Origin of the sequence: Oscillibacter sp. PC13 (genome assembly GCF_900115635.1) — a bacterium.
In the GTDB taxonomy this organism is placed as follows: domain Bacteria; phylum Bacillota; class Clostridia; order Oscillospirales; family Oscillospiraceae; genus Oscillibacter.
Map to the genome: position 1 here is coordinate 1 of NZ_FOXE01000019.1, position 57,302 is coordinate 57,302.

At 55.4% G+C, this 57,302-nt stretch carries 54 protein-coding genes (1 of these 54 running past the window's edge); 30 read left to right on the forward strand and 24 right to left on the reverse strand.

The features are described from left to right. The coding region (gene tnpA / locus BMZ81_RS11240) for an IS200/IS605 family transposase (RefSeq protein ID WP_143072775.1) at positions 1–211 on the reverse strand (211 nt) is incomplete at its 3' end. Positions 212–405: 194 nt separating this feature from the next. On the opposite strand from tnpA, the gene BMZ81_RS11245 reads away from it, so the two are divergent. Next, positions 406–597 (forward strand): DUF6774 domain-containing protein, encoded by a 192-nt coding sequence (locus tag BMZ81_RS11245; protein WP_091132114.1) that lies wholly within the window; start codon positions 406–408, stop codon positions 595–597. Between the two features lie 7 nt (positions 598–604). Here BMZ81_RS11245 and csaB read toward each other — a convergent pair whose 3' ends face one another. Further along, positions 605–2,830: a polysaccharide pyruvyl transferase CsaB gene (gene csaB, locus BMZ81_RS11250; protein ID WP_091132116.1), complete on the reverse strand. Its 2,226-nt coding sequence runs from the start codon at positions 2,828–2,830 to the stop codon at positions 605–607. A gap of 121 nt (positions 2,831–2,951) precedes the next feature. Here csaB and BMZ81_RS11255 point away from each other — a divergent pair, with 121 nt between their 5' ends. After that, the gene (locus tag BMZ81_RS11255; protein WP_091132119.1) at positions 2,952–3,440 is read left to right on the forward strand and encodes a DUF4330 domain-containing protein; all 489 of its coding nucleotides are present in this window, start codon (positions 2,952–2,954) and stop codon (positions 3,438–3,440) included. Positions 3,441–3,511: 71 nt separating this feature from the next. Here the strand turns inward: BMZ81_RS11255 and hydA are convergent, their stop codons facing one another. Further along, positions 3,512–4,885, reverse strand: a complete 1,374-nt coding sequence (gene hydA / locus BMZ81_RS11260; RefSeq protein ID WP_091132121.1) for a dihydropyrimidinase — start codon at positions 4,883–4,885, stop codon at positions 3,512–3,514. 240 nt (positions 4,886–5,125) lie between these two features. On the opposite strand from hydA, the gene BMZ81_RS11270 reads away from it, so the two are divergent. Beyond that, entirely contained in the window at positions 5,126–7,312 is a 2,187-nt protein-coding gene (locus BMZ81_RS11270) for a 5'-nucleotidase C-terminal domain-containing protein (protein ID WP_091132126.1), read from the forward strand. 74 nt (positions 7,313–7,386) lie between these two features. Here BMZ81_RS11270 and BMZ81_RS11275 read toward each other — a convergent pair whose 3' ends face one another. Beyond that, positions 7,387–8,430, reverse strand: a complete 1,044-nt coding sequence (locus tag BMZ81_RS11275; RefSeq protein WP_091132128.1) for a sulfate/molybdate ABC transporter ATP-binding protein — start codon at positions 8,428–8,430, stop codon at positions 7,387–7,389. Beyond that, positions 8,430–9,107, reverse strand: a complete 678-nt coding sequence (gene modB, locus BMZ81_RS11280) for a molybdate ABC transporter permease subunit (RefSeq protein WP_091132130.1) — start codon at positions 9,105–9,107, stop codon at positions 8,430–8,432. The genes BMZ81_RS11275 and modB overlap by 1 nt, the downstream gene beginning before the upstream one ends. Before the next feature lie 144 nt (positions 9,108–9,251). Here modB and BMZ81_RS11285 point away from each other — a divergent pair, with 144 nt between their 5' ends. Further along, positions 9,252–10,304 carry a helix-turn-helix domain-containing protein gene (locus tag BMZ81_RS11285; RefSeq protein WP_177187298.1) on the forward strand — a complete coding sequence of 351 codons (1,053 nt, stop codon included), beginning with the start codon at positions 9,252–9,254 and terminating at the stop codon, positions 10,302–10,304. Between the two features lie 116 nt (positions 10,305–10,420). Here the strand turns inward: BMZ81_RS11285 and modA are convergent, their stop codons facing one another. Beyond that, positions 10,421–11,287 (reverse strand): molybdate ABC transporter substrate-binding protein, encoded by an 867-nt coding sequence (modA, locus tag BMZ81_RS11290; RefSeq protein ID WP_091132135.1) that lies wholly within the window; start codon positions 11,285–11,287, stop codon positions 10,421–10,423. A gap of 135 nt (positions 11,288–11,422) precedes the next feature. Continuing rightward, positions 11,423–12,250 (reverse strand): molybdopterin-binding protein, encoded by an 828-nt coding sequence (locus BMZ81_RS11295; RefSeq protein WP_091132137.1) that lies wholly within the window; start codon positions 12,248–12,250, stop codon positions 11,423–11,425. Between the two features lie 168 nt (positions 12,251–12,418). On the opposite strand from BMZ81_RS11295, the gene yqeC reads away from it, so the two are divergent. From yqeC to selD, 3 genes are all read left to right on the forward strand, one after another. Next, positions 12,419–13,087 carry a selenium cofactor biosynthesis protein YqeC gene (gene yqeC, locus BMZ81_RS11300; protein WP_091132140.1) on the forward strand — a complete coding sequence of 223 codons (669 nt, stop codon included), beginning with the start codon at positions 12,419–12,421 and terminating at the stop codon, positions 13,085–13,087. Continuing rightward, the gene (yqeB, locus tag BMZ81_RS11305; protein WP_091132142.1) at positions 13,078–13,872 is read left to right on the forward strand and encodes a selenium-dependent molybdenum cofactor biosynthesis protein YqeB; all 795 of its coding nucleotides are present in this window, start codon (positions 13,078–13,080) and stop codon (positions 13,870–13,872) included. Before yqeC ends, yqeB begins: the two co-directional genes overlap by 10 nt. A 123-nt stretch (positions 13,873–13,995) precedes the next feature. Next, on the forward strand, positions 13,996–15,036 hold the full coding sequence (gene selD, locus BMZ81_RS11310; protein WP_091132145.1) for a selenide, water dikinase SelD: 1,041 nt from the start codon (positions 13,996–13,998) through the stop codon (positions 15,034–15,036). Between the two features lie 59 nt (positions 15,037–15,095). On the opposite strand, the gene BMZ81_RS11315 is transcribed toward selD, so the two are convergent. Both BMZ81_RS11315 and BMZ81_RS11320 read right to left on the reverse strand, forming a co-directional pair. After that, positions 15,096–16,013 carry a ketopantoate reductase family protein gene (locus BMZ81_RS11315; protein WP_091132147.1) on the reverse strand — a complete coding sequence of 306 codons (918 nt, stop codon included), beginning with the start codon at positions 16,011–16,013 and terminating at the stop codon, positions 15,096–15,098. Between the two features lie 170 nt (positions 16,014–16,183). Next, positions 16,184–17,071, reverse strand: coding sequence for a 4Fe-4S cluster-binding domain-containing protein (locus tag BMZ81_RS11320; RefSeq protein ID WP_091132149.1), 888 nt, complete (start codon positions 17,069–17,071; stop codon positions 16,184–16,186). A 429-nt stretch (positions 17,072–17,500) separates the two neighbouring features. On the opposite strand from BMZ81_RS11320, the gene BMZ81_RS11330 reads away from it, so the two are divergent. Further along, positions 17,501–19,321 carry an FtsW/RodA/SpoVE family cell cycle protein gene (locus tag BMZ81_RS11330; RefSeq protein WP_091132251.1) on the forward strand — a complete coding sequence of 607 codons (1,821 nt, stop codon included), beginning with the start codon at positions 17,501–17,503 and terminating at the stop codon, positions 19,319–19,321. Further along, entirely contained in the window at positions 19,308–20,675 is a 1,368-nt protein-coding gene (locus tag BMZ81_RS11335) for a penicillin-binding transpeptidase domain-containing protein (protein WP_091132153.1), read from the forward strand. The genes BMZ81_RS11330 and BMZ81_RS11335 overlap by 14 nt, the downstream gene beginning before the upstream one ends. A gap of 70 nt (positions 20,676–20,745) precedes the next feature. On the opposite strand, the gene BMZ81_RS11340 is transcribed toward BMZ81_RS11335, so the two are convergent. The 4 genes from BMZ81_RS11340 to BMZ81_RS11355 form a co-directional block, all read right to left on the reverse strand. Beyond that, positions 20,746–22,155, reverse strand: coding sequence for an MATE family efflux transporter (locus tag BMZ81_RS11340; protein WP_091132155.1), 1,410 nt, complete (start codon positions 22,153–22,155; stop codon positions 20,746–20,748). Between the two features lie 164 nt (positions 22,156–22,319). Then, complete coding sequence (locus BMZ81_RS11345) at positions 22,320–23,177, reverse strand: MetQ/NlpA family ABC transporter substrate-binding protein (protein ID WP_091132158.1); 858 nt, start codon at positions 23,175–23,177, stop codon at positions 22,320–22,322. Between the two features lie 32 nt (positions 23,178–23,209). Beyond that, positions 23,210–23,926 (reverse strand): methionine ABC transporter permease, encoded by a 717-nt coding sequence (locus BMZ81_RS11350; protein WP_177187299.1) that lies wholly within the window; start codon positions 23,924–23,926, stop codon positions 23,210–23,212. Continuing rightward, on the reverse strand, positions 23,919–24,938 hold the full coding sequence (locus BMZ81_RS11355) for a methionine ABC transporter ATP-binding protein (protein ID WP_242942631.1): 1,020 nt from the start codon (positions 24,936–24,938) through the stop codon (positions 23,919–23,921). Before BMZ81_RS11355 ends, BMZ81_RS11350 begins: the two co-directional genes overlap by 8 nt. A 634-nt stretch (positions 24,939–25,572) precedes the next feature. Between BMZ81_RS11355 and BMZ81_RS11360 the strand changes: the two genes are divergently transcribed. Continuing rightward, the gene (locus tag BMZ81_RS11360; RefSeq protein WP_242942632.1) at positions 25,573–26,418 is read left to right on the forward strand and encodes a DUF368 domain-containing protein; all 846 of its coding nucleotides are present in this window, start codon (positions 25,573–25,575) and stop codon (positions 26,416–26,418) included. 86 nt (positions 26,419–26,504) lie between these two features. Here BMZ81_RS11360 and BMZ81_RS11365 read toward each other — a convergent pair whose 3' ends face one another. From BMZ81_RS11365 to BMZ81_RS11410, 10 genes are all read right to left on the reverse strand, one after another. After that, the gene (locus tag BMZ81_RS11365) at positions 26,505–27,410 is read right to left on the reverse strand and encodes an EamA family transporter (RefSeq protein WP_091132161.1); all 906 of its coding nucleotides are present in this window, start codon (positions 27,408–27,410) and stop codon (positions 26,505–26,507) included. Positions 27,411–27,463: 53 nt separating this feature from the next. Beyond that, entirely contained in the window at positions 27,464–28,735 is a 1,272-nt protein-coding gene (locus BMZ81_RS11370) for a methionine gamma-lyase family protein (protein WP_091132260.1), read from the reverse strand. A 265-nt stretch (positions 28,736–29,000) separates the two neighbouring features. Next, on the reverse strand, positions 29,001–29,675 hold the full coding sequence (locus BMZ81_RS11375) for a phosphatase PAP2 family protein (RefSeq protein ID WP_242942635.1): 675 nt from the start codon (positions 29,673–29,675) through the stop codon (positions 29,001–29,003). Between the two features lie 134 nt (positions 29,676–29,809). After that, a complete protein-coding gene (locus tag BMZ81_RS11380; RefSeq protein WP_091132164.1) occupies positions 29,810–30,799 on the reverse strand; it encodes an ABC transporter permease in 990 nt (329 codons plus the stop codon). Further along, complete coding sequence (locus BMZ81_RS11385) at positions 30,796–31,908, reverse strand: ABC transporter permease (RefSeq protein ID WP_091132165.1); 1,113 nt, start codon at positions 31,906–31,908, stop codon at positions 30,796–30,798. Before BMZ81_RS11385 ends, BMZ81_RS11380 begins: the two co-directional genes overlap by 4 nt. Continuing rightward, the gene (locus BMZ81_RS11390) at positions 31,905–33,446 is read right to left on the reverse strand and encodes an ABC transporter ATP-binding protein (protein ID WP_347498066.1); all 1,542 of its coding nucleotides are present in this window, start codon (positions 33,444–33,446) and stop codon (positions 31,905–31,907) included. The genes BMZ81_RS11385 and BMZ81_RS11390 overlap by 4 nt, the downstream gene beginning before the upstream one ends. Before the next feature lie 238 nt (positions 33,447–33,684). Continuing rightward, complete coding sequence (locus tag BMZ81_RS11395) at positions 33,685–34,959, reverse strand: BMP family ABC transporter substrate-binding protein (RefSeq protein WP_091132169.1); 1,275 nt, start codon at positions 34,957–34,959, stop codon at positions 33,685–33,687. Between the two features lie 248 nt (positions 34,960–35,207). After that, positions 35,208–36,143: a carbamate kinase gene (gene arcC, locus BMZ81_RS11400; RefSeq protein ID WP_091132172.1), complete on the reverse strand. Its 936-nt coding sequence runs from the start codon at positions 36,141–36,143 to the stop codon at positions 35,208–35,210. Positions 36,144–36,236: 93 nt separating this feature from the next. Next, positions 36,237–37,427, reverse strand: coding sequence for a knotted carbamoyltransferase YgeW (gene ygeW / locus BMZ81_RS11405; RefSeq protein WP_091132174.1), 1,191 nt, complete (start codon positions 37,425–37,427; stop codon positions 36,237–36,239). An 84-nt stretch (positions 37,428–37,511) separates the two neighbouring features. Continuing rightward, a complete protein-coding gene (locus BMZ81_RS11410) occupies positions 37,512–38,924 on the reverse strand; it encodes a YgeY family selenium metabolism-linked hydrolase (RefSeq protein WP_091132177.1) in 1,413 nt (470 codons plus the stop codon). A 395-nt stretch (positions 38,925–39,319) separates the two neighbouring features. Between BMZ81_RS11410 and BMZ81_RS11415 the strand changes: the two genes are divergently transcribed. From BMZ81_RS11415 to BMZ81_RS11500, 18 genes are all read left to right on the forward strand, one after another. Then, positions 39,320–39,967: a helix-turn-helix transcriptional regulator gene (locus BMZ81_RS11415; protein ID WP_347498068.1), complete on the forward strand. Its 648-nt coding sequence runs from the start codon at positions 39,320–39,322 to the stop codon at positions 39,965–39,967. Between the two features lie 12 nt (positions 39,968–39,979). Continuing rightward, on the forward strand, positions 39,980–41,461 hold the full coding sequence (locus BMZ81_RS11420; protein WP_091132179.1) for a pyridoxal-phosphate dependent enzyme: 1,482 nt from the start codon (positions 39,980–39,982) through the stop codon (positions 41,459–41,461). 77 nt (positions 41,462–41,538) lie between these two features. Next, the gene (locus tag BMZ81_RS11425; protein WP_091132181.1) at positions 41,539–42,780 is read left to right on the forward strand and encodes a threonine synthase; all 1,242 of its coding nucleotides are present in this window, start codon (positions 41,539–41,541) and stop codon (positions 42,778–42,780) included. An 86-nt stretch (positions 42,781–42,866) separates the two neighbouring features. Beyond that, positions 42,867–43,559: a hypothetical protein gene (locus BMZ81_RS11430; RefSeq protein ID WP_091132183.1), complete on the forward strand. Its 693-nt coding sequence runs from the start codon at positions 42,867–42,869 to the stop codon at positions 43,557–43,559. Positions 43,560–43,750: 191 nt separating this feature from the next. Beyond that, entirely contained in the window at positions 43,751–44,671 is a 921-nt protein-coding gene (locus BMZ81_RS11435; RefSeq protein WP_091132186.1) for a stage III sporulation protein AA, read from the forward strand. Then, a complete protein-coding gene (locus BMZ81_RS11440) occupies positions 44,665–45,162 on the forward strand; it encodes a stage III sporulation protein AB (RefSeq protein ID WP_091132188.1) in 498 nt (165 codons plus the stop codon). The genes BMZ81_RS11435 and BMZ81_RS11440 overlap by 7 nt, the downstream gene beginning before the upstream one ends. Before the next feature lie 10 nt (positions 45,163–45,172). Further along, positions 45,173–45,367 (forward strand): stage III sporulation protein AC, encoded by a 195-nt coding sequence (gene spoIIIAC, locus BMZ81_RS11445; protein WP_091132189.1) that lies wholly within the window; start codon positions 45,173–45,175, stop codon positions 45,365–45,367. Between the two features lie 2 nt (positions 45,368–45,369). Continuing rightward, the gene (locus BMZ81_RS11450) at positions 45,370–45,759 is read left to right on the forward strand and encodes a SpoIIIAC/SpoIIIAD family protein (protein ID WP_242942633.1); all 390 of its coding nucleotides are present in this window, start codon (positions 45,370–45,372) and stop codon (positions 45,757–45,759) included. Continuing rightward, positions 45,756–46,832, forward strand: coding sequence for a stage III sporulation protein AE (locus BMZ81_RS11455; RefSeq protein ID WP_091132193.1), 1,077 nt, complete (start codon positions 45,756–45,758; stop codon positions 46,830–46,832). Before BMZ81_RS11450 ends, BMZ81_RS11455 begins: the two co-directional genes overlap by 4 nt. Beyond that, positions 46,829–47,314, forward strand: coding sequence for a stage III sporulation protein AF (locus BMZ81_RS11460; protein WP_091132196.1), 486 nt, complete (start codon positions 46,829–46,831; stop codon positions 47,312–47,314). Before BMZ81_RS11455 ends, BMZ81_RS11460 begins: the two co-directional genes overlap by 4 nt. Further along, positions 47,292–47,810, forward strand: coding sequence for a hypothetical protein (locus tag BMZ81_RS11465; protein ID WP_091132199.1), 519 nt, complete (start codon positions 47,292–47,294; stop codon positions 47,808–47,810). The genes BMZ81_RS11460 and BMZ81_RS11465 overlap by 23 nt, the downstream gene beginning before the upstream one ends. A 23-nt stretch (positions 47,811–47,833) precedes the next feature. After that, positions 47,834–48,400, forward strand: coding sequence for a SpoIIIAH-like family protein (locus BMZ81_RS11470; RefSeq protein WP_091132200.1), 567 nt, complete (start codon positions 47,834–47,836; stop codon positions 48,398–48,400). Between the two features lie 91 nt (positions 48,401–48,491). After that, positions 48,492–48,869 carry an Asp23/Gls24 family envelope stress response protein gene (locus BMZ81_RS11475; RefSeq protein ID WP_091132203.1) on the forward strand — a complete coding sequence of 126 codons (378 nt, stop codon included), beginning with the start codon at positions 48,492–48,494 and terminating at the stop codon, positions 48,867–48,869. 45 nt (positions 48,870–48,914) lie between these two features. Then, on the forward strand, positions 48,915–49,364 hold the full coding sequence (nusB, locus tag BMZ81_RS11480; RefSeq protein ID WP_091132204.1) for a transcription antitermination factor NusB: 450 nt from the start codon (positions 48,915–48,917) through the stop codon (positions 49,362–49,364). A 101-nt stretch (positions 49,365–49,465) separates the two neighbouring features. Further along, positions 49,466–50,683, forward strand: coding sequence for an exodeoxyribonuclease VII large subunit (xseA, locus tag BMZ81_RS11485; protein ID WP_091132207.1), 1,218 nt, complete (start codon positions 49,466–49,468; stop codon positions 50,681–50,683). Then, positions 50,680–50,916, forward strand: coding sequence for an exodeoxyribonuclease VII small subunit (gene xseB, locus BMZ81_RS11490; protein WP_091132209.1), 237 nt, complete (start codon positions 50,680–50,682; stop codon positions 50,914–50,916). The genes xseA and xseB overlap by 4 nt, the downstream gene beginning before the upstream one ends. 2 nt (positions 50,917–50,918) lie before the next feature. Further along, positions 50,919–51,797 carry a polyprenyl synthetase family protein gene (locus BMZ81_RS11495; RefSeq protein WP_091132211.1) on the forward strand — a complete coding sequence of 293 codons (879 nt, stop codon included), beginning with the start codon at positions 50,919–50,921 and terminating at the stop codon, positions 51,795–51,797. A 308-nt stretch (positions 51,798–52,105) separates the two neighbouring features. Next, a complete protein-coding gene (locus tag BMZ81_RS11500; protein WP_091132214.1) occupies positions 52,106–52,336 on the forward strand; it encodes a hypothetical protein in 231 nt (76 codons plus the stop codon). A 306-nt stretch (positions 52,337–52,642) separates the two neighbouring features. On the opposite strand, the gene BMZ81_RS11505 is transcribed toward BMZ81_RS11500, so the two are convergent. Then, positions 52,643–53,986 (reverse strand): GntP family permease, encoded by a 1,344-nt coding sequence (locus BMZ81_RS11505; protein WP_091132216.1) that lies wholly within the window; start codon positions 53,984–53,986, stop codon positions 52,643–52,645. Between the two features lie 755 nt (positions 53,987–54,741). Here BMZ81_RS11505 and BMZ81_RS11510 point away from each other — a divergent pair. Further along, entirely contained in the window at positions 54,742–55,425 is a 684-nt protein-coding gene (locus BMZ81_RS11510; protein WP_091132218.1) for a GntR family transcriptional regulator, read from the forward strand. 282 nt (positions 55,426–55,707) lie between these two features. After that, a protein-coding gene (ilvD, locus tag BMZ81_RS11515; RefSeq protein ID WP_091132221.1) for a dihydroxy-acid dehydratase crosses the window boundary here: on the forward strand, positions 55,708–57,302 show its 5' portion. It continues 88 nt past the right edge of the window; 1,595 of the gene's 1,683 nt are visible here — the first part of the coding sequence; the start codon lies at positions 55,708–55,710; its stop codon lies beyond the right edge, outside the window.

The window sequence follows — 57,302 nt, forward strand, 5'->3', positions numbered from 1 at the left end:
GTGGGATACTCACCAGCATATGGATGTGGTCTTTACACGCCTCCGCTTCTATAATTTCTACTCCTTTGTACTCGCAGAGTTTTCGCAACATCATTCCTATATCCTGTTTGATCTTTCCATAGATGACCTGCCGCCGATATTTTGGGGCAAATACAATATGATACTTACATTCCCACTTCGTGTGTGCTAAACTACTTACATCAAGTTTCATCTGGACTTGATTCCTCCTTTGGTTTCTTGTTGACGGTTGGCAGACCATCTTCATCCTACCAAAGGAGGATACTTTTTTCTGTGCATAGCTAAAGCTTTTTGGAACCACCAGCACTGCTGGTGGTTTTCTATGTACAAAGAAAAAAGAGAGCGTATGCGCTCTCTTTTTTTCATAGAATGGCAGGGGGTGATGTAATGAACAACTGTGACTGTGACCCCTTGGCACTGACAACCGCCATCAATACACTGGCAGTAGCAATTGCAAAAAACCTGAAGGATGAGGACCTGGAGCTGACAGCAGCCGTTTTAACCCAGTTGGGAGATACGTTGGCTACCATTGCCATCCAGCGGGGAATCTGTTCCAGGCGGGAAGAAACGGAAGAATGAGGCGTGATTATTCCGCCAGAAGCCGCCGGGCCACATCCACATTCCGGCGCTCCATATCCTGCAGCCGGTGGACAGCGGCCTCCTGGGTCTCCGGGTGGGTGCTTTGGGCCACCGCATGGTCGATCATGATCCGAAGGGTATCTTCTGTCAGGGCATCCAGGCTGGCAAACAGCTCTTGGCCAATATACCGCAAAAAGGCGGAAACCTTTGGGTCATAGACCACCCCCACTAGTGGAATTCCCTGGCCGGCGGCAAAGATCAGGGCGTGCAGGCGCATGGAAACCACCACCTGCATCCGGCTGAGGGCGCCGATGATAGTTCCGGCGCTGCCGGCATCGTTAAGGAAATAATGCGGAGTATTCAGTCCGGCGGCAGCCATCTGGCCGGCGCTGGGATCCTGGTGCTTTTCCACTGCCACAAACACCGGCGTCAGGCCATAGGTCTCATAAGCATATTTTGCCGCGGCACCCAGCAAAGGGGCTTTTTCCTCAAAACCCTTCCACCGCCGCAGGGCAAAGCAGATATATCTCCCATGGGGCGGAATCCCTGCCCGCAGCAGAACACTGTCCGTTTCGTCACTGGCGGCTTTTTGCAGGGTCAGTGCTGGGTCTGCCGTCAACAAAATTTCGGGCTTGGTTACGCCCATGGCCTTCAACTCCTCCAGAGAGTCCGGCTCCCGAAGAGTGACGACATCCACGCTGCAATTGAGTACTCTGGCGGCTAATTTCCGGTGGCTTTCGCGCGTGACAGGGCCAATGCCGCAGCCGTACATCTGAACGCGGCAGCCGCACTTTTTGGCCGCCCGGATATTGGCCAGGTAAAACCACAAAGAACGCCGGGAGGTGACGTCCTGGATCAAACTGCCGCCGCCGTTGATGTAGAGACGGGCGTGGCGCATGGCCTTATGCCAGGAGATGAGAGCCATGCGGCTGACAGATCGGACCCGATACGTCAGCCGGGTGGACTTTGGATCCTTGGAGAGAACTGTCACCGGCATATCCGGGTCGATGGCGCGCATCTCCTGTAAGATTGCCTCCAGGATGGCGTCATCCCCGGCGTTGCCGCGGCCGTAGGCACCGCAGATCACAACACCATCCCGGGCTGCCTTGGGCCGATTGTGGCGGCGCAGAATCTCTTCGTAAATGTGCAGCTGTGTGTCCACGGTCTTTTGGATGGAGAACTGGGTGGAGGCCTTTTGATAGAGCTTTTCCCCCATGTCACAACGCAGGGCGTCGTTGCTGCCCAGAGTGGCCAGATACACGCCCAAAGTCTGCCAGTCACCGGGAGTGAAGAGATAGCCGTTTACATCTTGATCGATGAGGTAGGGAATACCGCCCACAGCAGTAGCCACAGTGGTAAGGTGAAACCGGGCACCCTCCGTCAAAGCATAGGGGAATGTTTCAGACAAACTGGTGAGCGCGTTGATGTCAAGGGCGGAATAAAAGCGGTCCATACCGCCGGAGATCCAGCCGGCAAAGGTGACCTGCTTTTCAACGCCAAGCTCTTTTGCCAGGTTACCCAGCTTTTCGCGTTCCTCGCCGTCGCCGGCAATCACCAGACGCAGACGGGGACATTTCGCATAACCGGCTGCAAAGCCGCGGATGAGTGTGGACATGTCCTTGACGGGATTCAGCCGGGCGGCAATCCCCACCACCACACTACGCTCGTCCACATCCGCACCGAGACTCCGAAGATAGGGGAGACGCTCCTCTTGCTTTGGTGCGGGGGTGAAATCCAGACCATTGTAAATGGCATAAAACCGGTCGGGCGGGAATCCCCGCTGGATCAAAAGATCCACCATGGCATCAGACACACCGATGCGGTAGTCCAGCTGCCGCAGAGCCCAGGCATTGATGGTGCCGAAGGTCAGACGGCTCATGGGGCGCCCCATATAGTCCAGCTTATAATCACTGTGAACCGTGGTCACCACCGGCAGGCCGGTGGGCTTTTTCAGCAGGGCGCCGATCATATTTGCCCGGGAGCCGTGGCAGTGGATGAGCTGATAGCCGCCCGCCTGGATATAGCGGGTCAGCTCCCGCCGAATCCGGAGAATATTATTGCCTCCGCAGATCATAGTGGGGATGCCAAGACTGCGGGCTTCCTCGGCGAAGGGACCGTCCCGGAAGCAAACCAGTTGGGCGGTAATGGTTCGATTGAGATTTTGCAGCAGGCTCAGAACATGAGTCTTGGCACCGCCGGAGTCGCCGCCGCTGATCAAATGGATTACCTTCATGAAAGGACCTTTCTTTCTTGAAAATATACTTGTGAAATGACGAAAAGTATTATACAATGTTTCCCGAACATTGTCCACAGAGAATACGGTGGGCCTGACGGGTCTGCTTATGGAGGAACACATGGAACAAAAAGCAAAGCGCATTGGAAAGCTGAATATCGTCGATCTGATTGCCATTATCCTGATTCTGGCAGTAGCTGCCTTTGGGGGCTATAAACTGATGAATCGTGGAGGCGGCGAAGGCGGTGAGGCCGCTGTGACCAAGGTCACCTATACGGTAAAGGTCGAGGGCGTCCCAGCGGAGTTGTATGAGAATTGCCAGAGCCACTTACCGTCTCCCCTGATGGCCTCGGGCGCATTGGTGGGCGGACAGATTGAGTCGGTGGAGAAGGAACCCTATTATGTTCTGGGACCCGATGGCCAGTGGGTGGAGGATCCGGAACATGTGACGCTGTACTTTACCGCCACCACTGAAACGCCGTCCGGCGAGGTGATGACGACGAAGGTAGGTGACCAGGAAGTCCGCATCGGAAAGACAGACTATATTCTCAAGAGCGAGTACATTGAATTCTCCGGCGGCACGATTGTGGATGTCCGCTGGGAGGAATAAGATGGGATAGCCAACCAAGCAGATAAAAAGGATCCCCCTGTTAAAAACAGGGGGATCCTTTTTCTGCATTTTCATAAGGAGCGTTTGCCCCGCGCCATATACTGGCCTTGCGGTTCCTGAACCAATACCCGGCCACTCTCCACGGAGAGCCGGCCCCGCAGCCAGACTTGACGAATCCCGCCGGAGGTGACGAAACCCTCATAAGGATTGTAGTCCACATTGGCAATACAATCCTCCGACCGGATGATGTGACTGGCACCGGGATCGTATACCACGATATCTGCATCGCTGCCCCGGCGCAGCAGTCCCTTTCGGGGATACAGGCCATATAGGCGCGCAGGATTCTCACACAAGGCTTTGCACATCTGGGCGGCAGAAATGCGCTTTTTGGCTACGCCGTAAGAGTAGATAAGCTCACCCCTGGTTTCTACACCGGGGAGCCCGCCTGGAATTTTCGTAAAGTCCTCCCGGCCCATCGCCTTCTGTTCCAACGTAAACGAGCAGTGATCCGTGGACACAGTCTGAATGGCGCCCTTCCGCAGAGCCTTCCAGAGATAGGGCTGTTCCGCCTTCTCACGCAGGGGAGGGGCGCACACATACCGGGCTGCAGCGGAGAATTCATCATGGAAGTACACGGACTCGTCCAGCAGCAGGTACTGCGGGCAGGTTTCCACATAAACCGTCTGTCCGCGCTTCCGGGCGGCTTCCACCTCCCGCAGGGCTTCCCGGTTGGTCAGGTGGACAATCACCACAGGGGTATCAGCCGCCTGGGCGATCCGCAGCAGACGGCTGACTGCCTCGGCCTCCAGATAGGGCGGGCGGGTCACCGGATGAGAGGCGGGGGAGAGCTTGCCTGCAGCCTTGCGCTCTGCAATCATGCCGTCAATAACGCCTGCGTTTTCACAATGGACCCCTACGATGCCGCCCAGCCGCCGCAGTTCCTTCAGTGCCCAGTACATATCCCGGTCACCAATCATCATGGCGGGATAGGTCATATACATTTTAAACGACGAGATACCGGCTGCAAACATATCCGGCAGCTCTGCCCGAATTCCCTCATTCCAGTCATCAATAGTCATGTGGAATCCGTAATCGCAGAAGGCTTTTCCATCTGCTTTCTGATGCCACAGATCCAGACCGTCATGGAGGGAGTCTCCCTTGTTAGGGCAGGCAAAGTCAATTACTGTCGTGGTGCCGCCCCGCAGAGCCGCCCGGCTGCCGGTATAAAAATCATCGGAGGTGGTGGTGCCGGCCACGTCTAAATCAAAATGTGTGTGGGCGTCAATAAAGCCTGGAAACAGCAGACACCCGGAGACATCCACAACCCGATCGGCTCCTTCCAGATGGCGGCTGATTCTGGAAATTTTTTCGTTCTCCATCAGGACATCGGCCCGCCGCAGCCCAGTACCGGAAACCACGGTGCCGCCCTTTAACAAGGTCTTCATTTAAGATTCCCTCCCTTTCTGCGGTTGGCGCCGCAAGCTGTTGCAACAGAGTATAGCACAGCACCACAAAAAATTCCAGAGAGAAGTGTGCGTGTTTGCCGCCTTGCTACAGAAAATATACAAAACAGACATCAAAATTTTTCTCCGTCCACGCGAATTTACCCTATCCATTCTCTGGAAATATGATATACTACAAATAACCGGGCAAGATTTTGCTCAATTTACAGAGGAGGTAGAAGAATGAAAAAGAAACTTTTGTCTCTGCTGCTGGCCGTGGCCATGATGTGCACATTTGTGGTCACCGCTTATGCAGACGAAACCACGGCCGCAGGCGACATGGCTGGCGAGATTGTCATCCTGCACACCAACGACGTTCACGGTGCCATCGATGGCTATGCCAAGGTGGCGGCGCTGAAGGACGCCTATGAGGCCCAGGGCGCCTATGTTCTGCTAATGGACGCCGGCGACTTCAGCCAGGGTGATCCAACGGTCAGTGTGTCCGAGGGTGCCACCGCAGTGGAACTGATGAATATGGCCGGCTATGACGTGGCCGCCCCCGGCAATCACGAATTCGACTATGGCTATGCAAACCTGACTGATCTTGCTGCGGAAGCCGATTTCCCCATCGTGGCGGCCAACGTGCTGTACAGGGGAAAGGTTGCTTTTACAGATAATGTGACGTTTACCGCCCCTGACGGAACCAAGATTGGCGTATTCGGCCTGAGCACGCCGGAGACTGCCACCAAGGCCCATCCTGCCAAGATCCAGGGCGTGACCTTCCTGGCCGGCCAGTCCATGTTCGACTGTGCCCAGGCGCAGGTGGATGCGCTGGAGGACGAAGGCTGCGATTATATCATCTGCCTGGGCCACCTGGGCATTGATGACGAGTCCACCGGGAACCGCTCCATCGACCTGCTGGAGGAAGTGGACGGCATCGACGTGTTCATCGACGGACACTCCCACTCCACTTTGGAGGATGTGAAGGAAAAGCAGGATGAGACCGATCTGGGAACCGACACCATGCTGACCTCCACCGGCACCAAGCTGGAGAGCGTGGGCGTGATCACCATTGACGCCAAGGGCGCTTTTTCCGCAAAGAACGTCTCCGTTGACGGCTTGGTAGCCGCCGATAAGGATGTGGCTGCCCGCGCCGCCGCCATCCAGAAGGAGATTGACGACGACTACGGCACTGTGTTTGCCAAGACCGAGGTGGAATTGGACGGTGTGAAGGCCAACGTCCGTACCGGCGAGACCAACCTGGGCAACCTGATTACAGACGCCCTGGTCTGGGGTGCCGAAGAAGCCGGCACGAAGGTGGACGCGGCCGTGACCAACGGCGGCGGCATCCGCGCCTCTATCCAGAAGGGCGACATTACCAAGAAGGACGTCAATACGGTTTTGCCCTTCGGCAATACCCTGAGCATCGTCAAGGTCACCGGCGCTGAGCTGCTGGAGGCCTTGGAGGCATCCACCTACTGCACGCCGGAGAGCATCGGCGGCTTCCCCCATGTCAGTGGTATTGTGTTTACAGTAGACGCCTCTATACCGTTTGATCAGGGAACCCAGTACCCCGGTTCCACGTACTATGCCCCCAAGACCATCAACCGCGTGACGATTCAGTCCGTCGGCGGGAAGGCCTTTAACGCAAAAACCGTTTATACCATCGCCACCAATGACTTCCTGGCTGCCGGCGGCGATACCTATTACGCCTTCAAGACCGCCAGCGTCAACTATGACCTGGGTGTATCCATGGACGAAGTGGTGATGAACTATATCACCGAGGAACTGAACGGCAAGGTCACCGCAGCGGATTACGGTGCACCCGAGGGCCGCGTTACAGTGAAGAAGGGCCTGCCCTTCACGGATGTTGCCGGGAATGCTTTCTATTATGATGCCGTGAAGTACTGCTATGACAACAATATCTTCAAGGGTATTACCGACACCAGCTTTGCGCCGAACTCCACGCTGACCCGCGGTCAGATGGTCACCGTCCTGTGGCGGATCAATGGATCCCCGGAGCCCAAGGCCACCAATCCCTTCGGCGATGTGGCAGCCTCCTCTCCATTTGTCAAGGCCATCGCCTGGGCGGCGGAGAACGGCCTGACCAACGGCACCACGGCCACCACCTTTGCCCCAAGCCAGGCCATCTCCCGCCAGCAGTTCCTGACGATTCTGTACCGGTATGCCAAGTTCATGGGCTATGACGTCTCCGTGGGCGAGAATACCAACATCCTCTCCTATGACGATGCCCTGTCCGTGGGTGAGTACGCCATGCCCGCCATGCAGTGGGCCTGCGGCTCCGGCGTGCTGGTGGCGGATAAGACGCTGCGGCCCACCGAACCGGCCCTGCGCTACGAGGTGGCGGAGTTCCTGGCAAACTTCTGCCAGAAGGTTGTCCCTGCTGAAACAGCGGAGAAGGCCGCCTGAATATCTGAATCAAACCAAGGCAAGCAGAAAAGCTCCGCAGGGATTTCCCTGCGGAGCTTTTTCAAAGGCTGCCGTCAGCACAGCAGCAGAATGTCCTGCGGTGCGATGGAGACGGTGAAATGCTGCTGATTGGGCGCGGCCTGCCAATCCTGCTTGGAAAGCTCCATCCGAAGAAGCGGCGCGTCCGGCCTGGAGCCGTCCGGCCGCAGCAGCACAATGGTGGAGAACACATCCTCCACCACCCGCGCCACCGCGCAGGGAAAGGCGTTTTCCGCCTGCGGCGGGGCAAAGCGGACATGATGGGCACGGACGCCCATGCGAGACACCGCCTGCGGTACCGGACGGCCGCAGGAGAGCGTGAGATTCCAATCCGGAAGAAGAATGGACGCTCCCTGGGGGATGGCGTCAGCATAGTTTTTGCAGCCGGAGAGACGGGCTGCGGCCTCGGTACCGGGCCGCCGGAAGAGCTCCTCCAGCGTGCAGACCGGCTGGGAGCGGCCCTGGTCAATGACACAGACACGGCTGCAGTTGCGGAAAATCTCATCCCGGTCATGGGAAACCCACAGCACGGTGCCGGGGAACTGGGCCAAGGTATCAGCCAGTTCCAGCTCCAGCTGATACTTCAGATAGCTGTCCAGGGCAGAAAAGGGCTCGTCCAATAAGATGGCCCGTGGGGATGCAGCCAGGATGCGGGCCAGAGCTGTCCGCTGCTGCTGCCCGCCGGAAAGCTGAGCCGGACGCTGCCCGGCCACGGATTCCAGCTGGAACTGACGCAACTTCTCCGCAACCACCGCATCCCGCGCGGTCTTGTCCCGGACCGCTGCGGCAATGTTCTGCCGGACAGTCATGTTGGGGAACAGCGCGTACTGCTGAAACAGGTATCCGATCTGGCGCTTCTGGGGCGGCAGATTGATACGTGCGGCACTGTCAAAAAGGGTCTGTCCGTCCAGAATAATCTTTCCTGCATCCGGCTTTAAAATACCGGCAATGCAGCGCAGGGTCACCGACTTGCCGCATCCGGAGGCCCCCAACAGTGCCAGGCGCTCATTCTCCGCCCGAAACTGAACCTCCAGGCGGAAGGAGCCCAGCTGCTTTTGAATTTCCAGGTCAAGGGCCATTATGCCGCCTCCTTCCGGGACTGCCGCTGCCGCGCCTCCAGCAGATTGACCGTCAGTAGAAAAGCTGCGGAGATGGCAATGTTGATGAGCACCCAGCAGAGCGCCCCGGCGTCGTCATTGGTGCGCCACAGCTGGTAGACTGTGGTGGAGATAGTGGCGGTGCGGCCGGGGGTATAGCCCGCAATCATGGAAGTGGCTCCGTATTCTCCCAGCGCCCGGGCAAAAGCCAGGACGGTGCCTGCCAGAATTCCCTGGCGGCAGTAGGGCATGCGGATGTGCCAAAAAATATAGGTATTGGATAGGCCCAGAGTCTGTCCAGCCTCGGCCAAGGTGCGGTCGAAGCTCTCAAAGGCGCCTCGGGCGGTTCGGTACATCAGCGGGAACGCAACTACAACCGTCGCAAAAATGGCGGACCACCAGGTCATCACCAGCTTGATTCCGAACGTCTCCAGGACCCAGAGACCCAAAGGGCGCTTTGGCCCCAGCAGAATCAACAGCAGCCAGCCCACCACTGTGGGCGGCAGCACCAGCGGCAGTGTTAAAACCACATCCAGCACCCCCTTGATAAGACGGGGGAGTCTGGCAATGTAATAGGCCGCCAGGATGCCCAGAAAGAAAACAGCGACCGTGGAGATGGCGGCGATACGGAGGGAGTTGTATAATGGATACCAGTCCATGGAAAGTCACCTCACAGGGAAAATTGAGTAACTGTTAAAAAAACATCTGAAAATGAAACAAACGCTCCATTGCAGACACGGCAGATGTTTGGTATGCTTCTTTGCGAAAGGGCCTTTCCAAACAAAGAAAAGGGGGAAAGCAGCATGCCGATATGCACGGTCATCCGCACAAAACGGCTGGAACTTGGGTTGACGCAGGAGCAGGTGGCGGAGCGGCTGGGTGTAACAGCTCCGGCAGTAAACAAATGGGAGAAGGGTACAACCTATCCAGATATGGCTCTGGTGGCCCCGCTGGCCCGGTTGCTGAGAACAGATGTCAACACCCTGCTGTGCTTTCAGGAAATGACGGAGCAGGAGATTGCGCAGTTTGCAAATGAAATGGGAGAGCTTGTCCGGCGGAAGGGATTCCCGGCTGCATTTGAGGCAGTGATGGAGAAACTGCGGGAATACCCCGCCTGCGATCAGCTGACCTATTCCATGGCCATGTTTCTGGAGGGTGCATTGCTGATGTCCGGCCTGGCCGGGGAGGAACGGGCTGCCTTCCAAAGGCAGATTGAGGCGCTTTATGAGCGTGTGTCGGACAGTGAAGAGCAGCAGATCCGGGATGGCGCGGCATATTTGCTGTCAAGTCGGGCAATTCAGCAGGGAGACTACCAGAAGGCAGAGGCCTTGCTGGATAGACTCCCGGAACGCAGCAGCCTGAATAAACGCCAGCTGAAAGCCAGCCTTTTGCTCCAAAGGGGTGATCCGGCAGGGGCTGCAAAATTGTTGGAGCGGACACTGCTGAATCTGACTCAGGAACTGCAAATCACGCTGCTGGGGCTGCTCTCCGCAGTACAAAAGGAGGGCGATCCGGACACAGCGGAAGAAATTACGGCGGCATACAGGGGAATCATCGACCAACTGGGGCTGTGGGAATATGGGAGATACGTGGCCGATTTAGAAGTGGCTGTGGGAAAACAAGACGCGGCTGGTGCGATTTCTATCCTGGAAACCATGCTGCAGGCGCTGTTGTCTCCCTGGAAGATGAATGAAGCGCCGCTGTTCCGCCATATCGCGCCGAAAGAGCAGCCAGTGCCATTTGGAACGGAGGCGCTGCCGGGCTTGTTGGCGGAGTTGGAGCACCACCCGAAGTATGAATTCCTTCAGAGGGAACCGGCGTTCCGGCAGCTTCTGAACCGGTATCAGGCCAAATGAAAATAAGTAAAACAGAGGGCGGGCAGATCTGCCCGCCCTCCATTTTACGTGATTGCCCGTCCGCTGGCAACCGTTTTCAGAAATGAGGTGCTCTGCCGGCGGAAGAAAGCACCAGATTACGCAAGCGGGGTAAAGCCAACGAACTCAAACACTGCCGCAGCGTCGCTGCCCGTCAGATAATCCAGAAAAGCCTTTGCCTCCTCGGGATGTGTGCTGTCAGAGAGGACGGCGGCGGGATAGATTACCTGCCCACACATCTCGGCAGTGGCGCTGTCCACCACGGTGAGGCCGGCGGAATAAGCGTCTGTGGCGTAGATGATGCCGCAGTCCACAGTGCCCTCAGAAACCTGGGTCGTGACTTCCTTCACGTTGGAACCATAGGTCAGGCTGCTGGAAATTGCGGATTCGTCCAGACCATAATAAGCGAAGATCTTCTGGGTGTACTGGCCCACCGGCACGTCACTGTTGCCCATCGCCAGCATCACATCGCCGCTCTTCAAAAGATCGGACAGCTGGTCAAAGGTCTCAATCCCTTTTGGATTGCCTTCCGGCACAACCAGAGTTACCTTGTTTTCCAGAAGGTCGATGCGCGTGTCAGCCAGCAGCATATCCAAGCCGTTGGGGTTCTTTTCCGTATCGTCCTTCAGCGTACCGTCCAGAGCGTTCATCTGCTTTTGCGCGGCAGAAATAAAGAGATCGCAGGCGGCACCGTTGGTGATTTGCTCCAGCAAAGTGCCGGAGGAATCGTAGGTGGGGATGATGGTAACATTGGGCGCAACATCTTTGTACGACGCAATGATCTGATCAACGGTCTCTGTCATAGAGGCGGCGGCGAATACGGCCAACTCCACGGGCTCGGCGGTCTGTGCTTCGGGTTCTGTGGGGGTGTCCGCCTCGGCGGGAGTGTCAGTGCTGCCGCTGCCACAGGCCGTGAGGCTCAGCAGCATGACAAGAGTCAGCAAGAGTGCAGTGAACTTCTTCATGTTTGATTTCTCCTTTTTGTTTTGACTTGCATTTTATGGAAAAATCCGCTATCATGAAACTTGCGCAGGATTTCGCGAAAGCGGAATTCTCCCAGGACGGACGTGGACTTTTAGCGGGGTACACGTCCGTCTTGTTTATTTTCCAAAAGGACAACTAGGCCAGTGGCAGGGCTTGCAGCCAAGACACAGGCCTCCTTCGCCAAGCTCCACCAGATCGGCCTTTGTCACCGGAACACCGGCGGCCACGCGGGGGAGAACCAAATCGAACACCGTGGCACCGGCAAACATCACGCAGCCTGGAAGTCCCATAACGGGAGTCCCGTCATCGTAATATCCCAGTAAAAACATGGCGCCCGGCAATACTGGAGCCCCATAGGAGACAATGCGTGCTCCGCTTTTCCGAATGGCGCCGGGTGTGTTGTCATCCGGATCCACGCTCATGCCGCCGGTGCAGAGAATCAAATCCGCACCACGCTCCCGCATTCCGGCAATTGCCTGGACAATCGCCGACGTATCATCACCCGGACGGACTTCAGCAATGGTTTCTATCCCGTAGGCTGCCAGCTTGTCCCCTTTCCGCACGGCGGTGTTGCCGCGGCGGGTGGCAAGCATGACATCATCCACGCTGTTCACGGCTTTCAGCCGCTGACTGTCCACACGAAACAGGCCGTCACAGGCCGCGGACAGCTCCAGCTTTCCTTCCTTGATCTCACTGCGCACCATATTCTTTGTTCCACAGAGGCCGGCCAGGCGAAGCGCTGCTTCATCCTCATGGACACAGCCCTCGGTCATCTCCCAGACATACAGGTGCGCCTTACCCATCGAGAGCAAAACCGGAATATCCGCCTGTGTGACAATATGGCCTTTGCGGAAGCGGGGGCCTTTATATGTATCTTTCACAATCTGAGTCAGATCATGGCACAAAACGTGACCGACTGCATGCTGTGTATCAATGCATTTCATGGCAGGCCTCCTCCCAGCGCGGTGGTCAATCAAAACAACCGTGATATTCAATTGAGATTAACGGTGATATTATAGCAGACTTCCAGAAAAAGTCAAGAGCCGATAGCTGGGCTTGACGGTGGGTATATCGGAATGCTATTCTATGAAAAGAAGAACGGAGGGGTTGAGATGGGGCTTGCAGATCTGCTGGAAATTCAACCCGGCGTCACGGCGGTGATTGGCAGCGGTGGAAAAAGTACACTGCTGCAGGCGCTGGGCCGGGAGCTGGCTGTGCGGAACCGGGTGCTGCTGTGCACCACTACAAGAATCCGCCCTTTCCCACAGATTCCCTGCGCCCGGACAGTGGCCGATCTGGAAGCACTCCGACGGGAACACCGCCTCTTATGCGCAGGTACGCCGGTTCCGGACAGCGGAAAGCTGACGGCACCGGAGAGTTCCGTGCTTCAGCTGGCGGCGTGGTTTGACTATGTGCTGATTGAGGCGGACGGTTCTGCTCAGCGGCCGATGAAAGCCCACGCCCCCTATGAGCCGGTCATCCCGGAGGAGGCAAACCAGATCATCTGCGTGGTGGGAGCCTCAGGATTCGGCAAACCCATTGTAGAGGCGGCCCACCGGCCGGAGCGCTACGCCCGTCTTGCAAATACTGAAGAGACGGCACCTGTCACACCGGAAACCGAGGCGGCGGTGTTGCTGGTGGAGCGGCTTCATCACCGGGTGCTGGTAAATCAGGCGGAGACGCTGGAGCGTCTGTACCTGGCCAGGGATCTGGCGGATCGGCTGGATTGTCCGGTTTTGGCAGGCAGTTTGCAGAGGGGAGTGTATGAGGAGTGCTTGTAATCATTCGCGGCGCCGGAGATATTGCCACGGGCATTGCGCTGCGCCTTTGGCGGGCGGGGATCCGGGTGGTCATGACCGATACCAAGCGGCCCACCGCCATTCGGCGGACTGTCTGTTTTTCTCAGGCCATTGTACAGGGGGAAACGACGGTAGAACAGGTAACCGCCCGTAGGGCGGAAGGAACCGACGGAGTTCCGGCCCTGCTTGAAGGACACCTGATTCCGGTGCTGGCGGATCCGGAGGGATCCTGCATTCCGGAACTGAAGCCGGACGCGGTGATAGATGCCATTCTGGCAAAAAAGAACTTGGGGACCAGCATGGCGGATGCACCGGTAGTCATCGGGGTTGGACCCGGCTTTACCGCGGGGCTGGATTGTCACGCCGTAGTGGAGACCATGCGGGGTCATTACCTGGGACGGGTTATTTATAAGGGGAGCGCCATTCTAAACACCGGGATACCCGGACTGATTGGCGGCTTTGCCGGAGAGCGGGTGCTCCGCGCCCCGGCAGACGGTGTGTTCCGCCAACTTTTGGACATCGGCGCCCAGGTGAAGATGGGCGATGTGGCCGCTACTGTGAATGGCAGTCCGATGGTTTGTACCCTGGACGGGATTCTGCGGGGAATTCTGGCGGATGGCACACCGGTTCACCGGGGCATGAAGGCCGGGGACATCGATCCCCGCTGTGAGCTGAAGCACTGCTTCTGCGCCAGCGACAAGGCTCTGGCGGTGGGCGGCGGCGTTCTGGAGGCACTGTTAAACCTGACCGGTGTACTGAGAAATTGAGCGGACTGTGTCTGCAGTGCTGTTGTGACCGGGCCAGACGCTCCCGGTTTTAACTGCCGGGCCGGATCGTTTTAAAAGAGAATTGCGGGGCAGGGAGTGTGACACTGTGAAAGGAGAACGGCAATGGCTGAAAATGAAGTAAAACTGACGAAGTTGGCCAAGTGCGCCGGTTGCGGCGCCAAAGTGGGGGCGGGTGTGCTGGCCCAATTGCTGGATGGCATCCGGGTGCATAAGGACCCCAATTTGCTGGTGGGCTTTGACAAAAGTGATGACGCCAGTGTCTATAAGGTCTCCGATGAACTGGCCCTGGTACAGACGGTGGATTTTTTTCCGCCGATTGCCGACGATCCCTATTTGTTCGGCCAGATTGCGGCGACCAACGCCCTGTCGGATGTATATGCCATGGGCGGAGAGCCGAAGCTGTGCCTGAATATCATGGCCATTCCGGAGAATATGCCCAGGGAGGCGGTGCACCAGTTGCTGCGGGGCGGCTATGACAAGGTATATGAGGCAGGAGCGCTGATTACCGGCGGTCACAGTATCTTGGACGAGGAGCCGAAATATGGGCTGGCAGTGACTGGTTTTGTTCATCCGGACAGGGTTCTGACCAACGCAGGCGCCAGGCCTGGGGATGTGCTGTTTCTGACAAAGCCCATCGGCATCGGCGTGTTGACAACGGCAGCCAAGGCGGATTTGCTGTCCTCAGCGGGAGAACAGCTGGCCTACCGGCTGATGACGACCTTGAACAAGTCCGCACGGGATGCCATGGTGAAGTACCGGGTGCATGCCTGCACAGATGTGACAGGCTTCGGCTTGCTGGGGCACGCCTATGAGATGGCGCAGGGCAGCGGCATGGAATTGGAGCTGGATACGGAGGCTGTGGACCTGATTCCGGAGGCATTGGAGCTGGCGGGAATGGGGATTCTGCCGGCCGGCATGTACCGCAACCGCACGTTTGCGGAGCCGGGAGTGGACGCGGGCGCAGTGGAACTGCGGAAACAGGATCTGCTGTATGACCCGCAGACGGCAGGCGGCTTGCTGATGGCGGTGGATCCGGCAGATGCGGACGCATTGTATCGGGAGTTGAAGAACTGTGTCCCAAGCGCCCAGCGAATCGGCATGGTCCGAGAATACCGTGGCGGAAAGAGAATTTTCCTGAAATAAGGATATGACAAGGCCCGTGCGCACGTTTGCGCACGGGCCTTGTTTTTAAAATGGAAGGTTTAGTATTGGCGTTCCATCTCCTGAACCTGATGGTAAAGCCAGTCATTTACCGGAACAGGGATGCTGTGCCTGGCTGCCAGATGGCGGATGGTGCCGGAAAACAGCTCTACTTCGGATTTGCGGAGAGCCTTGCCGTCCTGCCGCATGGAAGGCTCTCCATCATCGGGGAAGCTGTCCAGAATCGCGGTCCAGCTGGCCACATCTGCTTCAGAGAGGGGGATGCCTTCTGCATTGGCAACGAGAACCACTTCCCGCATGGCACCCAGCATGGCATCCCGGGCGGGACCCGGCTTGTGAAGGCCGCCGTAACCGCACTGGAATACCATAGCAGCCTGATTGCAGCCGACATTGCACAGCAGCTTGCTCCAGAGATGCACCCGAATATCCTCGGGCGTATTGTAGGGGAAGTGAATGGAGTCAAAGAAGGCTGTCAGGCGGCGGAATTGTTGGTTGTCTTGGTCTGCCGGCACACCCACGGAGAGATCGCCGATGGGATTGCAGATCACTTGGTTCCCGTCCTTTCGGGCAGACATCCGCTGAGCGGTGCACCAGACCACGTTTTCGGGGCAAAAAGCGGTGCCCAGAATTTCTTCGCTGGTGATCCCATTCAGCACGGAGAGCAAAATCGTGTCCGGCCCGACCAAGTGGCGGCAGGTGGAAATGGCATCCGTCAGCCCTCCGAATTTAACCGCAAAAAGAAGGAGATCTACAGGATCCGTGACGGAAGCCGCGTCAACGTAGTTGAAGTCACACAGGGTTCCATTGTACCAGATGCCATCCTGGCGGTATCGGCGAGTACGTGTGGGATCCGACAGAATCAAAACATGTTCCTTACCAAGGGCCTCCGTAAAAAGATGGGAGTAAAGGACACCCAGGGCCCCAAGGCCAATCACACCGACTGTTTTTACAGGCTTCATAGAAAGCACCTCCTGAAGTTGACATAAAATGAAACACCCACACAATCACGCATGCCATCATGTGCGGAGGCTGGAATTCCGAGCAGAATAAGCGAAGAAGTGGAAAGAAACAGACAAACCAACAAAAAGGCGGCGGAATCCTCTTCCGCCGCCTCTTAGATGTCAAAGCTTTACGCGATTCGGGCGAGCCACTTCAGATCATAGGGCTCAAATACAACTTTCTCATAAGCGTCCACATCCATCACGGTACCATCCCAGTCGGAATGGATTTCACCAGTCTGCTTGATGAGAATATCATACAGAATATCATAGGTGACACCGTCCTTGGGATCAGTCTCCACAATGGTGCTGTAGGGCAGTGTTTTATGATAGGTCAGTTCCATACCCTTATAATCAAAGTGGAAACCACAACGCATCCGGCAACCATCCAAACCAGTATAAGTGGCAACCTTCTTCAAATCGTGCAGGATTTTGTCATCCTCTTCATCATAGAGGTTCTCCGGGGTAGTGGCGGTATAGTCGAAGCGGAACTGAATAGAGGCACCGGGAATCTTGTGGAACCGCTCCATATAAGGAACCAGATCCTTCACCGGATAGTCCTTATACAGCACACAGTTTACACGAAAGGGGACTGGCAGACGGGCCAGCAGAGCGTCATTGGACTCCACCACATATTTCTGCATATGGCGAGAGACATTGATGCAGGTAATTTTATGCTTGTTCCGTTCTGTGAACGCGAGAATGTCATCCTCGGACTGATGCTCAGAAACGGGCAGGGTGGTGTTAATGAATACCTTATGCGTGGTAGGAATTTTGTCCAGCATCATCTGGAGAGCCTCCAGATCGGCAAAGGGCTCACCGCCAGTGAATACAAAATCGCAGTAGGGAGTGATGGCGTCCATCCGCTCAATGCTCTTGCAGATCTTCTCAGCAGAGAACCCATCCAAATTTGCGTATTCGCCTTTATTGATGCAGAAAGGGCAGTGATTTTTGCAGTCATAAGGGACAAAAATCGTAACAGTGGCGCCGCCTTCTCGCGTCTTATAGGGATGTTTCATGATATCGATCGGCCTTTCAGAGTATATAAAAATTATGTATGCGGGATAGGAATGCCTATTAAATGACATTCTAAAAACTTCATGGACAATTAACTATTCTAAAGGATTTTAAGAGGAAGGTCAAGAGAAAAAGTGAAATTCAGACGGCAAAATCGAAAAAACTAAGCGGAAAAAGGAAAATAGGCAGCAGTTTTGGTACATTTGCCGATTTGATATACTGCATGAGGGAAAAGCGAGTGCTATGGCCATCCTTGTGTCCATCCAACGTGAACAGCTGTTTTGGAAAAACCAGATTGCTTTGCTGAGGGAAAAGAGAAAAAGAATTATGCAATCAAATGACAGGGGTGAGAAACGCTATACACCGGGTGAAAAAAATGATACAATAGCTTCCTCAAATACGATGAAAGAAAGGGGACGGATAGATTGGAAATGCTGACAGCGCCATTGCAGGCGGTGCTGGATCTTCTGCTCTCTCTGCTGGCGGCACATCCGCTGTTGGGGGAATGGTACATGGCATTTGCCCGCTTTTTGTTTCCGGTGTTGGCCTTTTTAGTATTGTTTCGGGCGATTCGATCCCTTCTGAAGATTCCACATACGCCGGAAACGTGGGGACAGCTGAGCCTTCCCAATGGGACGCCGCTGCTTCTGACCCATTGGGAAAACATTATCGGCCGGGGAAGAATGGCAGATATCTATCTGAACTATCCCAGTATTTCCAGGCAGCACGCAGCAATTTGCCGCGGAGAGAATGAAAGCTGGACACTTTATGACTTGGGTTCAAAGGGCGGCACGGCAGTAAACGGAGAACCTGTGGCGGAGTCGGCTACCGTCAAGCTGGGGGATACGATTACTTTGGGTGGCGTACCGTTGATTTTCTTGCCGCAGACGGTGGCAGAGCGGGAGGAGCAGGAGGCAAAGCGGCGTGCCGAGCGCCCGGCGACGCTCTGGCCATCCTTCCTTTGGTTGACGCTTTTTCAGGTGATGGCCTGCCTGGAGCTGACGATCGCGGCGGGACAGGAGGCCACTGTTGCAATTCCCCTGTTTTTTTTGGGACTGACCGTTCTGATGTGGGGCTATTTTGCAGTTCTGCGGGCTACCCGCTGCGTGGGATTTGAAATGGAGACGATTGCCTTTTTCCTGTCTACGCTCTCTTTATCGGTGACGGCCTCCAGTGCACCTGGAAGCCTCTTCAAGCAATTTCTGGCAGTGGTGCTGGGCCTTGCGTTGTTTCTGGTATTGGGGCTGTTTCTCCGGGACCTTTCGCGGGTGCAAAAAAACCGCTGGCTGATGGCTGCGGGAGCCATCGGCCTTCTGGGTATTACATTGCTGTTCGGAAGTTCCAAGTATGGTGCGGTCAACTGGATTTCAATCGGAGGGATGTCCTTCCAACCCTCTGAAATTGCGAAGATTTGTTATATCTTTGCCGGCTCCGCCACACTGGAGCGGCTGTTTCGTAAACGGAACCTGACGCTGTTTATTGTTTTGACAGGCGTTTGCATTGGACTGCTTGGCCTCATGAGTGATTTTGGGACGGCGGCAATTTTCTTTGTCACCTTCTTGGTGATTGCTTATATGCGCTCGGGAGATTTCGCAACCCTGAGCCTGATCTGCGGGGGAGCTGTCTTTGGCGCGGGCATCATTGTGAAGTTCAAACCTTATATCCTAAATCGGTTTGCCTCTTGGGGACATGCTTGGGAAGCTGCGTCCACCACCGGATATCAGCAGACCCGTACGATGTCCGCTGCAGCCTCAGGAGGGCTTCTGGGCATGGGAGCCGGGAACGGTTGGCTGCACAAGGTTCCGGCAGCGGATACCGATCTGGTGTTCGGCATGCTGTGCGAGGAGTGGGGACTGCTGATTGCCGTCCTTGCGGTGATTTCCATCATTACCCTGGCGTTTTTCGCGGCCCGGGCCTGCAGGATAGGGCGGTCCAGCTTTTACTGCCTGGCGGCTTGTGCGGCGGCGTCCCTGCTGGTGTTTCAGACCTGCTTAAATGTCTTTGGATCGGTGGATTTACTGCCGTTGACCGGCGTGACCTTTCCCTTTGTCTCCAACGGTGGATCGGCGATGATGTCTGCATGGGGGTTACTGGCATTTCTGAAGGCCACGGACACCCGGGAAAATGCCAGTTTTGCCATTCAGCGCAAGCAGCAGAAAAAGCTGACGGCAGAGGCCAGGCATCGGGCCGAACCGATTGGGAACCCCTTTGATACCGGTGCGGGAAAGGAGCGGGCCGATGAAGAAGATTGAACGGAGGGCAGTGGTGTGCATGGTGCTTGCAATGCTGCTGGCGGCGGGGCTGAGTCTGTTTCTGATACGGTATTTCACGGACGGTGGAGGATGGGCATCCTCGGCGTTTAACCGGCACCTCTACAATACAGATGGCCAGCTGGCAAGCGGAACGGTATTGGACAGGGACGGGGACATACTGTCCACGGTAGTAGACGGCAGGCGCACCTATTATGACAATGCGGATGTCCGCAAGGCTACGCTCCATGTGGTGGGTGACCTGCAGGGCAACATTGGCACGGGGGCGCTCAATGCCTTTGCCGACAAGCTGACGGGATACAACCTGCTGAACGGAGCCTTTGGAGCGGAGCGGGGAAGCAATCTGTATCTCACGATCGATGCCAGATACAATTACGAGGCATATAAAGCGCTGGGCGGCAAGGCGGGTACGGTGGCGGTGTACAATTACGAAACCGGCGAAATTCTTTGCCTGGTATCTGCACCCAGCTATGACCCACTGAACGTCCCGGCGGATATTACAACCAATGACCGCTATCGGGGAGCCTACCTGAACAGGTTTCTATCGTCGGCCTTTACCCCGGGATCTATCTATAAAACGGTCACGCTGGCGGCAGCGATTGAGGAGATGCCGGATCTGTTTGACAGGACATGGACATGCAGCGGATCCGTCCAGATCGGAGAAGAGACCATTGTCTGTTCCGGTACGCATGGAGAACAGAATATCGGTACGGCATTTGCCAACTCCTGCAATGTGGCCTTTGCCCAGATTGCGCAGGAACTTGGTGCTTCTACGCTGAAGAGATACACGGAAAAGGCTGGACTGACAAGCAGCTATTCCATTGACGGTCTGCCAACGACCAAGGGAAGCTTTACCTTTGACGGAATGACCGACGGCCGCTTGGGCTGGGCCGGCGTGGGGCAGGATCAGGATCTGGTAAATCCGGCATCCATGCTGGTGTATATGGGAGCCATTGCAGGCGGCGGGAAGACGGCGGAACCCTATCTGATTGAGAAAACCACCAGCGCCCTTGGAATTCCATCCTTCCCACACATCTCCCATAAGACAGGGACCCTGATCTCCGCATCCACAGCGAAAACACTGGCGGAGATGATGGCGGCAAATGTGGCGGAGACCTATGGGACCAAGCGATTTCCCAACATGGATATCTGTGCGAAATCCGGAACGGCCGAGGTTGGAGAAGGCTCCTCTCCCCATGCCTGGTTTGCCGGATTCCTGCGAAATGAGGAGGCACCCTATGCGTTCATTGTCCTCGTGGAAAATGGCGGCGGCGGTTCCTCGGTGGCTGGCACGGTGGCGGGAAAGGTGCTGGATGTGATGGTCAACGGCTATTAATTGAAAAGGGATGACCAGACAGGCGAAGGCTTCGAATGCTTACACGCCAGATCATAAAGCCGCTGTGTACCTATTCGGTACACAGCGGCTTACTGTTTTCTGGAAGGGCTTCCTCTTCCAGACGGCGGTGCAATCGCCCCATGGCCCAGAGAAAGCACAGCAGATGTGCCAGAAAGGTCAGGATCCAGGAGACTGGATAGGACCAATATACGGTCTGGACTGTGTGAAACTCCGGTACCTGAAAAATTGTGCCAATCCAGACAAGGCGGAAGCAGCAGGCCCCCACCAGCGACACCAGCATGGGCATCACGGAGTAGCCAATCCCGCGCAGGGATCCAACCATGACATCCATCATACCACAGAGAAAATAGGGGAGACAGACAATCAAAAGCCGATTCTGCCCGGCGGCAATGACAGCCGGGCTGGCAGAATAGAGCTGGAGCAGAAGTGGACTGGAGACAGTGGCAAGGCCGCCCAGAATCAGTCCCACCAAAATGACGCAGCTCTGGGAGCGCACCAGGATGGGGCGAATGCGATTGTAGTTTCCCGCGCCGACATTCTGGCTGGTGAAGGAGATGTTTGCCTGATAGAAAGCATTCATTGCCACATAGACGAAACTTTCAATATTAGCGGCAGCCGCGCTGCCGGCAGCAATGGTATTGCCGAAGGAATTGACAGAAGATTGAATGACAACATTGGACAGGGCGAATAAAATACCCTGAAATCCGGCGGGGAGACCTACCTGCAGAATCTGCTTCAAACGGGCAGACCAAATGTGCAGCTGCCGCAGATCCAGATGCACCACACCCTGATCCCGCACCATGCAGCGCAGGACCAGTAAAGCAGAAATCGTTTGAGAGATGACGGTGGCAATTGCGACACCCGCTACATCCAGCTGACAGATGATGACAAAAAGCAGGTTTAAAACCACATTCATGACTCCGGCGGCCAGTAAAATATACAGAGGACGACGGGTGTCACCGGCTGCCCGCAGCAAGGCGGCGCCAAAATTATAGAGCATGGTGGCGGGCATTCCCAGAAAATAGATGCGCAGATACAAAACAGCCAGATCCAAAACCTCCGGCGGGGACTGCATCCAAATCAAGAGCGTGCGGGATCCGAGAATTCCCATTCCGGCTAAAAACAATCCGCTGACAAGACTTAGTAAAACGGACGTATGGACAGTCTGCCGCAGCCCCTCTTTTTCTCCTGCCCCGTAAAACCGTGCAGCCAGGATATTGGCGCCAATGGACAACCCGATAAATAGGTTGGTCAGCAAACTGATGAGGGAGGTATTGGAACCTACGGCGGCAAGGGAATTATCTCCGGCAAAGCGCCCGACCACGATGATATCCGCCGCATTGAACAGGAGCTGGAGCATTCCAGAGCACATCAGGGGAATAGAAAATTGCAGGATCTTTGGAAGAAGCGGACCGCTGCACATATCGATTTCATAACGGTTGCCCTGCTTTTGCGACATCTGGATAAACCCTCCATTGGATCTCAAATTTGTCCGTCAGAGACAGACAACTTACTTATTGTAGCATGGACCATATAGAAATACCACAAGATTCATAAAAATATCCTACAGAAAAAAGGCCGGTTCCGCTAGGCGGAACCGACCTTTTTTACAAAAGATTCCTTTTAGTCAATGGGCAGGACAGAGCCATTATAAGTAGTATTGATGAAATCCTGGATGGCATCGGAGTGCAGAGCCTCCACAAGGGCCACAACGGCAGGATTTTCTTCATTTCCTTCCTTCACGGCAATGATATTGGCAAAGGTCTGGGCAGCCTCGGAATCGGCGTCCTCAGAGGCCAGAGCATCCTCAGCGGGGTTCAGACCCGCCTGCAAGGCATAGTTGGAGTTGATGACATTCAGATCAAACTCATCCAGCGTGTTGGGGATCATAGCGGCCTCCAACTCGGTGAACTCCAGGTTCTTGGGATTGCTGGTGATGTCGTTGGGAGTAGCCTTCAGTCCGGCAGCGGTGTCAATTTCAATCAGTCCCTGGGCGGCCAGCAGCTGCAGCGCGCGGGCCTCGTTGGTGGCATCGTTGGGCACGGCCACAGTGGCACCGTCCGGCAGGTTCTCCAAGGAAGAGGTCTTGCCGCCGTATACACCCATGGGCTCATAGTGAATCTTGCCTACGCTTACCAGGTGGGTGCCGTTCTCTTCATTAAACTGATCCAGATAAGGGGTGTGCTGGAAATAGTTGGCATCCTCGTCACCCTCTTCCACAGCGGTGTTGGGTACGACGTAATCGCCGTATTCGGTGATGACAAGATCAATGCCCTGCTCCGCCAGAATCGGCTTCACCTGCTCCAGAATCTCAGCATGGGGTGTGGGGGAGGCAGCCACTTTCAAGGTGACGGTCTCAGCAGCATCGCCATTTTCGGAATTGCCATCCTCTGCGGGAGCAGACGTCTTGGAATCGCCGCAGGCGGTCAGGGATAGGGCCAGCGCCAGAGACAGGGCCAGCGTCAGAAATTTCTTGTTCATGTTCTTCTTTCCTCCAAATAATAGTATTGGTTTTATTTCAAGCGTTTGTCGATACGATTCGACACCCGGCTGAAAACGAATTGAATGATTTGTACGAGGACGATCAGGAAAATGACGGTAATCAGCATCATGGAAGGGACCTTCCGCTGGTAGCCGTAGCGGATGGCCAAATCGCCCAGGCCACCGGCACCTACTGCACCGGCGATGGCAGTATAGGCCAGGATGGTGATAATGGAGATGGCCCCGCCCAATATCAAGGAGGGCTTTGCCTCCGGCAGATAGACTTTCCAGACAATTTGGGGAATAGATGCCCCCATAGACTGGGCGGCTTCTACCACGCCCGCATCCACCTCGGCCAGAGAGGTCTCCACCATCCGGGCGATAAACGGAGCTGCGGATACCACCAAGGGGACAATGGCACCACGGACGCCGATTTTTGTGCCCACGATCAGCTTGGTGAAATCCATAATGGCAATCATCAGGATAATAAAGGGGAGAGAGCGGCCGATGTTGATAATCCAGGCCAAAATCCGGTTTAAAGTCTTATGGGGCCAGATTCCGTGGTCACCGGTCAGAACCAAAAGCACTCCCATAGGCAGTCCCAGCAAATAGGCGAAGACGGTGGAGACGACCACCATGACCAATGTATCCAGCGTGTTTTCCCACAGCAGACTGCCATACTGATTCCAAAAGGCCGCGGTAAATATTTCAAGGATGGGTTCCAGAAAATCGATCAAAAATTTAGGCATGATAATCCACCTCCTCAGCAGAAACATTTGGTTGTGAGCGAATGTACGCCAAGGCTTTGGCTGCTTCGTTGGGATCGTCAGGGAGTCCCAGGAGCATGGTACCAAATGCCTTTCCGTCAATATTTCGGGTGTCGGCGCCCAAAATATTCACCTTCACGCCGCAGTCGATTGCGAGAGAGGCAATCAGGGGCTGATAGGCAGTGCCACCATTAAAAGCTACCCGTACTGCCCGCTCACCTGCTGGCATTTGTGTGACGCTGGCACCGCCTGGGTAGACCAAGCGCCTGGCTGCATCCGTTGCCGGGTTGGAGAAGATGTCCTCCACACGGCCCTGCTCAGCCACGACACCGCCATCCAGAATTGCTACCCGGGAGCAGATTTCTTCAATGACACTCATCTGGTGGGTAATGACGACCACTGTGACACCCAGCTTCTTGTTCAGATCCCTCAACAGGGAGAGGATTGAGGCGGTGGTAGTAGGATCCAAAGCGGAGGTGGCCTCGTCGCAGAGGAGCACCTTGGGGTTTGTTGCCAAAGCACGGGCAATGGCAATCCGCTGCTTCTGGCCGCCGGAGAGTTGGGACGGATAGGAATCCGCCTTTTCGGTCAGGCCAACCAGATCCAGCAGCTCCAAGGCACGTGCCTTTGCCTGGGATGGGGCGATGCCGCTGATCTCCATCGGAAAGCAGATGTTTTTTAAACAAGTCCGCTGCATCAACAGGTTAAAGCTTTGGAAGATCATGGTGACGTTCCGGCGGGCCAAGCGAAGAGCCTTTTCTGAAAGGGAGGTCATATCCTGCCCATCCACGATGACGGTGCCGCTGGTGGGCCGTTCCAGAAGATTGATGCATCGAACCAGCGTGCTCTTTCCGGCACCGGACAGTCCGATGATACCAAAAATTTCTCCCTGATGGATCTCCAGGTTGATATCCTCCAAGGCTGTTACAGCAAACTCGCCGCTGCCGAAGGTTTTGGTCAGATGCTGAATTTGAATAATGGATGTATCCGCCATGTCAAAACTCCTTTACGGACGATTTTAGAAAGGAAATCGGACAACAAAAAAACCCGCCCCTGTGCTTTCGCATCAAGGACGAGCGTAACAAAATACGTCGTGGTACCACCTTGGTTCGCACAGCTTCTCACGAAGCCGGCCTTTGAGAGTGCCGACACACTCCTGCGCTGTGACGTGCGCATCACGTCGCGGCCTATGTCAAACCGACAGTCGGCTACGCAACTCCAAGACCATGTTCGGCAAGCCCTTCCGTACTCCTTTTCACCAACCGGAGCTCTCTGCGACATATCTGCCTGCGTACTCTTCTCTTCATCGTCTTTCCCATATTGAATTGCTTATGATGTAGTTTACATGTTCCGTTTGAATCTGTCAACTGTTTTTTTCACTAGAGAAGAAAAAATTTCGGAGGCTGAAGGCTATTTTACAAAAAGGAAGAGGGGCGGGAGAAAACCGACATGAAATCCAAACGCATGCCGTTAAAGACAGTACATGTGTTTGAAAAATAGATTCTGATGCTGCTTTTTTATTTTTTCACTTGGTATCGGATTGAAACACGGAGGCAAAACTGCTATCATACCTGTCAATGGAAGAAACCACAGAGGAGCAGATATCAAAATAGAGGAGACGCAAGCTGGTGCGAAAAAAGAAAGATCAAAATTTTATGGTGCGCTGGCTGAGGGATCTGCTGTGCGGGCTTCTAATCGGCGCGGGGGCCATTCTCCCCGGTGTCTCCGGCGGGGTATTGGCGGTGGCGTTTGATATTTACCGGCCCTTTATGGAGGTACTGACGCATCCCAAAACAGCAATCCCGAAGTACTGGAAGTGGTTTCCGCCACTGATTTTGGGCTGGTGCATCGGCTTTCTGGGCTTTGCCAAGGGTATTGCAGCGGCCATTGACTTATCCAGTACAGTTACTACCTGGCTTTTTATTGGTTTGATTGTGGGAACTGTCCCGGCTTTGTTCCGGGAGGCCGGGAGAGAAGGGCGGAACGCCGTTTCCTGGACGAGCCTTTTTCTATGTGCCTTGATTATCTTCGGGGGGCTGTTTTATGTGGGCCATGTGGTGCATGCTGCAGTGGAGCCTGGATTTTGGTGGTATAACTTCTGCGGAGCCCTGTGGGGGATGAGTGTGGTTATTCCGGGAATGACGTCCTCCTCTGTGATGATGGCGCTTGGGCTTTATCAGCCGATGCTGGAGGGCCTTGCCAATTTGGATTTGCTTGTGCTCTCTGCCAGTCTTCCGGGGATGTTTCTCACCATTGCGTTGCTGGCCCGGCTGGTGAACTGGTTCTTCCAGCATTATTACTCCATTGCATTTCACGGTATCTTGGGATTTGTCCTGGCCTCCACACTGGTGATCGTCCCCACTGCCTATAGCAGTGGGCTGGAGATACTCCTATCCGCCGTATGCTGCGCAGGCGGATTTGCCCTGGCCTTTTTTCTGGCCCGGCTTGAGCGCCGGATCCAAACATCTCCATGATATCATATCCGATGCTGTGTGACATCCGCAAAACAACTCATTTGAAAAACGCCTCCGTGCATTGCACGGAGGCGTTTTGACGGGAATCACATATCAAAGATACCCATGATAGCAATACCAATTACAATCAGGGCGATCATGGCATAGTGCTTCCAGGAGAGCTTTTCCCGTAGGAAAATGCGGCTCCAGAGGACGGAGGCAGCGCAGTAGGAGGAGATGATGGGAGCGGACATTGCCAGATGGGAGGAGTCCGCAATGGCGTAAATATAGGCAAACTGGCCGGCAGTTTCACAGACGGCACCGATGTATTTAGGAGCCTCCATTTTAGGAATCAGCCGATCCTTTTTCACAAGAATCACATACACAAAACATAAGACTGCAGCTGCCAGAAAGGTCAGCTCATAGGCCACATTGGCACTATCCTCATTCAGAGTTTCCAATACCCGGTTGTCAGCAAAGGTACCAAGCGCGTCCAGAAGGCAGTAGGCCACCGGCAGCGCCAGGGCGATCCAGCTCTTGGCGTATTTGAAGTTGCTGTCCTTCTGGCGTTCGGCACGGAGATCGTCATCCTCCCGGGTTTCCACGACCCCAAGGCCAATCGCGCCCACGCACACCAGCGCCACGGCAAACAGAGCAAGTGGACCATAAGTCTCTTCGCCCAGCAGCAGGGCCATCACAGCCACCAGGGCCCCGGAGGAGTTGCAGATGGGAGAGGAGATGGAAAGTTCAATGTACCGCAGCCCCAAATAACCGAGGGCCATCGACCCAATATACAGCAAAGAGACAGGCAGATAGGTCAAAATGATATGCAAATTGATCTCGGTGCCGCCCACAAAAACTTCATAGGCGGCGTGAAGGCCCATCACAATACCAACGGCCATCACCATTTTCAGATGGCTGTATTTGTCGGCTGCATCGCGGCAGCCAATTTTAGAAAACAGATCGGAGCCGCTCCAGCAAAGAAGGGCGATCAGAGAAAGCCAAAACCACATCGTTTAAAATTCTCCTAATTCTTATAAAATTTTCAAAGTACAAGAGAAACTGCTTAGTCAGGGAGCTTCACCAGCCCGGCATCCACCAATTTCTGCAGACTCATCAAAATCCCCAGCTTGGCGTGATACCAGGTGAGACCACCCTGAAAATAGACGGCATAGGGCGGTCGGATGGGGCCGTCGGCAGAGAGTTCGATAGAGCTTCCCTGGACAAAAGCACCCGCCGCCATAATTACATCGGAGTCGTAGCCGGGCATAGCCCAGGGCTCCGGTGTCACATAGCTGTCCACCGGCGCTGCAGACTGAATGCCTTTGCAGAAGGCCACCATAGCCTCCGCACTGCCCAGCGTTACCGCCTGAATAATGTCGTGGCGGCTTTCTGTGGCGTTGGGAACACAGGAAAAGCCCAGACGTTCGTAGATGTTGGCGGCAAACACAGCTCCCTTCAGGGCACCGGACACCACTATAGGAGACAGGAACAATCCCTGATAAAAAGCGGGCATCAGCCCCAGATTCGCGCCCACTTCCTGTCCAAGACCCGGTGCGGAGAGGCGGTAGGCACACCGCTCCACGCATTCCTTGGTGCCGCAGATATAGCCGCCGATGGGGGCCAGACCACCGCCGGGGTTTTTGATGAGGCTGCCAACCACCATGTCCGCCCCAAGGTCGGAGGGTTCCATAGTCTCCACAAATTCTCCATAGCAATTATCCACCATCACCTTCACATCCGGCTTGATGTCCTTGCAGAAGGCAATCAGCTCGCCAATCTGTGCTACGGAAAAGCTGGGGCGAGTGGCATAGCCCTTGGATCGCTGAATGGTAATCAGCTTGGTGCGGTCATTGATTTTGGAACGGATGGCATGGTAGTCAAAGCTCCCATCAGGCTTCAGGTCGGCCTGGGCATAGGTGACGCCGTACTCCTTTAAAGAGCACTTAGAGGGACGGATGCCGATGACTTCTTCCAGAGTGTCATAGGGAGCGCCCACCGGGGAGAGGAGCTCATCCCCCGGAAGCAGATTCGCGGAGAGGGCCACAGTCAAAGCGTGGGTGCCGCAGGTGATCTGCGGCCGCACCAAGGCGGCCTCTGTATGAAACACATCTGCATAAACACGTTCCAGATTGTCCCGCCCTTCGTCATCATAACCATAACCGGTGGTAGCTGCAAAATGGGTGGCATTTACTTTGTTTTTCTGCATGGCGGCAAGGACCTTGCCTTGATTGTACTCCGCCACGGCGTCTATTTGATCGAAGCGGGGCCGCAATTCCCGGATAATGGCCTCGCCATATTCATACACAGCCTGGCTGATGCCGAGCTGCTCATACATGTTCTGATTCTGCAAGTGATTCAAATTCCTTTCCAAACAAAATGTGAAACGGCAGCCCAGGGAGGTGCTTTATTCCGGTCACCCGCCAAGGGGACCTCACGGAATTCTGTGACGAATTCCAGGTAGTTACGGAAAAAAGTCATGGGTTTCGCCTCACTTTCGCGGAAATTACCGTATATACACAGTACGGTCAACTTTACCACAAAGCGGCAGGAAAGGCAAGTAAAACCCTAAAACCGCCGGGCTGCTGCAGCCCGGCGGTTTTTCAAATTGCAGAAGAGGAAGCAGATCCAGCAGCGGAAAGGCGGGGATGCTGGCGGTAGATCAAAATCCCGGCTGCTATGGACAGAGCGAGCCCGCCGGCAACATCCAGGATGGCATGCTGCTTAATCAGCACGGTGGACATGCAGATCAGCACCGCCAAAGCCACCGTACCCCACCGGACCCCTTTCCGGCGGCGAAGATGGGAACAATCCCAGACGGCCCATGCGGCACCGATCGCACCCACAACATGGACAGATGGAAAGACGTTGGTGTTGGTGTCAATCTGGTAGAGTACGGCAATCCATCGTGTAAAAAGGTTATCCCTGGGCATCACTGCTGGCCGCAGATCCTGGCCGTTTGGAAAAAGAATCCAAATGAGTTCACTGATGAAAAAAGTGAGGGCCAGAAAGGTCATATACCGTCGGAAGCAGCGACTGTCCCGTGTCAGCAGATAGAGTCCGACGGCCACCAGCAGCGGATACCACAGACAGTAGAAAATGACAAAGCTTTCCCAGAAGGGAATGAGATGATCCAACGGCAGCTGCGTGGCCTGGTATGATCCAGCGGGCTGAAGCTCCAGATAGAAAAATGAGAGCAGGTAAACCGGTAGCCATAATACATACTTCAAATCCTGTAAGGGAAGACGCGGAGAGAGGGAACGGTGCAAAACAATCACCTTTTTCAAATGAACTACTGTTAAGATAACATAAATTTTTAAAAAAATCTATCGATAAACTGAGCTCTTTTTCCGGTTCTCTGCAAAAAGAGCGCCGCTGCATTGCAGCGGCGCTTGGATACACATTGAAAAAATCAGCGTTCCTCACGGAAATATGCCAGTCCTAAACTTGCAGGCGGCTGATTTTCCTGTTTCTTTCGGAGAGAGATAAAAATCAAAACGGCAATGGTCACCAGATACGGCAGCATCTTATACAGTTCGATGTCCTTACGGCCCAGATTGGGAATCACCAGGTAGACCCAGAACAGGAGGCCAAAGAGGTAGGAACCCCAAATAGCGTTGACAGACCGCCAGGTGGCGAAGATGACCAGTGCCACGGCGAGCCAGCCTAAAGACTCAATGGTGCCGTCATTCGCCCAAGTGCCTTTGATATAGTCCATGGTATAGTACAAGCCGCCCAGGCCGGAAATACCTGCGCCAATGCAGGTGGCGAGATACTTATATCGGGTGACATTGATACCCGCCGCATCGGCGGTTGCGGGGTTCTCACCGACAGCACGGAGATTCAGCCCCTTCCGGGTGCGGTTGAGGAAGAAATGCATGACCACGGCGGCGATGATGGCCAAATATACCATAAAGCCATAGCTGAAGAAAAGAGAACCTACAGTGCCCAGATTGGTCAAATTGTTGATATTGGCCCGATAGACCGCACTGGTCGTCGCCACGGAGATCTGCCCCACACCGCCGGCCATGGTATTTAGGCCGCCGCCGAAGAAGTTCGCTACGCCGCCGCCGAAAATGGTCAGCGTCAAGCCGGTGACATTCTGATTGGCCCGGAGGGTGATGGTGAGAAAACTATAGACCAGACCACCCAAAGCAGAGGCCAAAAAGGCGGCAAGAAAGCTCAACAGCAGGCAGATCAGCTTGTTGGGATCAGGGTTGTTGAATTCATAAAAGAAAGAAGCAGCCAAGCCGGCAATGCCGCCCAGATACATAATGCCGGGAACGCCCAGGTTCAAATTGCCGGATTTCTCCGTCAAAATTTCCCCGATGGCACCGAACATGATGACGGTTCCAAACTGAATGGCAGACTGCAGCAGCTGAATAATCTGTGCGCTTGTCATTTGCCATCCGCCTCCTTTCCGCCCCGCAGAATCACGCGGTAATTGATGAAGAATTCACTTCCCAGAATGAAAAACAGGATGATGCCGGTGATGATATTAGAGGCATAGTCGTTCAAATTGAACTGGGAAGCAATCTGAATGGCTCCCTTCTGTAAAAATACCAGCAGGAAGGAAATCAAAATCATGACAAAGGTATTGAACTGGGCGAGCCAGGCCACGATGATGGCGGTAAAGCCACGTCCTCCAGCAGTAGAAGTGGAGATGGTATGGCTGGCGCCGGCGACGGCGATGAAGCCAGCCAAGCCGCAGATAGCGCCGGAGATGGCCATGGTACGGATAGTGACCTTCTTCACATTGATGCCGGCGTACCGGGCGGTGTTGACGGAATCGCCCACCACAGTGATTTCGTAACCCTGCTTGGAGTACTTCAGATATAGGAACATCCCAACCGTCAAAAGCATGACCAATATAACATTCAAGGTGTTTGCCTGTCCGAAAATTGATGGAAACCAGCCGTATTTGGTCTGCTGATTGATCACGCCCACCGTGTTGGAGCCCACGGGATTTTCCCACAGGGCCACACAGTAACTGGTAATCTGGATGGCCACATAGTTCATCATCAGGGTAAAGAGCGTCTCGTTGGTGTTCCAAAAGGCCTTGAAAGTGGCGGGAATCACACCCCAGACGCAGCCGGCCAGCAAGCTCATCACCGCCATAATCACCAAAAGAGCAGGCGTAGAGATAGAGCCGCCGAAAAACCGCATGAAACCGGCGGTAACGATACCGCCCACCAAAATTTGCCCCTCAGCGCCAATGTTCCAGAACTTCATTTTAAAGGCAGGCGCAAGCCCCACGCCGATGCACAGCAGCATCATGGCGTCACGGATTGTGACCCAGCTGCGGCGGCTGGTGCCGAAGGCACCGTCGAACATGGCCTCATACACCTGCAGCGGGTTTAGCTTGGTGACAGCAAAGATGAACACGCCGCTTACCACCAGAGACAGCAGAACGGCAATGATCCGGATGGTATAGGCCCAGGGACGGGCAATGCCATCCCGCTTGGCAATCCGGAGAAGAGGATCCTTTGTATGCTGCATTACAGTGTTCATGCTTCTACCGCCTCCTTTTTAAACCGGGTCATCAGCAGGCCGACATCTTCTTTGGTAGTAGAACGGGCATCCACTACACCGCTGACCTGGCCGCCGCAGAGAACCAGAATCCTGTCGCACAGCTCCAGCAGCACATCCAGATCTTCTCCCACATAAATAACGGCCACACCCTTCATCTTCTGCTCAGTCAAAAGATTATAAATGGTGTAAGAGGTGTTGATATCCAAACCGCGGACCGCATAAGCCGTCATCAAAACAGAGGGCTCTTGGGCAATTTCACGGCCGACCAGAACCTTCTGAACATTGCCGCCGGAGAGTCGGCGGACAGGGAAGTTGATGCTGGGGGTCACCACATCCAGCTCCGCCTTCACTTCTTCTGCCAGCTTTTTCGGGGCTTTACGGTCCGTAAAAGCACCGTGGCCCTTTCGGTAACTGCGCAGCAGCATATTTCCAGTCATGCCCAGAGATCCGACCAACCCCATTCCCAGCCGATCCTCGGGAACAAAAGCCAGGGAAACGCCTGCCCGCTTGATCTGCAGGGGCGTTTTACCGACCAGATCAACAGAGGTTCCCTCACCGATGGGCGTATAGCGAATAGAAGCACCGGGCTGCAAGGGCTGGAGTCCGGCGATAGATTCCAGCAGCTCCTTCTGACCAGATCCTGCAATGCCGGCAATACCGAGAATTTCACCACCCATGGCAGTGAAGTTTACATCATCCAGCCGTTTGACGCCCATGGCATCATAAACAGTCAGATTCTTGACCTCCAGCCGCGGCGTGGCATTCTTCGGATCGGGACGATCGATATTCAACGTGACGGCATGGCCAACCATCATATCCGTCAGCTTTTGAGGAGAAGTGTCACAGGTGGCGACATCACCGATGTACTGGCCCTTCCGGAGAACGGCTACCCGGTCAGAGACATCCATCACCTCGTGGAGTTTATGGGTGATGATAACCATGGCCTTTCCATCGGCCTTCATGTTGCGCATGACGTCGAACAGCCGATCGGTTTCCTGCGGCGTCAGAACGGCCGTCGGCTCATCCAAAATCAGAATGTCGGCGCCCCGGTACAGCACCTTTACGATTTCAACGGTCTGCTTTTCCGAGACGGACATATCATATACTTTTTTACTGGGCTCAATATGAAATCCGTATTTCCTACAAATTTCTGTGATTCTGGCGGAAGCGGCCTTCAGATCCAGTTTTCCCTCTTCCTCCAGCCCCAAAACGATGTTTTCTGCTGCGGTAAAAACATCTACCAGCTTAAAATGCTGGTGAATCATGCCAATGCCGTATGCATAGGCATCCTTAGGAGAGGCAATGGTGACCACCTGTCCATTCACCAGAATCTCACCTTCGTCAGGGAAATAGATCCCTGCCAGCATATTCATCAGGGTGGTTTTGCCGCTGCCGTTTTCACCCAGCAAAGACAAAATCTCCCCTCGGCGAATTTCCAGGTTGACGCTGTCGTTGGCAACCACCTTGCCGAAGCGTTTGGTGATATTTTTTAATTGAACTGCAATGGCGTGTTCCAAACGAATCTTCCTTTCTTTTAATAATGTTCCGCGCATGTCTCCTGACATGAGCCTCCGGAGGGAAAAGAAAAGGCAAAAGACCCCGGCGGCCCGTCTGCCGCGGAGGGGGAATCCAATGCCTGAGACAGCGGAAAATGAACTGTCCCAGGGATGATTTGCACAGAGCAAACTTCACATGCTCAGACTGAGTGGAAAAAGGGCTGCCGCGGAGGGCAGCCCCTTTTATCTCTGCGGGGGTTTAGTTGTTGTTCAGCTCCGTAATACCGTCGATACGGAGATCAAAATAGGGGGCAGAACGAATCACAGACTCCTCAAAAGCACCGTCTTTGATGACATTTTCAGTGGGACCCTCGAAGATCACATTGCCGGTGCTGAAGTCGATGATGGAGAGATTTACATCGTAGCTGTCCAGCGCCTTGCCGTCAACGGTAAACTTGCTGGCGTCGAAGACCTTCAAGCTGCCGTCCTTAATCGCGGCCCAAGCGGAGTCCACAGCCTCCTGCGTACCCTCGGCACAGCTTTCGCCCAAGGCAGAAATCATGACGGCATTGTCCTTTGCGCCGGTGGCATAGTCGTGGGGAATTTCCTCGCCGGCAATGAACTTCTCCAGAGTAGCCTTGTACAGAACGGACCAGTTATTCTGGGCAGAGGTCAGAGCTGCGGTTTTGGCGACGGACAGCATGTCGATGTTGTAGCCGACGGAGTAAACCACGGCACCGCCATCCTGTGCAGCCTGCACAGCAGAGGGAGCACCGGTGGAGTCGGCGTGCTGGCCGATGATGACGCAGCCACGGGCCATCAGGGCATTGGCAGCCTCGCCCTCAGCAACGGGATCGTACCAGGAGTTTGTATACTGCACATCCATATGAGCCTCAGGCACGATGGACTGGACGCCCAGGAAGAACGCAGTGTAGCCGGAAACCACCTCAGCATAGGGGAACGCACCCACGTAGCCAATGTAGGGATCCGTCACGGTACCGGCGTCCATCAGTTCCTTCAGCTTCATACCGGCAACGATACCGGACACATAACGGGACTCGTAGACGTTGGTGAAGATGTTCTTGAAGTTGTCCAAACCGGCGACACCAGCCTGGTCGCCGGTGGCGGCCACGAAGGTAACTTCGGGATACTCGCTGGCGGCGTCCAGCATGTAGCTCTGGTGACCGTAGGAGTCGGAGAAGATGATGGTGCAGCCCTGCTCCGCCAGATCCACAGCGGTATCCTTGCAGGTCTCATCCTCGGGAATGTTGTACTTCATGACCACTTTGCTCTGGTCTTCCGGATCGATGCCCAACTCTTTGCAGGCGGCTTTCAGGCCCTCGATATGGGCGGCGTCATAGCCGGAGTTGATGTCGTGGACACAAATTAAACCGATCTTGATGTCCGTACCTTCTGCGGGCGCTTCCTGCCCCTCACCTTCAGCCGGGGGCGTGGCGGTGGAACTGTCGCTGCCGCAGGCAGCCAAGCCCAGCACCATGACAAGGGAGAGAAGCAGTGCAAGAAACTTCTTCATTCTAAAATTCCTCCTTAAAAATGATAGACACTGGCAGGCAAATCAGATGACCTTACCTACTGCCATCATACAAGGTCAGCATGAAAAATTCAACAGAATTTTTGCATTTCTTTTGAGAACTGGCTTAGAAGCTTCTGCATTTTCAAAACAAAAAACGTTGAAAATTATGTAAAAAAATGCCAAACTGCCCAAAGAGGCGCATATTAAGCGCCTTTCTTTGGGCAGTTTGGAAAATTATAAAATATTGGCTATTGACCAATTGAGGTTCCGGTTTTTCCTGCAATACCGTCCTTTGCTTTTTCCAACAGAGTGATGAGCGCAGTACGGCCGGGTTTGGACTCGGCAAATTTTACAGCCGCCTGGACCTTGGGCAGCATGGATCCAGGCGCGAATTGACCATCCGCCTCATATTGCCTGGCCTGTACAGGCGTCAGCCGATCCAGCCACTGCTGGTCAGGCTTTCCAAAGTTGATGGCAACCTTTTCCACGGCCGTAAGAATGATCAGCGTATCGGCATTCAGTTCTTCCGCCAGAAGCTCAGAGGCGAAATCCTTATCAATTACGGCGCCGGCACCCTTGAGGTGATTCCCCTCTGTTTGAAAGACCGGAATACCGCCGCCGCCGCAGGCTACGGCCACTTGGCCGGCATCCACCAGAGCCCGTATGGCATCGATTTCGATGATGGACTTGGGACGGGGGGAAGCCACACAGCGGCGCCAGCCGCGGCCCGCATCCTCCATCACTGCGTTGCCGCGGCGGCGCATTTCCTCCGCCTCGGCCTCCGTCATAAAGGTGCCGATGGGCTTGGAGGGGTGCTGAAAGGCGGGATCTTCCGGATCCACTTCTACCTGTGTGAGAATCGTGGCCACAGGCTTGTGAATGCCGCGGTTCAAAAGCTCCTCCCGCAGAGAGTTCTGCAAGTCATAACCAATATATCCCTGGCTCATAGCCGTACAGACGGACATAGGGGCCATGGGGTGAGAGGGATCCTCGCGGGAAAGTGTGGTCATGGCAATGTTGATCATGCCAACCTGAGGCCCATTACCGTGGGCCACGACCACCTCGTGCCCTTCCTCAATCAGATCCACAATGGCGCTTGCCGTGTGCTTCACAGCGGCCATCTGCTCCGGCAGGTTTTTACCCAGGGCATTGCCGCCCAAGGCGATGACAATCCGTTTGCCCATGATAGGTGTATCCCCTTTTCTGTAATCTTTATAAAGTGAATTTGGCGGGAACATGAGATCACATTCCCGCCAAACGCCAGTTTTCAGCCAATTTTAGAAAATTTTTCGCGGACCACCCTGATCCAGCGCCATCAGCGCAGAAACGGGATCCTTCACCTTGCTCATCATAATCATGGCGGCAATGATATAGGGCTTGAAGGAGGCCTGCTTATACAGGGGCACCAGGTAACGATCGAAGACAGAGGCGTCCACCTCACCCTCCTTGCAGCTGACACCAGTGATGTCGGCGGGCAGGCAGTGGAGATACAGAGCCTTGCCGCCCCGCGTCTTTTTCATCATCTCCTCAGAGCAGGTCCAGTCCTTATGCTGGGCATTTTGGGCCAACAGCTGCTGCTCCAGCGCATCAATACCGGCCTGGTCGCCTGCCTGATATAGCTTTGTGCGCTGTTCCATGGCGGCAAAGGGAGCCCAACTCTTGGGATAGACAATATCGGCGTCCTGGAAGGCCTCCTCCATCGTGGCAACCTTTTTATAGCTGCCGCCGGTAGCTGCTGCATTCTTCCGGGCGATATCCTCCACCTCGGGCATTACGTCGTATCCCTCGGGATGAGCCAGCACCACATCCATGCCGAAGCGGGTCATCAATCCGATGACACCCTGGGGAACGGACAGGGGCTTCCCATAGGAGGGGGAGTAGGCCCAAGTCATGGCAATCTTTTTGCCCTTCAGGTTCTCCACACCGCCGAATTGATGGATGATGTGCAGCATATCAGCCATGCACTGGGTGGGGTGATCCACGTCGCACTGCAGGTTTACCAGCGTGGGCTGCTGCTCCAGGATGCCATCCTGGTAGCCCTCCTTCACGGCGTCCATGAAGGTCTTTTGATACTTATGGCCCTCTCCGATGAACATGTCATCCCGGATGCCGATGACATCGGCCATAAAGGAAACCATGTTGGCGGTTTCACGGACGGTTTCGCCGTGGGCGATCTGGGATTTCTTTTCGTCCAGGTCCTGGACCTGCAGACCCAGCAGGTTGCAGGCAGAGGCAAAGGAGAACCGGGTGCGGGTGGAGTTATCCCGGAAAATGGAGATACCGAGACCGGAGTCAAAAACGCGGGTGGACTTATTGCGCTCCCGCAGATCCCGCAGAGCATCTGCCACCGTGAAAATAGCATCCAGCTCTTCATCGGTCTTATCCCAGGTCCAATAGAAATCATTTTTGTACATGCTGTTGATGTGGAGCTTCTCCAGGTGCTGCGCCAGCTCTATTGTCTTAGACATAATCAGGACTCTCCTTCAAATTCAGATTGAAATGGATTTGCCTCTCCGCCTTTTCCAACAGAAAAGGCGGAGAAAAGCGGGTTCTTATTGAATGTCGTTGTCGGTCAAGCTTTGGCGGAATTCCGTCACATCGGCCGATTTGTTCTCTTCCTTATACAGGCCGGGAACGGCGGCATACAGTGCCGCACAGGTCACCAAATCCTGCTTCCAGGTGATCTCGTTAGGGGCGTGTGCCTGGGATTCGGCACCGGGACCAAATCCGACGCAGGGGATGCCGTACCGGCCCTGAATGGACACACAGTTGGTAGAGAAGGTCCACTTATCGGTGAGAGAACGGCCCTCCCGCAGATGCATAGCGTCCTTCTTGGGATCCGGATCCACATGACCGATCCGCTTGTCGCCCCATAGGGCGTGGTGGGCGTCAACCAGCGCCTGGACATGGGCGGCGGTCTCCTTGTTGATCCAAGTGGGGAAGAAGCACTCCGTCTCATAGACCTCGCCGGTCCAGGCGGGTCTGTCATACATGTACATACTGACCTTCACATCATCGCCGTACTTTTTGACGCTGGGCAGCTGGCGGATTTCCTCCAGACAGGAGTCCCAAGTCTCACCGGCAGTCATGCGGCGGTCAATGGAGATGGCGCAGCTGTCTGCCACGGCGCAGCGGCTGGGGGAGGTATAAAAAATCTGAGAGGTCGTGCAGGTGCCGCGGCCAAGGAAACGGGCGTCCTCCCAATGTTCCGGGTTGTACTTGGGGTTGAGCATCTTGACAAGGCCCTTAACAGCTTTGTCATCGGCATCATCATTTTCATTCAGAGCACGAACATCCTGGAGAATGTCAGCCATCTTGTAAATTGCGTTGTCGCCCCGCTCGGGAGCACTGCCATGGCAGGAGACGCCGTGAACATCCACTCGGATTTCCATCCGGCCCCGGTGTCCGCGGTAAATGCCGCCGTCGGTGGGCTCGGTGGAGATGACAAACTCAATTCTGCGCTGTGCCTCTTCCTTGCTGGGGAAGTACTTGTTGACGATGTACTGCCAGCACATGCCGTCACAGTCCTCCTCCTGGACAGAGCCGACCACCATGATTTGATAGCCCGCGGGAATCAGTCCCAGATCTTTCATAATTTTTGCGCCGTATACGGCGGACGCCATACCGCCCTCCTGGTCGCTGCCACCCCGGCCGAAGATGATGTCATCAGTCTCATAGCCCTTGTAGGGATCGGCCTCCCAGTTTTCAATGTTGCCAATGCCCACCGTGTCGATGTGGGAGTCGATGGCGATGATCTTATCGCCGCTTCCCATCCAGCCGATGATGTTGCCAAGGCCATCGATTTCAACCTTGTCAAATCCAACCTTTTCCATCTCTGCCTTGATGCACAGAACAACGTCCTTTTCTTCGCAGCTTTCGCTGGGATGGGAAATCATGGCCCGCAGGAACCGGGACATGTCGGACTTGTAGCCCTCCGCCGCAGATTTAATCACTTCGAAATCCATACGTCCGCCTCCATAATAATATTTTGTACTCGGGCTTGGGTGTTTTTACTATTTAATTTCATGATAGCACAGGGACTATATACTGTCAAACTATTTTTTTGGCTACAAAAAACTTTTTCAAATTTGGAGGCAGGAAGTGGAAGAGACATTCGGAAAGTGACAGAAAATTAGGAAGGCTTCTGTAAAAATAACCAAAAAAATTTTTTTATTAGCTAATAAATTGACATGATAGAAGAATGTTGCTATCCTAATAAACGTACAATTGTATGGAATAAGTCTGTATGAAAAGCTGGTTTGTCTGCTTGTACAAAAACCTGAAAAAATTTTAGCTAACCTATTGAATGTTTTGAAAAACGTGATATGATAAAATCAGATGTGATTAAAGGAGAGGATAGGTGACGGCATTGGAAGCGAGTAAACTGGAGCTGCTGAAGCAGATTGCCGCGGGAATTGCGGCGCAGTTTGGCAGCAATTGCGAGGTAGTCATTCACGATGTCGGCGGCAAGGGAGCGGAGCACTCGATTGTCCATATTGAAAACGGTCACGTCAGTGGCCGGAAAGTTGGAGACGGAGGCTCTCTTGTGGTTGTGGAGCAGCTGATGCAACAGGACTCCCATCCCACGGACCATTTGGGCTACCTGACAAAGACCGCCACTGGAAAAGTACTGAAATCCAGCACCATGTACATCCGCAACAACCGCGGTAAAGTCGTGGCCCTGCTGTCCATTAACTACGATATCTCTTCTTTGCTGATGGTGGAGAACGCAGTGCGGGAACTGGTTTCACCGCGGGATCAGACCCAGACAGAACCGGAAAAAATTGTAAACGTCAACGATGTCCTGGAGGAATTGATTCAGCAATCCGTAACCTTGGTCGGAAAACCCGCAGCACTGATGAATAAGGATGACAAGGTTCGCGCCATCCAGTTCCTCAACAAGAGCGGGGCCTTTTTGATTACCAAATCCGGAGATAAGATTGCGAAGTATTTTGGAATTTCCAAGTATACCCTTTATTCGTACATTGACACAAAATTGGAATCATAGGAGGATATCATCATGGGAGCCATTTCTCTCGCTGTTAACAAAGAAGGCTTGCAGCACAATATCAAGAAGGCCAAGGAAAACCATATCATCATCCCCACCATCGCGCAGATGCAGCATCCTGAGACCATCCCTGAAAAAATCCAGGCCAGTTTGAAGGGCGTGGGGCTGTGGGATGTGAATCCTCTGAACCTGTTCCGCATTACCTGGAAGAATGAGGCCAAGGAGTCCGGCGGCCTTTATCAGGCGGTGCCGAATTATATTGAGCTTCCTTCTGAGCTGACCGGCGTGCCTTGCCGGATTGTGGCCATGGTGGGCAAGTGGTTCCCCACCGGCTGCCATAAGGTAGGGGCCTCCTTTGGCTGCCTTGCTCCCCGCCTGGTGACGGGCCAGTTCGATGTGGAAAAGCACAAGGCAGTATGGCCCTCCACCGGAAACTACTGCCGCGGTGGCGCGTTCAACTCCCGGCTTCTGGGCGCCCAAGGCGTGGCCATCCTGCCTGCTGAGATGAGCCAGGAGCGGTTTGACTGGCTTCACGAAATCGGGGCAGAGGTCATTGCCACTCCGGGCTGCGAGTCCAACGTGAAGGAGATCTTCGACAAGACCAACGAGCTCAAGCGGGATCCTCAGTACATGATTTTCAATCAGTTTGAGGAGATGGGCAATCCCCTGTGGCACTACAATGTCACCGGCACGGCACTGGCGGACGTGTTTGAGGCTGTCAAGCATCCTGGGGATCAGTTTGCCGGCGCCTGCTTTACCTCCGGATCTGCCGGTACCATGAGTGCCGGCGACCTGCTGAAGGAACGGTATCCCCGTTTGAAGCTGGCGGTGGGCGAGGCGCTGCAGTGCCCCACCATCCTGGACAACGGCTTTGGCGGCCACCGGATTGAGGGCATCGGCGACAAGCATATTCCCTGGATCCACAATGTGAAGAACACCGACATGGCCATCGACATTGATGACGAGGACAGCCAGCGGCTGCTGCGTCTGTTCAACACGCCAGAGGGCCAGATGTATCTGCGGGAAGAGCTGAAGCTGTCCGACGAGCTGATTGAGAAGCTCACTTGGCTGGGCATTTCCGGCATCGCCAATGTCCTGTGCTGCATCAAGATGGCGAAGTACTATGAGTTTACCGCCCACGATGTGGTTGCCACCGTTCTGACGGACTCCGCCGTGATGTACGGCAGTCGGATTGCTGAGCTCAACGATCTGCACGGAGCGTATAACGCCCGCGAGGCGGCGCTGGATCACGCGGTTCACATGCTCACTCTGAAGACCGACAATATGATGGAGATGGGCTATGCGGAGCGCAAGCGGGTCCACAACCTGAAATATTACACTTGGGTGGAGCAGCAGGGTAAGACTGTGGAAGAGCTGAATGCACTGTGGTACGATGTGGCCGGTACTTGGGACACAGTTCATGCCCAGGCCAAGGAACTGGATGAACTGATTAACGAGTTCAATGAAGAAGCCGGCGTGCTGAAAGCGCTGTAACGAAAAAAACTTTACACGCCTCAGGGGCGGGGCCTAGCAGCCCCGCCCCTGACTGCTTGGTGAGAGGAGAATTAAAAATGAGAAACGTATTATACGGCAAATGCGTCAAATGTGGAAAAACCTATGCGGCCACGCCGGATTTGACCACCTGCGAGTGCGGCGGCATTCTGGATATTACCTATGATTATGACTACATCAAAACACAGCTGACAAAAGAGAAACTGGCCCAGCGGCAGGAGCGAACCATGTGGCGGTATCGGGAACTGCTGCCTATCGAGGAGAGTACCGAGCCCACGCCGCTGCGCGTAGGCTGGAGCCCCTTATACGAGGAGCAGCGCCTTGCGGATCAGCTGGGATTGAAGAAGCTGTGGGTAAAGGATGACGGTCAGAACCCCACTGCTTCACTGAAGGACAGGGCCAGCGCTATGGCGGTTGCCAAGGCACGGGAGGCCGGCGCAAAGGTCATCGCCTGTTCCTCCACCGGCAACGCCGCCAGCTCTCTTGCGGGCAATGCGGCTGCCGCCGGACTGAAGACCTATATCTTCGTACCTTCACGGGCGCCCAAGGGAAAGGTTGCTCAGCTGATGACCTTTGGTGCCACGGTGATCTCCGTCCAGGGAAGTTATGAGGATACCTTTGAGCTTTCCAAGGCAGCCATCGACAAGTGGGGCTGGTATAACCGGAACGCCGCCATCAACCCCTACCTTTCCGAGGGGAAGAAGACCGTTTCCCTGGAGATTATGGAACAGCTGAATTGGGAAGTGCCCGATTATATTGCCATCAGCGTGGGCGATGGCTGCACCATCGCAGGTCTTTGGAAGGGCTTGAAGGATCTGCATGCCATTGGCTTTATCGACCGCCTGCCCCGGCTGATCTCCGCTCAGGCAGGAGGGTGCTGCCCGATTAACCGGGCAATTGCAGAGAATCAGCCCTGGCATCCCATGGAGGAAAACACGCTGGCGGACTCTATCGCCGTGGGTGTGCCCCGGAACGCGGATAAAGCCCTTATGGCCATTCGGGAATCCAACGGCATTGTGGTGAATGTATCCGATGAGGAGATTATGGCAGCCCAGCAGCTGCTGGGACGGACCTGTGGTGTGTTTGGAGAGCCGGCAGGTGTGACCGGTACCGCAGGTGTGAAAAAACTTTGCGAGCAGGGTGTCATTGGAAAGGATGACACAGTGGTATCCGTTGTGACAGGCAACGGCCTCAAGGATGTGGCCAACGCTATCAAGGCCGCGGGAGAACCCATTTCCATCCCCAGCGATATGGAGCTGCTGCTGAAGGCCTTTGCAGAAGCCGGCATTGTAGTAGAATAATAGAATCATGAAAAGGGCAGGTATCGAAAGATACTTGCCTTTTTTGGAAAAATGGAATAAAATGGCGGAAAAAGGGGGCTGGAAACATGGACAAAAGGAAAGCGGCTGCGGCCGCGGCTGTGACAGTAGTAGCGGCCGCCGGGATGGTCACCGGCGCATTGTTCGACTCTCCGGCAGATCTGCTGGAGAATCCGGATCCGCAGCCCATTGTCCAACAGCTTACAGACGGCGATAATGACGCAGGTGTGCCAGAGGAAAGGCGGACAAGCCCTGTACTCCGCCTGCGGCAGTGGGCGCTGACGCTTCCGGCAGCAGTGCGGATGCTGGTGGGGATCCCTCTGTGGGCACTGGGGTGGGTGCTGCTGACGGGGTTCTCTGCACTGTGGGCCAGCGCTCTTGGACCAGTGGCGGAGCATCTGGCGGCATGGATTTGCCTGGCTGTAATTGTCTTGGCGGTGTTTACACTGTCGGTAAAGGCGGCTTTCCCCAATTTGCCGTTTCGGAGGATTCTGCGAAAGCGGACTGTGGCACTCCTGCTTCTTGTGACACTGGCGATGGCTGCGGCAGATCTGGCGCTGCCCTCCGTATGGAATGGATATAATATTACCTTTCGTACGCTCTGGCGGGTGGGAGCGACGGCCCTGCTGGTATGTTCATGCGGCATGTGTCTGGGACACCAGAAGAAGCACCCGGCCCCGCAAAGAGCGGACAGGGAATTGGCGCAGGAGGAGATTCGCGAGGAAGCACGCCGTCTGGCAGACAGTGTCTGTATAAAATAGAAAGCAATCCGGCAGCGGAAACTGCTGTGATACTCCGGTACTGTATACAATACAATTGAATTGCACGATGGGAAAAACACCGGCCCCTGCGCGAAGCAGGGGCTGGTGTTTTTTTGCGCTTGCCGCAAAAGAACTGGCATAGACCGGGACGGGCCCTCATAGAGTGAAGCAGTACAAAGGAGGGACAAGGTATGGCGGAAAGACAGGAGAAAGCAGTGGCCCGCTATGAGGCTGCTGCTGCATATTTGCCAAGCCGGCTGCGAAAGCTGGCACTGCTGCTGCCGGAAGAAGAGAAAAAAAGAGCAGAGGAGTTCCGCCTTCGGGTAGGACAGCCCATGACGGTGCTGCTGCCGGAGGGGGAGCTGACGCTGGAGGGTATTGTGAATCCGGAGGAGTTGGAGACGCTTTGCAATCTGGCGACGGAATTCTCACGCTATGCGGCGGTAGAGACGATGCGGGAGGGGTACCTGCCAGTGCGGGGCGGATTCCGGATTGGCCTGTGCGGCACGGCAGTGATGAAGGACGGTATCAATACAAACCTGAAGGATCTGTCCTCTGCGGTGATCCGGATTGCCCGCGAGCAAAGAGGCATTGCGGATCCGCTGGTATCCAGGCTGTTCCGGGATGGAGAATTTGCCAGTACGCTGATTCTCTCACCGCCCGGCGGAGGCAAGACCACTTTGCTGCGGGATATGGTCCGCTGCCTTTCCGACGGCGCGCCGGAGCGCGAGGCCAAACGAGTCTCCCTGATTGACGAGCGCGGAGAGGTAGCGGTGATATACCGGGGAGAGCCGCAGATGGATGTGGGGATGCATACGGATGTGCTGGATGCCTGTCCGAAGGCACTGGGAATTCCCATTGTCCTGCGGGCCATGAACCCACAGATTATTGCATTGGATGAGATCACCGTGCGGGAGGACCTGAAGGCAGTGGCGATGGCGTCTGGCTGCGGTGTCCGTCTGTTGGCCACCATCCACGCGGCTGATGTGGCAGAGCTGCTGCAGAAGCCGCTGTATGCGGCGCTGCTGGAAGACCGGGTATTCCGACTTGCCGTGCGGATTACACGGACGGAGACGGGCCGGGCTTACGAAGTGGAGGAACTGCCATGCTGAAGCTGCTTGGAAGTATCTGCATCTTCGGCGGCGGAATCCTGGTTTGGTGGGTTCAGGTGGCGGATTGCAGACGGGAACTGGACACTTTGACAGAACTGGCTTCCTTATTGGGACACATGGCTGAGGAGATCCGTATGACCCGTACGCCGCTGCCGCTTCTTTTGGACAGGCTGAAACAGGGACGCACAACCGCTGCGGCCAATTTTTTGGAAAAGGTATCAGCTACAGCGCGGCGGGGAGACAGTGTGACTTTAGCCTGGCAGGAAGCTTCCGGCGGACTTCCGCTGGAGGATGAGGAGATGGCAGTGCTGCGGGAGGCCGGAACCTGTCTGACCGGGGATGAGGCGCATATCTGCCAGGGGCTTATGCTGGCCTCGGCCCGCCTGTCCCAAAGCGCGGAGGAAAAACGCCGACGGAAACCGGAGCGGGAGCGCCGGGCCACGGCGCTGAGCTTTTCCGCTGCCGCTCTGCTGGTGATTTTACTGATATGAGGGTACACATATGGATGTGGATTTGATTTTTAAAATCGCCGCCATCGGCATTCTGGTGGCGGTGCTGAACCAGTTGTTGGTGCGCTCAGGCCGGGAGGAACAGGCGATGATGACCACTCTGGCGGGACTGGTGGTGGTGCTGATGATTATGGTACAGGAGATCAGCGACCTGTTTGATCTTATCAAAAACCTGTTTCATTTCTGACGATGGAACAGATCATTCAGGTGACAGGGATCTGCGTGGTGGGGGCGCTGCTGGCCCTGGTGGTGAAGCGGGGAAGTTCAGAGACGGCACTGCTGCTGACGCTGGCCGCTGCGGTGACGGTACTGCTGTTTCTGGCCGGTGCCATGGAAGACCTGGTGGCCTTTTTGGAAGAGCTGGGAGAACAGAGCGGCGTTTCTATGGATTTGTTTATTCCCCTGTATAAGACTGTGGGGATTGCCTTGGTAGTGAAGGTTGGAAGCAGCCTTTGCAGGGACGCGGGAGAATCTGCTTTGGGATCTGTCGTGGAGACAGCGGGGGCAGTTTGCGCTCTGCTGGTGGCATTGCCCTTGATGCGGGCAGTGTTGTCGCTGCTGCGGGAGTTGATGCAATGAAACAGCTGTGCATGGCGATCTTGGTTATAGCGGCACTGACAGTTGGGGCCTCTGCCGCAGATATACCGATGGAACTGGAAAAGGCTTTGCCGGAGAGAGCGGAAGAACTGCTGCGGGATGCGGATATTTCGGGTGTGGACGGGTTGTCCGGCGGAGTCGAAAATATTTTGGACTGGATGGCCTCGCAGGTACAAGCCGTTTTCCGTCAACGGGTAAAAGGGGCGGCAGCCGTGTTGCTGGTGGTGGTGTTGTGCAGTGCGGTGGACGGGTTCTACCAGGGTGCATCCAGCAAGACGACGTTATTCCTGCCCATGGTGGGGGCGCTTTCTGTAACAGTTGCGGCGGCGGGAAGCCTGGATACCCTCATCGGCCTGGGCGCCGAGACAATCGACCAGCTGTCCATATTTTCCGAGGTTCTGCTGCCGACGCTGGCAGCGGCCACGGCGGCCAGCGGTGCCATTGCAACCGCCACTGTACAGCAGGTAACGACGGTGCTTTTTGTGGATTTGCTGCTGCGGCTGATTGATGGGCTGCTGCTGCCATTGGTATATCTCTACATCGGAGTGCTGACTGCCTCCGCCATGCTGCCGGAGAATCGTCTGAATGCCATTGCGGACGCACTGAAAAAAGTAATTGTCTGGATTTTGACGACAGCATTGCTGGTGTTTACGCTGTACCTCTCTATGGCGCGGGTAATCTCGGGGTCCGCGGACGGAATGACAGTGAAGGTGGCAAAGACGGCCATTTCTGGTGTAATCCCAGTGGTGGGAGGCATTATTTCAGAGGCGTCAGAAACCGTGTTGGCAGGTGCTGGAATGCTGAAGAATACCATAGGCGTCTTCGGCACCCTTGCGATTTTGGCGGCCTGCGCCTATCCTTTTTTGCAGCTGGGCATACAATATCTTCTCTATAAGCTGACCGCCTTTCTGGCGGCCACTGTAGGGGCACCGGGACTGTGCAAGCTGATTGACGGCCTTGGCGGCGCCTTTGGTTTGGTGCTGGGAATGACAGGAGCCTGCGCGCTTTTGCTGCTTATATCCGTGCTCTCCTCCGTGGCGGCGGTGGTTCCATGATAGCGGCGCTGAGGGAGTGGCTTTTGACAGTGGTGATGGTGACGCTGCTGCTATCTGTAGCCCAGACATTGATTCCGGAGGGAAGCATCCGGAAAATTGCCTCCTTCACCGGTGGGTTGATTTTACTGGCAACCCTGCTGCAGCCGGTGCTGCGAACGGACATTGGGCGGCTGCGGCTGGATTTCGGCAGCTATGCATCCGCCGTCGAGGAACGGCAGACAGAATTGGAATCTGTGCAGAAAGAGGAGCTCTCGGCAATCATAGCGGAGCGGACGGAAGCATATATATCGGACAAAGCCGGCGCGCTGGGGCTGTCGGTCACAGCCAGAGTGCAGGTAGAGACCGGGGAGGACGGCGTGCCCTATCCGGCGGCGGTGGAAGTGGACGGCCCCAGGTCGGAGGAACTGGCGGACTACATGGAGCAGGAATTGGGGATCCAGGCGGAGAGGCAGGTTTGGAATGGACAGGAAAGCGAAAGCTGAAGGGGTGCGAAAGGCATGGGACAAATACAAACTCGTAGCGCTGGTGGTGCTGATGGGCGTCGTGCTGCTGCTATGGCCGAGTGGGAGGAGCGGAACACCGGCGGCAGGCGGGCAGGCGGTGTCTTCAGCGGACGTGGCGGACGTGCAAAAAGAGATGGAGGAGATTCTCTCCAAAATCAGCGGCGTTGGACAGGTGCAGCTGATGCTGACCATGGAGACGGACGGCGAGCGGCGGCTGGCACAGGATATGGAGCTTTCCTACAGTGGCTCCATGTCCGCGCCGGAGGACTACTCCCGCCGCTCGGAAACCGTACTGGTGGACGGCGGCAGCGGCGACGAGACGGTGGTGACCCAGACACGGTATCCCGCATATCGCGGCGCGCTGGTGGTATGCGAGGGCGGGAGCCGGGCAGATGTGAAGCTGGCGGTGACACAGGCGGTGGCGGCACTGACAGGCCTCTCCGCCGACCGCATCACAGTGGCAAAATGGCAGTGATTATTTGGAGGAGGAAGAAACCTATGAGTGCGAGACTGAGAAGAAATGCAGTGGTGCTCACCATGGCGGTGCTGGTGTGTGCAGCGGTGGCACTGAACTGGAAGTTTACCGGCGAGCAGGCGGCAGAGGAGGCGGGAACCAAAATTCTGGGAGAAGCGGCGCTGGTGTCGGGCCAGGAGACGGACGGCACGGACGAAAACGGCGCGCCGCTGGACGAGAACGCGGTCTATACGGGATCGGACTATTTTGCTTCCGCCCGTCTGACCCGGCAGCAAGCTAGGGACAACGCCATCTCCCTGCTGCAGGAGGCGGCGCAGCAGGAGGATGCGGACACAGCGGTTGCAAACGAGGCCTCCGAGGGAATTCAGGTACTGGCGTCCTATACATTGAAAGAGGCACAGATTGAAAACCTGGTAACGGCCAAGGGCTATACCGACTGCGTGGCCTTCATGGGGGACGAGAGCGTCAGCGTGGTGGTATCCACGGCAAGCGGTGATCTCACCAGCGAGGATGTGGCAAAAATTGCTGACATTGCCATGACGGAAACCGGCTATCCGGCGAGTTCTGTCAAAATCATGGCGGCAAATTAGCTGTTGTATTTTCCGGCGTATCATGGTACAATATCTATTCAGAGAAAACCCATTTTTACCAAGGACACCACGGATAAGGAGAGTCAGTACAATGGGCGAAAGCAAGGAATACATGACGCTGCCGGAGGAAAACGGAAGCATCAATATATCAGAGGAAGTCATTGCAGCCATTGCTGTGGGCGCTGTGCGGGATGTGGAAGGCGTGTCCGGCATGATGACCAACCTGGGCGGCAGTGTGACGGATTTGGTCAACAATAAGAAAAACGCCCAGAAGGGCGTCAAGGGCGTCAAAATCGATATGACGGGGACGGCGCTGGTGCTGGACATTTATTTGACAGTGGCGTTCGGCCATCCGATTCCCGAAGTGGCGGAAAACGCCCAGAAGGCGGTTATTTCTTCGGTGGAGGCGATGACCGGCTGCTCCGTGGGAGCGGTGAACGTCCATGTGGGCGGTGTGACCTTGGCCTGAGGCCGGATGTGTTTGAACGAGAGAGAAAAAAGGACGTAAAACGATATGGTACGGAATACCGCACGGGAAATTGCAATTCATCTATCCTACGAACTGAGCTTTAACGACAGGCCGATTGACACGCTGCTGGACGAGCGGCTGACGGCAGACACTTTCGCCACGCTGGCGGGAGAGGATGCCGTCTATGCCGAGGCACCCAACGCCAAGCAGGCGGAGTATATCCGCCGTCTGGTCAAGGGTGTGGCGGAGCATGGCGCGGAATTGGACGGGTATATTGCGAAGTATGCCAAGGGCTGGAACTTCGCCCGGATTCCGCTGGTGGCTTCTGCCATCATGCGGGTGGCCATGTACGAGATTTTGTATATGCCGGACATCCCCAACGGCGCCTCCATCAACGAGGCGGTGGAAATTGCCAAGAAGTATGAGACGCCGGAGACGGTGAAATTCATCAACGGGATTCTGGGCAGCTTTGTGCGGCAGGAAATTTCCGAATAACAAAGAGATAAAAGAGCGGGACGCGGCGGGTGACCGCCGCTGTCCGGCTCTGTTTTTCATGCAGACGCGGGCTTTTACAGCTGAGACAGAAGGAGGATGGAATGGAACAGCATATCTTCGGTGTGGCCGAGGTCAACAATTTGGTAAAGCTTTTACTGGACGGCGAACCGATGCTACAGAATATCTGTGTCCGCGGCGAGTTGTCCAACTATAAAATGTACCCGTCCGGCCACCATTACTTCACTCTAAAGGACGCCGAGGGCGCACTGAGGTGCGTGATGTTCAAAGGCGCGGCTATGAAGCTCCGGTTCCGGCCCGAGAACGGCATGAAGGTGATTGCCCAGGGGCGTATCACGGTTTTCCCCCGGGACGGCGCCTATCAGCTTTACTGCAATACCCTGACGCCGGAGGGCGTGGGGGATTTGGCGGTGGCCTTTGAGCAGCTGAAGGCAAAGCTTTACGCCGAAGGACTGTTTGACCAGGCCCACAAAAAACCACTGCCGCCATATCCGGAGAGAATTGCCGTTGTTACGTCCTCGGCCGGGGCGGCGGTTCACGATATGATCCGCATTCTGCGCCGCCGGTACCCCATTGCAAAAGTGATTCTTTTGCCCGTGCGGGTGCAGGGCGCGGAGGCACCGCCAGAGATTGCCGGCGCCATTCGGTATGCCAACCGCTGGAAAGTGGGAGACTTGATCATCACCGGCCGGGGCGGCGGATCTATGGAGGATCTCTGGGCGTTTAATGATGAGCGGGTGGCAAGAGCTATCTATGACTCCGAGCTTCCGGTGATTTCCGCCGTCGGCCATGAGCCGGATGTGACCATCTCGGACTTTGTGGCAGATGTCCGGGCTTCCACGCCCTCCAACGCGGCGGAGATTGCCGTGCCGGATCAGGCGGATTTGCTGCGGTGGCTCCGGGGAGCGGGAGAACGGATGAGCCAGAGTGAGGCGGCGCGGCTGGAGACCCTGCGCCAGCGGCTGGAGCTGCTGGCAAGCAAGCGGGTCATGACAAACCAGTTGGCCTACGTGCAGGATAAGCGGATGGAGCTGGTGCATCTCCAGCAGCGGGTAGGGGATCTCTCCGGCGCATTGGTGGCCAGAAAGAGGGAGAAGTTCTCCATGCTGTCCGCGTCCCTGGATGCGATGAGTCCGCTGAAGGTACTAGGCCGGGGATATGCCATGGCACAAAATGAAACAGGCGGTATTTTGAAAAGTTATCGGGATGTGGCAGCCGGAGACCGGGTGTCCGTCACGCTGGGAGAGGGCGGCTTCCATTGCACGGTGGACAAGCCCTATGCAAAGGAGAATGCGAAATGAGCGCAAAGAAGGCAACGTTTGAGCAGCAGATTCAGCGGCTTGAGGAGATTGTGACCGCACTGGAAAAGGGAGACGCCCAACTGGCGGAGTCCCTGAAGCTGTTTGAGGAGGGCACCAAGCTGATTGCCGCCTGTTCTAAAGAACTGGATCAGGCGGAGCAGCAGGTAGTGAAGCTGATGAAGGGCGCAGATGGCGCGCCGGTAGAACTGCCTTTTGAGGAAAAAGAGGAGTGAACATGGACAAGCAGGCGTTTGATGCCCGGTATGAGACATACAACCGGGCGGTGGAAGCTTATCTGGATGGCCTTTTTTGCAAAGAGACCGCATGGAAGGATTTATATGAATCCATGCGGTACAGCCTGCTGGCAGGCGGCAAGCGCATCCGCCCCGTTTTGACATTGGAATTCGCCCGGCTGGGCGGAATGGATTGGCGGAAGGCCCTGCCGGTAGCCTGCGCATTGGAACTGGTGCATACCTATTCCCTGATTCATGACGATTTGCCCTGCATGGATGACGATGATCTCCGCCGGGGAAAGCCAACCAACCACAAGGTCTTTGGCGAAACCATGGCGGTACTGGCAGGTGACGCCCTGCAGCCGGAGGCATATCGGCTGATTTTGACAGCGCCGGATCTGAGTGCGGAGCGCCGGGCAGCCTGTGCGCTGATTTTGGCGACGGCCTCCGGGGCAGATGGTATGGTGGGCGGACAGGTGCTGGATACGCTTCATGAGCCAAAGACGGAGCCGGAACTGCGGCAAGTGCATCAACTGAAAACCAGCGCGATGATTTCGGCGGCCTGCCGGATGGGATGCGCAGCTGCTGGCACAGGGGAGGAGCTGCAGCAGGCTGCTGCAGAATATGCACGGCAGCTTGGCCTGGCGTTCCAAATCCGGGATGACATGCTGGACGTGGTGGGCGACGAGCAGGTTTTTGGAAAGCCCATCGGCTCTGACGCGGAAGAGGGAAAGATTACATTTGTGAATATTTTGGGTCTGGCTGGCTGTGATGCTGCTGTGCTGGACTGTACGGAAAGGGCCAAGGCTGCCATAGAGAATGTGGAAGGGCGGGAATTCCTCTGCCGGATGGCAGATCAGTTGGCAGAACGGAAGCGATAAAAGACAATAGTGGGTGGCCGCTTTTCCCCAAAAGGAGAGTAGCGGCCACTCTTTGTGAAAGACTGAGAATGGTATTCTGTTATTGCGCATATAAATTGTTTGATGGATATTCATATTTTTTACAAAAAGGCAGTACGCACCGCCTTATACATAACTTTGAATTTTTGATGAGCGAAGCAAAAAACTAGTTTATCAAAATTCAAAGCAACTGCAACACGCAAAGCAGCCAAAAACAATCACAAACGATTAATAGCGTAATCGCAATCTACTCAGTATGATAGCAAGAAAATGAAACGTAGAGGCCAATGATGGACAAAGATATTGGCTATAGAAATCCGACAGAAGAAGGGATACAAGCGCAATCAGAGTTCATTGCCGCCGAGGCTGGCTGCCGCGTTGAGATTTCTGCGGGAGCTTCGCTGATTGGGATGCCGTCGTTTGAAAAGCTCATCAGCGTTTTTCCAAATGACAGGGCAAATTGGGTTGCGTTGCTTGCAAGAGCCGCTTACAAATCTTGGGCCCGAAAGGTGAAGAAGTGAACACGGTCCAAGTCCAGAGAGAAAAGTTTCAGCCCCCAAGCAAATTGCTTGGGGGCTTTTAGGCTTTAGCGGCTTTGATAGAAAATCTCAATGGCAGGACTGCAGATATGCGCCGTTTGTGCTATTGGACATTGCGCATCTTCTTTCCGCCGGTATTCAGTTTCCTGTATGGTGGATCCAGAACTTTCTCGTAATCGGTTCCTTTCCTATATGCAGCCGGGGAACGCTGACCATGTGCGGATTTTAACAAAAATGCGCGGTGCGCAATGCATCCACTGAGACATGCGAAGATCGGGACGATGGAATTTACAGCAGACCCGGGAGCACGCCCTGGAACATGCTGAGGATCAGAATGATCACTAGGCCCGTGAGGCCGGCGGCAAAGCCGCCCAGAGTCCAGGACTTCATGGTCTGGGAGAAGGAGAAGCCGGAGAAGCGATTCACAACCCAGAATCCAGAGTCATTGGGCAGGGACAGGCCCACAGAGCCGAAGCAGATGGCCAGTCCCACCAGAACCGGGGAGGCGCCCATAGCGGAGATAGAGGGGGCCACGATGGCGGAAGTGGTAACCAGGGCCACGGTGGCAGAGCCCTGAGCCGCCCGGAGGATCTGGCTGAGGATGAAGGCCAGCAGGATCAGAGGCACGTTGAAGTTCTGCATGGTTTCCACGATGTAGTCACCGATGCCAGTGGCATTGATAATGTTGCCGAAGCTGCCGCCAGCGCCGGTGATCAGCATGACCATGCCCGCCTGAGCGCCGGCCTCGGCCATCATGTCTTCCATGGAGCGCTTGAAGTATTTTTTCAGCGCCAGCATGGCCACGATGACACCCACAAACAGGGCCACGTTCTTGTCGCCGATGAAGGCGCAGAAAGCGGCGACGGCAGAACCCTCGGGCAGCAGGGTGCTGGCAATGGTGCCAGCCAGGATCATCAGGATGGGCAGCAGAATCAGCAGGATGGCCAGACCGCCGGGGCAGCGGTCACTGGCGCGGGCGGTGTCAAAGTTGACATTCTCAGTCAACTGGGTGGCACACTGCTCGGGGAAGAACTTCTTCACGGTGAGTTTGGAGTAGAGCACGCCGCCCACCATGGCGGCAATCACGGAGATCAGGATGGCATAGCCCACGAAAGCGCCAAGAGGAGCCTCCAAGGTGCCGGCCACGGCCATGGGACCGGGGGTGGGGATGATGACGCAGTGGCCGATGATCAGGCCCACACCCAGGGCGGTGATAAATCGGGCCAGGGGGATGCCGGTCTTCTGAGACAGTTGCTTGGCGATGGATACTAAGATGACGAAGGCGGCATCAAAATACACGGGGATGGCTACAATCACACCGGTAATGCACAGTGCGATGGGAGAGCGCTTGACACCGATGACCCGCAGGGCCAGATTGGCGATCTCCTCGGTACCACCGGTTTCATACAGAAGCTGGCCCAGGATGATGCCCAAGGCGATGACGATGCCCACACTGGTCATGGTGGAGCCGAAGCCGGCGGCAATGCCGGAGGCGATTGCGGACAGAGGCAATTGGGCGCCGAAGCCGATCAGGATGGCAGTGCCTACCAGGGCCAGGAACGGGTTGATCTTGAGCTTGATGATCATCAGCATCAGCAGAGCGATGCCAAGCAGGAAAATGACCATTAACATTAGATAACTTCCTCTCTCTTCTTGTTTTTTTGAAAACATGCCGCCAACAGGGGACAGAGCGGTACATTTATTCACGTCTCAAACGCGAGGGTCCGGGGGCCGCGGTATTCAACACCACGCTGCCGGCAAGAGGCTTCCCCGGATGACTTTGCAGAGATATATCGGAATCTAAGCCGACCTTAGCGGAGATAGGAGCGGGTCCACGGACACTGACAATACAGTTCCGGCCGAACAGGACGATCTGGACAATGACAACGGTAGATAGAATGTAAGATCTGCCTCACAGGTCTCCCCCAGTTCCCGGCAGATGTCGAAATCTGCCTATAAGACGCGCAACTCCTGTATGGCAACCTGATCCAGATTGATGATTATCGCATCATAGCCGATCTTCACCAGGTTAGTGCCGCTGGCCTATCCATGGTTCCCGTACCGATAAAACCAAGCTTTTGGTGGGACAACCTCCTTTCCACAGATAATTGAGTGAGGAGTTCGTGCCGGTGCGAACTCATTTCACTTACCAGAATACCGGTATTCCGGAAAATCGTCAATCGGACGTTTCGACAAAAATAGAGGTCATATTTTGTGGGAAAAGTCGCTTTCCAAAAGTGGTAGCGTAAAGACAGAAGTAGGCGCTGAAAATTTATGAAAGGAAAGGCAGATCTGTGCTTGCCCGCCACAAAAACGGAAGTCCGGGTTGACCGAACTCTGCTCCTCGGCTATAATTGAGCCAACGATTGCAACAGGAGGAACGGCTCATGCCCAAGTATACGTCTATTCAGGAGACGGCCTATAACTATGTCCGCAACAAGGTTCTGACAGGACAGCTACAGCCAAATATACTATATTCTGAGACAAAGATGGCAGCGGAAATCAATATTTCCCGCACGCCAATGAAGGATGCGCTGGTGCGTCTGAGCCAGGACCGCTTTATTGATATCATTCCCAGTAAGGGATTTTGCCTGCATAAAATGTCTGAGGAGGACATCTGGCATACCTATCAGGCCCGCACCGCCGTGGAGGGCTTCTGCGCCATGCAGCTGGCCCAGCGGCGGAACGAAGAGGAGGGCCAGGCGGCCATCCGGGCTTTGGCGGACTGCTTGGCCGACATGGGCCGCTTTTTGGAAGATGTGTCCCACAGAAAGGACTTTCTGACGGAGCTGCTGGAACACGATCTGCAGTTCCACCAGGCGCTGGTGGACTTTGTCCGGAACACGGAGCTGGAACAGCTATTCAATACCTATCACTATCGGCTCTATTTCTTTGCCCTGGAGTCCCTCCGGGTGGAAGGCCGTCCGGAGAATGCCTATCAGGAGCACAGCAGGATCCTGGAGGCCATCCGGGATCCGCAGGACCAGCTGGGTATTCAGGCCTATCTGGCTATCGTGCGCCACATGGAGAGCACACGGAATATTATGCTCTCTATCATGCCGACAGCCTGACTCATGACGCCGGTACCCCGGAATCCGCTTCACGGGGTGCCGGATTTCCGGAAAATCAGGAAGATTTTATGAATTGTCTAAAATAATTGAAAAAGTTTGTCTATTTCTTCACTTGCACGGTATCCCGGTATTCCGGTATACTGTTATTAACGAGATCTCTTGGCCTGGCAGGCCGACCCGGAGGGCAGCGTCAGGGTCCAGGCTGGACCGCACGGTAATGTGAAACGTGCGTGAACGCCGACGGCCGGTACGCAAATTTTATAATGTGCGAAGGAGAGAATCATGAAGCGGAGCAACACGATTTTAGAAGGTACCGAAAACCAGTACTACAGAGCCACGTTCAAGTCCATGGGATTTTCCACGGACGATCTGAAGGACCGTCCCCTTATCGGCATCGCCAATGCCTGGAGTGAGTGTGTCCCCGGTCATTACAACCTGCGCCAGGTGGCGGAGAAAGTTAAGGCCGGCATCTACCGGGCCGGCGGCACACCGGTGGAGTTCGGCGTAATGGGCGGCTGCGACGGCATTGCCCAGGGCCAGATCGGTATGCACTACATCCTTCCCTCCCGGGAGCTGATCGCCAGTTCCGTGGAGTCCATGGCCCAGATTAATCTGTTTGACGGCTTGGTTCTGCTGGGTTCCTGCGACAAGATCGTCCCTGGCATGCTGATGGCTGCCGCCCGTTTGGACATCCCCTGCATCCTGCTGCCTGGCGGCCCCATGGAGGGTGGCTGTGAGTTCGACGGCCACCAGGCTGACCAGAGCTCCATCACCGAGGCTTACGGCATGCTCTCCTCCGGTCGGATGACTGAAGACGAATACGCTGCCATGGAGGATACGGCCTGCCCGTCATGCGGATCCTGTGCGTATCTGGGTACTGCCAACACTATGTGCTCTTTATCTGAGGCCATGGGCATGACCCTGCCCACCGGTGCCACTGCCCCCGCCACCTCCGGCCGCCGTATGGCCTTGGGCCAGGAGACCGGCGCGAAGATTGTGGAGCTGGTTCGCAAAGGGATCAGCGCCCGGAAGATCATCACCAATGAGTCTATCCGCAACGCCATCAAGGTCTGCCTGGCCATGGCTGGCTCTACCAACGCCGTCATGCACCTGACTGCAATTGCTCACGAGGCAGAGCTAAGCATCGACGTAGTGAAGGAGTTTGATGAGCTGTCCCGTGTCACGCCCCAGATTGCCAAGATTTTTCCATCTTCCCATAAGTACAACATGATCGACTTCTACCGGGACGGCGCGGTGCCGCGGGTCATGAAGGAGCTGGGCGACCGGCTGGACATCGGCGTTCTCACCGTCAGCGGCGAGACTCTGGAGAAGACCCTGGCGGAGCATCGCTATCTCTATCCCTTGACCAACAATGTCATCCACCCTATCAGCGATCCCTTCGGCTATACCGGCGGCGTGGCTGTGCTGCGGGGCAACTTGGCGCCCAACACCGGCATCACCAAGCCCGGAGCCTTTGACAAGAGCCTGTACCACTTTGAGGGGGAGGCCATTTGCTTCGATTCCGAGGAGGAGGCCGAGAAGGCCATTCTGGCCGGCAAGGTCCGGGCAGGCCATGTGGTGGTCATCCGCTATGAGGGCCCCAAAGGCGGTCCTGGCATGCGGGAGATGTACAAGGCCATGAAGTTCCTCTATGGCCGCGGTCTGGCCACCAGCACCGCACTGATCACCGACGGTCGGTTCTCCGGTACCAACAACGGCTGCTTTGTGGGCCATATCTCCCCTGAGGCTGCTGAGGGCGGCCCCATTGCCATCGTCCACGACGGCGACCACATCACCATCGATGTGGATCAACGGAGCCTGCAGCTGGACGTGCCCCAGGAGGAGATCGACAGACGCCTGGCCGCGTGGAAGCGTCC

Excerpts from the sequence above, each read along its gene's own strand:
- BMZ81_RS11340 (WP_091132155.1), bottom strand. The coding sequence starts at position 22,155 with ATGTCGCAAAAGCAGGGCAACCGTTATGAAATCGATATGTGCAGCGGT.
- BMZ81_RS11440 (WP_091132188.1), top strand. The coding sequence starts at position 44,665 with ATGCTGAAGCTGCTTGGAAGTATCTGCATCTTCGGCGGCGGAATCCTG.
- BMZ81_RS11245 (WP_091132114.1), top strand. The coding sequence starts at position 406 with ATGAACAACTGTGACTGTGACCCCTTGGCACTGACAACCGCCATCAAT.
- BMZ81_RS11505 (WP_091132216.1), bottom strand. The coding sequence starts at position 53,986 with ATGTTAATGGTCATTTTCCTGCTTGGCATCGCTCTGCTGATGCTGATG.
- BMZ81_RS11500 (WP_091132214.1), top strand. The coding sequence starts at position 52,106 with ATGGACAAAGATATTGGCTATAGAAATCCGACAGAAGAAGGGATACAA.
- BMZ81_RS11455 (WP_091132193.1), top strand. The coding sequence starts at position 45,756 with ATGAAACAGCTGTGCATGGCGATCTTGGTTATAGCGGCACTGACAGTT.
- yqeC (WP_091132140.1), top strand. The coding sequence starts at position 12,419 with ATGGGGCTTGCAGATCTGCTGGAAATTCAACCCGGCGTCACGGCGGTG.
- BMZ81_RS11475 (WP_091132203.1), top strand. The coding sequence starts at position 48,492 with ATGGGCGAAAGCAAGGAATACATGACGCTGCCGGAGGAAAACGGAAGC.
- BMZ81_RS11450 (WP_242942633.1), top strand. The coding sequence starts at position 45,370 with ATGGAACAGATCATTCAGGTGACAGGGATCTGCGTGGTGGGGGCGCTG.
- BMZ81_RS11315 (WP_091132147.1), bottom strand. The coding sequence starts at position 16,013 with ATGAAGCCTGTAAAAACAGTCGGTGTGATTGGCCTTGGGGCCCTGGGT.
- BMZ81_RS11385 (WP_091132165.1), bottom strand. The coding sequence starts at position 31,908 with ATGAACACTGTAATGCAGCATACAAAGGATCCTCTTCTCCGGATTGCC.
- BMZ81_RS11380 (WP_091132164.1), bottom strand. The coding sequence starts at position 30,799 with ATGACAAGCGCACAGATTATTCAGCTGCTGCAGTCTGCCATTCAGTTT.
- hydA (WP_091132121.1), bottom strand. The coding sequence starts at position 4,885 with ATGAAGACCTTGTTAAAGGGCGGCACCGTGGTTTCCGGTACTGGGCTG.
- BMZ81_RS11460 (WP_091132196.1), top strand. The coding sequence starts at position 46,829 with ATGATAGCGGCGCTGAGGGAGTGGCTTTTGACAGTGGTGATGGTGACG.
- BMZ81_RS11435 (WP_091132186.1), top strand. The coding sequence starts at position 43,751 with ATGGCGGAAAGACAGGAGAAAGCAGTGGCCCGCTATGAGGCTGCTGCT.
- BMZ81_RS11295 (WP_091132137.1), bottom strand. The coding sequence starts at position 12,250 with ATGAAATGCATTGATACACAGCATGCAGTCGGTCACGTTTTGTGCCAT.
- xseA (WP_091132207.1), top strand. The coding sequence starts at position 49,466 with ATGGAACAGCATATCTTCGGTGTGGCCGAGGTCAACAATTTGGTAAAG.
- BMZ81_RS11510 (WP_091132218.1), top strand. The coding sequence starts at position 54,742 with ATGCCCAAGTATACGTCTATTCAGGAGACGGCCTATAACTATGTCCGC.
- nusB (WP_091132204.1), top strand. The coding sequence starts at position 48,915 with ATGGTACGGAATACCGCACGGGAAATTGCAATTCATCTATCCTACGAA.
- BMZ81_RS11410 (WP_091132177.1), bottom strand. The coding sequence starts at position 38,924 with ATGGATTTCGAAGTGATTAAATCTGCGGCGGAGGGCTACAAGTCCGAC.
- BMZ81_RS11395 (WP_091132169.1), bottom strand. The coding sequence starts at position 34,959 with ATGAAGAAGTTTCTTGCACTGCTTCTCTCCCTTGTCATGGTGCTGGGC.
- selD (WP_091132145.1), top strand. The coding sequence starts at position 13,996 with ATGGCTGAAAATGAAGTAAAACTGACGAAGTTGGCCAAGTGCGCCGGT.
- ygeW (WP_091132174.1), bottom strand. The coding sequence starts at position 37,427 with ATGTCTAAGACAATAGAGCTGGCGCAGCACCTGGAGAAGCTCCACATC.
- spoIIIAC (WP_091132189.1), top strand. The coding sequence starts at position 45,173 with ATGGATGTGGATTTGATTTTTAAAATCGCCGCCATCGGCATTCTGGTG.
- BMZ81_RS11320 (WP_091132149.1), bottom strand. The coding sequence starts at position 17,071 with ATGAAACATCCCTATAAGACGCGAGAAGGCGGCGCCACTGTTACGATT.
- BMZ81_RS11255 (WP_091132119.1), top strand. The coding sequence starts at position 2,952 with ATGGAACAAAAAGCAAAGCGCATTGGAAAGCTGAATATCGTCGATCTG.
- BMZ81_RS11495 (WP_091132211.1), top strand. The coding sequence starts at position 50,919 with ATGGACAAGCAGGCGTTTGATGCCCGGTATGAGACATACAACCGGGCG.
- BMZ81_RS11420 (WP_091132179.1), top strand. The coding sequence starts at position 39,980 with ATGGGAGCCATTTCTCTCGCTGTTAACAAAGAAGGCTTGCAGCACAAT.
- BMZ81_RS11275 (WP_091132128.1), bottom strand. The coding sequence starts at position 8,430 with ATGGCCCTTGACCTGGAAATTCAAAAGCAGCTGGGCTCCTTCCGCCTG.
- BMZ81_RS11425 (WP_091132181.1), top strand. The coding sequence starts at position 41,539 with ATGAGAAACGTATTATACGGCAAATGCGTCAAATGTGGAAAAACCTAT.
- modA (WP_091132135.1), bottom strand. The coding sequence starts at position 11,287 with ATGAAGAAGTTCACTGCACTCTTGCTGACTCTTGTCATGCTGCTGAGC.
- BMZ81_RS11330 (WP_091132251.1), top strand. The coding sequence starts at position 17,501 with ATGCTGACAGCGCCATTGCAGGCGGTGCTGGATCTTCTGCTCTCTCTG.
- xseB (WP_091132209.1), top strand. The coding sequence starts at position 50,680 with ATGAGCGCAAAGAAGGCAACGTTTGAGCAGCAGATTCAGCGGCTTGAG.
- csaB (WP_091132116.1), bottom strand. The coding sequence starts at position 2,830 with ATGAAGGTAATCCATTTGATCAGCGGCGGCGACTCCGGCGGTGCCAAG.
- BMZ81_RS11430 (WP_091132183.1), top strand. The coding sequence starts at position 42,867 with ATGGACAAAAGGAAAGCGGCTGCGGCCGCGGCTGTGACAGTAGTAGCG.
- BMZ81_RS11370 (WP_091132260.1), bottom strand. The coding sequence starts at position 28,735 with ATGTATGAGCAGCTCGGCATCAGCCAGGCTGTGTATGAATATGGCGAG.
- arcC (WP_091132172.1), bottom strand. The coding sequence starts at position 36,143 with ATGGGCAAACGGATTGTCATCGCCTTGGGCGGCAATGCCCTGGGTAAA.
- BMZ81_RS11335 (WP_091132153.1), top strand. The coding sequence starts at position 19,308 with ATGAAGAAGATTGAACGGAGGGCAGTGGTGTGCATGGTGCTTGCAATG.
- BMZ81_RS11285 (WP_177187298.1), top strand. The coding sequence starts at position 9,252 with ATGCCGATATGCACGGTCATCCGCACAAAACGGCTGGAACTTGGGTTG.
- BMZ81_RS11350 (WP_177187299.1), bottom strand. The coding sequence starts at position 23,926 with ATGCCTAAATTTTTGATCGATTTTCTGGAACCCATCCTTGAAATATTT.
- BMZ81_RS11355 (WP_242942631.1), bottom strand. The coding sequence starts at position 24,938 with ATGGCGGATACATCCATTATTCAAATTCAGCATCTGACCAAAACCTTC.
- BMZ81_RS11465 (WP_091132199.1), top strand. The coding sequence starts at position 47,292 with ATGGACAGGAAAGCGAAAGCTGAAGGGGTGCGAAAGGCATGGGACAAA.
- BMZ81_RS11270 (WP_091132126.1), top strand. The coding sequence starts at position 5,126 with ATGAAAAAGAAACTTTTGTCTCTGCTGCTGGCCGTGGCCATGATGTGC.
- modB (WP_091132130.1), bottom strand. The coding sequence starts at position 9,107 with ATGGACTGGTATCCATTATACAACTCCCTCCGTATCGCCGCCATCTCC.
- BMZ81_RS11345 (WP_091132158.1), bottom strand. The coding sequence starts at position 23,177 with ATGAACAAGAAATTTCTGACGCTGGCCCTGTCTCTGGCGCTGGCCCTA.
- BMZ81_RS11365 (WP_091132161.1), bottom strand. The coding sequence starts at position 27,410 with ATGTGGTTTTGGCTTTCTCTGATCGCCCTTCTTTGCTGGAGCGGCTCC.
- BMZ81_RS11470 (WP_091132200.1), top strand. The coding sequence starts at position 47,834 with ATGAGTGCGAGACTGAGAAGAAATGCAGTGGTGCTCACCATGGCGGTG.